Here is a 55,739-nt window from a genome sequence, read left to right on the forward strand (position 1 = left end):
GCGGCACGAGGCCTTCCTGCGCGATTTCGACGCGACGCTCGCGCCCTTCGTCGATGCTGGCCGGATGAACGCTCTCAGCCAGACGATGATCAAGCTGACGGCGCCGGGCATCCCCGATGTCTATCAGGGCAGCGAGCGCTGCGATTTCTCCCTCGTCGACCCCGACAACCGGGCGGTGCCGGATATTGCCGGCATGACGATCCCCGCAAGGCCCGAGCCGACCGGTGCGAACTTCCCCCTCTACAAGCAATGGCTGATGGCGACCGTATTGAGGGAAAGGCGCAAGACCCCCCTCCCCTTCTCGGGACCCTACCGGCCCCTTGCCGTTTCCGGTGGCGGCGCGCTGGCCTTCCTGCGCAGCACGCAACAGGCTTTCGCCATCGTCGCCGTTCCCCGCCTCACCTTTGGAAAGGTGGAGCCGGATACCCTTTTGCTGCGGGAGACGGCTTTGCGCGGGGGCGCCATCGCCCTGCCCTCCCCTCTTGCTGGCCGGCTCGTGCGCTCCGTCCTCACGGGAGACCCGTTCGTCCTCGGCAGGGACCTCCCGCTTTCAGCCCTCTTCGCCGAGGCGCCCGCGGCGCTGCTTGTGTCGATGGACCGGTAGTGTTTCGTTAACCATACCGGCCGGGCGCGGCGCTGGCGGCCCAGAGGTCGAGCGCCATCCGGCGGAGCTGAAGCGATTCTTCCCAGCGGTCCGTCGTGTCGTTGCCGTCCCGGCCGGTGATCGCATAGGGCTTCGGCCCGAGTTCGCAGGTGAAGACCAGCGCGGCGGTCTTTGCCGCGCGGGACCGCCAGTCGCGAAAACCCTCCTTCCACCATTCGCCGAAGAGATCGACCCAGGGGCGGTGATGCGGAAAGGAAAGCTCGACCTGCACCTGCTCGCGCGAAGCGACGCGGCCATGGAAGGCATGGGCATTCTTGAGGATGCGCCGGATCAGCACATGGTTCTCCTCTGAAACCGGAAAGGCGAATTCCCGGCCGACGAGGAAATGCGACAGGTCCGCGAGAAGCGGCAGGTCGGGCCGCCGGTCGAGCAGATCGAGCGTGAAGTAGAGGTCCGTGGTCATCCGGTCGCGATGCGTCTCGATATAGACGGGAATGCCCGCCGCCTCGGCAAGCCGCATCCAGCCGTCGAGAAGCGGCAGGCAATCCTCGATCCGGCGCGGCCGGATATCGGGTTGCAAGTTGATGTGGCTGACCGGGAATTCGGCGGCCAGTTCCAGCGGCAGGCGCAGGTCATCGACGGTGCGCGGAAAACACACGCCTTCGATCTTCAGGCCGGTGCCGCGCAGGACCACGTCGAGGCGGGCGACGTCCGCGCGATTGGTATAGTGCGCGCTGACGCCGTCGAATCCCGCCCCGGTGATCATCGCGATGTTTTCCGCAAGGCTGCGCTCATGGCCGTCCGTGTGGCGGCGTTCCATGGCCCAGAGCGACTGGAAGACGAGGAGCCTCTGCATCAGGCGGCCCTTGCGCTTCTAAGCAGCGCCTTGAGGTTGACGGCCGGATCGGCGAGCGCGGCGGGATCGGGCTCGATGCCGGCGGCAATCAGCATTTCCGCCAGCTTGATGTCCCTTGCCACCCCGTTGCCGGTGCCAAGGCCCGCCGCCGCCACGAGGCGTCCGTCCGCAAGGTAGAATTCCAGTTCGCCGCCTGCGACCGGGCGCAGGATGCTTTGGTGCCCCGGCTGGGGCAGGCCCGTCACCTGCAGGCCGAGATCGTATTGATCGGACCAGAACCACGGCAGGGCGGCGAACGCTTCGTGGGCACCGGTCATGTTCCGCGCGGCCGTCTCGGCCTGGCTGCGCGCGTTGCGCCAGCTCTCGAACCGCGTGGCGCCGCCGCCCGGCTGCGCGACGGCGGCGCAGTCGCCGGCGGCGAAGATATGCGGGTCGCTCGTGCACAGGAAGGGGTCGGTGAGGATGCCGTTCGCCGTTGCGAGCCCTGCCCTTTGGGCAAGCGCGATATCGGGCAGCACGCCGATGGCCGAGATGACGGTGCGGGCGGCAACGCGGCTGCCATCGGCGAGCACGACGGCATCGGGGGTGATTTCGGCTATGCCGAGGCCGAGATGGAAGGACACACCCTCCTCCCGGTGCCGGGCATGCAGCCGCTCGGCAAAGCGGGGCGGAACCGCCCGCCCGAGCGGTCTTGCCGCCGCCTCGATGACGCTGACGGCAACGCCTTTGTCGCGCAGCACCGCGGCAAGCTCCATGCCGATCAGCCCGCCGCCGACGATGGCGGCAGGCTCGCTGGCCTCTACGCTTGAAAAGAGGGTTGCGGCATCGCGATAGGTACGGAAGTCGAGCGCGCGCCCGGCGCCGGGGCACGCCAGCCGGCGGGGCCGGGCGCCGGTGGCCAGGAGCAGCCTGCCATAGGGCAATGTCCGGCCATCGCCGAGGGTCACGGTGCGGTTTTTGGCATCAATGCCCGTGGCGGTGATATCCCGGTGATAGGCGATGCCGGCGGCTTCCAGGGCCTCGGCGGTGCAGATCGCCTTCATCTGCACGGCTCCGTCCAGCGGCTTGGAAAGCGGCGGCCGCTCATAGGGCAGGTGCGGCTCCGTGCCGATCAGCGTGACGGTGCCGGAAAAGCCGGCTTCACGGGCGGCAAAGGCCGCGCGGGTGCCGGCCTCGCCCGCCCCGATGATGACGATGTCGTCCATGCTGGTCTCCGTGGAAAGGACCGGCGCCGGGCGCCGGTCGGGGAGGATCAGTTCCGGCTGGCGTAGTCGGCCATGTTCTGCGGCGTGACGAGCTCGAAGGGCACCCAGACCTGCTTTTCGATCGCTTCGCCGCGCACCAGCGCCACCGCGGCATCCACCGCGCTTGCCGACTGGCCCTTGGCGTTCTGGAACACGGTGGCGTCGAGATCGCCCGCCGCCATGGCGGCAAGGCCGTCCTGCGTCGCGTCGATGCCGATGACGATCACGTCGTCCATGGAGACGCCTGCGGCCTTCAGGGCCTGGATCGCGCCGATCGCCATCTCGTCATTGTTGGCGAAGACCACGTCGATCGGCTGGCCGGCGGTGATCCAGTTGGTCGTCAGATCCATGGCATTGGTGCGCGCCCAGGCGCCGGACTGTTCGTCGGCGATGGTGACGCCCTTGCAGTCGCCGGCGGCCAGCGCGTCCTTGAACGAGGAGGTACGGTCGCGCGAGGCCTGGTGGGCAAGGTCGCCCATCAGGATATAGACCTGCGCATCGCTCGCCTTGCCCTTCTCCTTCAGCAGCGAACAGGCAGCCTGCGCCCCGAGTTCGCCGGAATCTGCCTCCTTCGATCCGACATAGGCCTGTTTTTGCGGCAGCGCACCGACATTGTCGGGCTCGAGGTTGAGATAGACGAGCGGGATGCCGGCCTTTTCGGTTGCCTCGCTGATGCCGGGGGCGGCGGACGTATCCGTCAACGTCATGATGATCGCGTCCACTCCTGCGGCGATGAAGTTGTTCACCTGGTTGAGCTGCTTGGAAATGTCGGTCTGGGCGTCCTCGACCTGGACATTGACGCCGCCCACCTCGGCGGCCCGCGCGCCGATCCCCTCGCGCAGAAGGGTCTGGAAGTTGTTGTCGAAGCTCTGCATCGAGACGCCGATCGTCTCGGCTGCCGCAGCACTTCCCATCAAGGCGACCAGAACGGCCGCCAGACACATGGATTTCATGGTATCCTCCCAATGTGGGTGCCGGTCCACCCGCTCGCACTCCGGAGGCCCGACGGGCCCGCTTTCCGGCGCACGCCCTAGCCGAGGGCGACGCGAACCTCTCCGTCGATCACCTCGGCGGGATAGGTTTTCAGGTTCTCGCAGGCCGGCAGGCGCAGGGCCTCGCCGGTGCGATAGTCGAAGGCACCGGAATGCTTGGGACATTCCACCTCGAAATCCATGACCAGCCCGTCGGCGAGATGGATCGCCTCGTGGGTGCACAGGCCCGCCGTGCAGTAGACGTTGTCGTCCGGCGCGCGGTAGACGGCGTAAGTGCGGCCGCCATGGTCGAAGCGGACGGCGCCTTCCTGTTCGATCTCTTCGAACTTGCAGACGGATACCCAGCTCATTCGGCGGCTCCCTGGACTTCCGCGCGGGCCTTGCGGGCGGCAAGCTTCTCCTTGCGCTTGCGGTAGCGGTCCTGCATGCGGGCTTCGCCTTCCGCCGAGCCGTCGTGCCAGGTGCCGAACCACTTATCGAGCGGGATCAGGGCATCGCCGTAGTTCACCTCGAAATATTTGTGGTGCAGGTAGTGCGCATAGGCGTGGCTATCGACCAGCGTCTCCTCGCCGACCTCCACCTTGTCGAAGCCGACATGGCCGGGAATGGCGCCGAAGCCGGCATAATGGAGCTGGTAGAGCATCAGGACGGGGTTGGACGGCAGGACCAGGTGGTAGAAGGCGGTGCCGAGATAGAGCAGGTGCTCGACCGGATGCATCGACAGTGACGACCAGGGCGACGGATTCACCGAATTGTGGTGGACGGAATGCACCCACTTGTAGAGGAACGGCGTGTGGATGAGCCGGTGGATGCAGAAGAAGTGGAATTCATGGATGATCGGCACCACGAGGGCGACGAGCGCCAGCGTCCACGGATTTTCCGCAAAGCTCAGCCAGGGCGCATAGCCGTTGGCATAGGCCCAGAGCATGGCAACCTCGATTCCCGTCCAGATGGTAACGCCCGAAAGGAACGTGCGCAGGATGTTGTCGAGGTTCTGGCTTTCGAACCAGAAGGCCTTGTTCTTCTGGTCGGCGGGGAATTTTCCGTTGTACTTGAAGCGGTTTTCCTGCCGCTTCAGCACGTAGAGATGCACCTCGAAGGCGCCGTAGAAGAGGAGCACGCAGAGAGCGTTCACCGCATAGAGCCAGGCGGCCCAGCCGAGGCCGAGGCTTTGCATCGTCTCGACCGGGGGGACCACCCAGGCCCAGTAGGCGACGGCGGAGGCCGCGAAAACGGCATTCCACGGAAAGAAATAGTGCGGCAGCCATTTCAGCACCGCCAGGAGGCGGGGCGGAAAGACGAACAGCGGCGCGGTTTCCACCGGCTGGTGCGGCGCCCAGTCCCCGCGCTTGTTGCGCGTTCCGTATTTTAGATCGTCCATTGCGCTCTCCCTCGGACGGGCGGGCGGCTCAGCACCCGCGGAATTTCCTCGACGGGAGGAACGCCTGATGCGCCGCCGGCCGCGCTGGGCCCTGCGCAATGCCGGCCTTCCTCCCGACTTGGAAATTATCAAGTGCGGGCCGGAATGCCGAAGGGTTCCTTGATCAAATCAGATCAGAGGCCTTCGGCGGTGATGGTGATGAAACGGATGGGGCTCGGGTCCGGCTCGACATCCGTCAGGCCGATGCGGCGCAGGACGTGGTCGAGCGCGCGCTGGGCCTGTGCTTCCGGCGCCTGGTCCAGCACGACATCCATGATGCCGTCGCTGAGCGCGCTGCGGGTGTAGTCGGTCAGTTCATGCCCGATGAACAGGATTTCCCTGCCCCGCGGATGGCGGCGCAGCACGCTGATCAGCGCGGAATTGGCGCCGCCGGCATTGTAGAGGCCAACGAGGTCCGGATATTTGTCGAGCGCGATGGCGAGGGTCTCCGCGCTGAAATGCTCCTCGTCCCGGGTGAAGCCGAGCCATTCGAAGGCGATCGGGCCGGGATGGGCGGCGAAATAGTCGGAGAAGCCGCGGATTCGGTCGCGATGCACCTGGTAGATCGGATGGCACAGCGCGACGACGGGGCCTTGCGCCCGGGCCATGCGGGCGATGAAATACGCCGCGGTTCGGCCGGCCGCCTGGTTGTCGATACCGACGAAGGCGCCGGTCTTTTCCGAGGCGCGGGTGACGACATGCACGATCGGCACGCCCTCGGCGGCGACCGCTTCCACCGCCGCCCTGATGAGCGGGCTGTTGGGCACCGCGAGGATCAAGCCGGCGCGCGGCAGGTCGGTCGAGCGGATATGGCGCGCGATCTGTTCCGGGTTCATCTCCTCGGTAAAACTGCGATGCACGACGACCAGAGGATCCAGCGTTGCCGCGATGCGCTCGAACGCCTTGGACAGGCGCCTATAGAACGTCGTCTCGGGGCGGACCATGAGGACTTCGATGCGCAGCAGGCCGCGATGCGCGTCGGGCAGCGTGCGGGGATAGTTGAGGCTGCGGGCGGCGATCACCACCTTTTCCGCCAGTTCCGGGCGCACGCCGCCCCGCCCGTTCAAGACCCGCTCCACCGTCGCGGTGCCGACGCCGGCAAGGCGGGCGATGTCCCGGTAACTGGACTTGCTCATGGTATTGCGGGCTCCTCGAACCGGTCTTGGCGGGCCTTGCGCCTGCCGCGCGTTTGCGCACGAATGCACCATCAAATCCAGGCCGCCAGCAAGACCCGATCTTGAAAAATCTGTCGATGCCCCTGCGAGCCCGCAAGGCATGGGCGAAGCGTCGCGGAAGTGGCAGGATGATGCGCGATTCGGCTTCCGGCGTCGCCGGTCGTCGCTCCGGCTGCGGTCCGGGCGGGTCGAGAAGGATCGGGGCGCTCGCGGCGGGCGTCTGCGGCCAGCGAAAAAAGCCCCGCTGTGGCAAGGCGTTAGCGTTTCGCAGCCGTCTCACCGCGGCACGCGGGTCGGTTGTTCACCTTAAAAACCTTGCCCCCCCTAGAGAATCGCACATAATCCCGCTTATGTGGCTTCCTACGACGGAAAATCGTTATCTGAGAGAATGACCGTTCATGAACGCTAATCCGAGCGCTTCGGTGCACAACCCTGTGAATTTCGAGGACCAGATTCTCGAGCAGGGTGATCTCATCTCGAAGAAGCTGCACCTGCTCAGCGTGCAACGATTCCCGCCGAATGCGAGGAAGACGTTGCGGACGTTCTCGCTTGCCGAGGTGGCGCATTATGTCGGCGTCTCGCAGAGCACCTTGAAGAAACTGCATCTCGACGGCAAGGGGCCCTCCCCTCAGACCTCCGCGTCGGGTCGCCGTTCCTATACCGCCGAGCAGATGCTGGAACTGCGCCAGTATCTCGACCAGCACGGCCGTTCGGAAAGCCGCATGTATGTGCCCTATCGCCGCGGTGGCGAGAAGCTGCAGGTGGTCGCCGTCGTCAATTTCAAGGGCGGCTCGGGCAAGACGACGACCGCAGCACACCTGGCGCAGCATCTCGCCCTGACTGGGCACCGGGTGCTGGCCGTCGATCTCGACCCGCAGGCCTCCCTCTCCTCCTTGCACGGTTTCCAGCCGGAGCTCGACCAGGTGGCCTCGATCTACGAAGCCATCCGCTATGACGGGCAGAAGAAGGCGCTGGCCGATATCATCCGGCCGACCAATTTCCCCGGGCTCGATATCGTCCCGGCCAATCTCGACCTGCAGGAATACGAATACGATACGCCGCTGGCCATGACGGACAAGTCGTCCAACGAGGGCAAGACCTTCTTTACCCGCATCTCGCGGGCGCTGGCCGAAGTGGACGACAAATACGATGTCGTGGTGATCGACTGCCCGCCGCAACTCGGCTACCTGACGCTGACGGCTCTGACGGCCGCCACCAGCGTGCTCATTACCATCCATCCGCAGATGCTGGACGTCATGTCGATGGGCCAGTTCCTGCTGATGCTGGGCGGCATCCTGAAGCCCATCCGCGCGGCCGGCGCGGAGGTCAATCTCTCGTGGTATCGCTACCTCATCACCCGTTACGAGCCGATGGATGTGCCACAGGCGCAGATGGTCGGCTTCATGTCGACCATGTTCCACGAGTTCATGCTGAAGAACCAGATGTTGAAATCCACGGCCGTCTCCGACGCCGGCATCACCAAGCAGACGCTCTACGAGGTCGAGCGTGCCAGCATGAACCGGGCAACCTATGACCGGGTGCTGGAATCGCTCGATGCCGTCAACAGTGAAATCGCCGAACTCATCCACCGATCATGGGGACGCTGATTTGTCGGCTGACAAAAACAGCACTTATTGAAGGAAAAACAATAGGCTGAGGCCTATCGGAACTGACAAGATGGCAAGAAAGAACCTCCTTGAGGGCCTGGCCGCCCTGACAGACGACAACACCGTCACCGCTTCCTATCCGATGCGGGGCGCGGGAAAGTCGCTTGTCCGCTCGCTGGACGAGCTTGCCCGGCAGGCCGACCGCTTCCTCGAAGGCGAGGCGGTCGTCGAGTTCGATCCGGAGCTGATCGACGATTCCTTCGTGCAGGACCGCCTGGCGCGGGACAATGACGATTTCCGCGAGCTCGTCGAAGCGATCCGGGAGAGGGGGCAGGACACGCCGATCCTCGTACGGCCGCATGCGACGGAGGCGGGACGCTACCAGGTCGTCTTCGGTCACCGACGGCTGCGGGCCGCACAGGAACTCGGCCGCAAGGTCAAGGCGGTCGTCAAGTCGATCGACGATCGCACCCATGTCATCGCGCAGGGCCAGGAGAATTCCGCGCGCGCCAACCTGACCTTCATCGAGCGGGCGCTTTTCGCCCGGCGCCTGGAGGATCTCGGCTACGACCGGGAGGTCATCTTCTCGGCGCTGGCCGCCAATGCGGCGACGATCTCGAAGATGATGGCCGTCACGGAACGCATTCCGGCCGATATCATCCGCGCGATCGGCGAGGCGCCGGGCATCGGCCGGGAGCGTTGGGTCGAACTCTCGCTTCTCGCCGGCAAGACCTCCAACAATGAGAAGGTGCGCGGCATCGTGAACGATGCCGATTTCCAGGCGCTGTCGGCGGATGAGCGCTTCCTGGCGCTCTACGCCGCGTTGAACACGAGCACGCGCCCGGTCCGGAAGACCGAGCCGGCTTCGGCCAAGGCGCGGTGGGAGCCACAGGACAAGTCCGTTCTCGCGGAGATCAAGAACAGCGGCAGGATCTTCTCGCTGTCGATGAAGGCGAAGAACGCCGCGCGTTTCGGCGACTTTCTTTCGCGCAATCTGGACGCGCTCTATGCGCAGTTCCTGGACGAGGAAAACAAGGGAGACTGAACAGCAAAAGAAAAAGGCCCCCAAACGGTTGCCCGCGTGGAAGCCTCTCTCAGAACTAAGCAATCCGAGAATCGCATTTCCACGAATCACAGTCAAGAGTCTTTGGCACCCTTTTTGGTGAGCGGATTTCTTTTGCCTTTTGGAAGGTGAAGGAAAATGCAGACTGGACATGTGACGACGCCCTTCGGGCGGCGGCCGATGACGCTCGCCCTGGTGAAAGGCCAGTTCGAGACGGCCAATATCCGGCGCGGGAAGTCCGCCGATAAGTGGAAGATCTACCGTGATGCCTGCGACGCGCGATCGCTGATGGGCCTGCGTGACCGGGCGCTCGCGGTTCTCAACGCGCTCCTGTCGTTCCATCCCGAGGTGGAGTTGAAGGAGGACGCCAATCTCGTCGTGTTTCCCTCCAATGCCCAGCTCTCCGCGCGGGCGAACGGCATCGCCGGCACGACCCTTCGCGAGAACCTGGCGCTCCTCGTCCAGGCGGGCCTCATCCACCGCCAGGACAGCCCCAACGGCAAGCGCTACGCGCGAAAGGGCAGGGACGGCACGATCGAGACCGCCTACGGCTTCAGCCTGGCGCCTTTGCTCGCCCGGTCGGAAGAGCTTGCGCAGATGGCCCAGCAGGTCGCCGAAGAGCGCCGGCACCTGAAGATCGTCAGGGAGCGCATCTCCCTCATGCGCCGTGATATCCGCAAGCTGATCTCCGCGGCGATGGAGGAGGGGGCTGCGGGCGACTGGGGCCGCATCGAAGACCACTATGTGGCGGCTGTCGCCCGCCTGCGGTTCGCAAAACACGCCGCCGAACTGGAGGGGCGCCTCGACGAACTCGCCCTGCTGCGCGACGAGGTGGTCAATAGGCTGGAAAATCAGCTTATTTCTCAAAAAACCGACGCCAATGCTGCCGAATACCGTCAGCATATACAGAATTCAAAACCCGACTCCATCCATGAACTTGAACCCCGCTCTGAAAAAGAGCAGGAGGCGCCGTCGGCTTCCGGTAAGGAGCGTCCTGCCGAACCGATGAAGGCATTCCCCTTGAGCATGGTGCTGCGGGCCTGCCCGGAAATAGGGATGTACGGGCCAGACGGCAGGGTTTCCAACTGGCGGGACCTGATGACGGCAGCCGTCGTCGTCAGGTCGATGCTCGGCGTCAGCCCGTCGGCCTATCAGGAGGCCTGTGAAACCATGGGACCGGAAAACGCCGCCGTCGCGATCGCCTGCATTCTCGAGAGGGCAGGGCATATCAGTTCGCCCGGCGGCTATCTGCGCGACCTGACGCGAAGGGCGGTGCGCGGCGAGTTCTCGCTCGGCCCGATGCTCATGGCATTGTTGCGGATGAACGGCAGGGCGGAGGCCATCGGGAATGCGAGCTAGTCGGAGCTGGGCGATCCCGCCAAAGCGGTTTCGTCCTTTCGATCCGGAACCGACCGCCGGCGCCAGGAGGCGAGGGCCGGCGGTCGGAGTGGCTCCGTTACCGGACCGTGATGGTGACGCACCCCGAAAGCGATTTGCCCTTCACCTTCGAGGAGCGGTTTCGCGTGCAGAATCTGTCCTTGCCCTTGAAACCGGCATTGGGCGTGTAGATCAGACCTTTTCCCGCGACGACGGTAATCTTGCCACTCTTCGGCTTGCTGGTGAAGGTGACATCCGTGGCAGGGATTCGGGTCTTGCGGACGTCATCGGTGAAACCCGGGAAGCTGATCTTGCAGCTCTTGTCGCGGGTCGTCATTTCGAACTTGCCGGCTCCTCTGCCGGTGCCCCATCCCCGGCCGTTGCTTCCGCTGCATGCGGCATGGACGGTTGAAACGGAAAAGCATCCGATGACGAAGGCGGTGGCCAAAGTTGTCGCCGAGGCGCGCATATATTTCACTCCCGTGTTGATTTCCTTGCTGGTGGACCGGCAAATCAAGCGGGGCGCCGCCGCCTGGTTCCGGTGCCTGAAGGGAAGCAGAATTCCCGGAATTGGCCACCGAAAAATCGGGCAATTTCAGGAAAAATCGGAAAAACGTCGGCAAAAGCCGGTTCATCTTTTCATCCCTCCCGCTAAGGTATGGCTATACGGCAAGAGGGAAAGTTCGCCTTGATCTCGGAAGAATGGGACCGGTTCGGCAACTGGCACAGGCTGTTCGACAGGCTCTGCCGCCTGCGCGGATATTCGGAGAACGCCCAGTTGGCGAGCGCCCTGTGCCGGGAGCTCAGCCGTTCGAGCGAACGGGATTTCCAGGCGGCCGAGAAGAACCTGCGCAACTGGCGCCGGGGGCGGCGCATCCCGCTTCGACGCAACGCCGCCATTCTTGCAAGATTGCTCGATGTCGAGGCCGATCCCGCCCTCAAGAGACGGTGGGACAGGACCTACCGCGCCCTGCAGGACGGCGAGGCGGGCGATGCTCTCGGTAGTCCCAGCCCCAAGGCTCCCGTCGCCGACAGGATCGCCCCGCCGCAGCGCACTCTTCTCCTGTGGGCGGCCTTGCCGGCCGGTCTCCTGGCCGTGACCGGTTTGCAGGGCCTTGCGGCTTCGGGCGATGCCTCGATGGATACCGCAACGCTTCCGACCGTTGCCTACAACGCCCGGGCCTTCCTCTCCGTCGGAACGGAGAAGCTCATCCACGGCGTGGCCGAAGGATGCGACGGCCCGCCCTCCGACTGGGCCGACATGGCGGCGTATCTGTCGGAAAGCGCCACCGGCGCTTTTTCCGACGGGGGCCTGGCGACCAAGATGATGAACGGTTGCGGGAAGGAGATGGTGGTGCGCGCCGTCAAGTTTATCGCCATCCGCCCGGGTGTCGAGGAACTGGAGGTGCTCGGCGCCTACTTCAAGATCGAGGTGACGCCGTCCTCGATCGACCCTGGACGAGGCCCCTGAAGGAAGATGCCCATGGCGCGGACTTTCGAGCACGTCGATAGCTGGCACAGGCTGTTCGATGCGCTGTGCGAGGAGAGCGGATTTTCCGACAACATGTCGCTTGCCGCGCGATATTGCGAGATGACGAGCGGCCAGGGGCAGAAGCAATTCGACACGGCCGTCCGCAATCTCAACAACTGGCGCTCCGGCCGCCACCTTCCCCGCTCCCGCAGCGTCCGGGTCCTGGCGCGGTTGCTGGAAGTGGAAAACGACCCCGCGCTGATGGCGCAATGGGAGACCCTGTACGACCAGGCGGGCAATGCCACGGACGGTCTTGCCGACGAGACCGTAGAGGATACCGCGGCGCCCGTTCCCGCGCGGGGCAGGAGGACTGTCGAAGGGCGGCCGGTCGTGATGGTCCTTGCCGGCGTTGGCCTCTTCTCGCTGGGCCTGGCAACCGGCCTCCTCTGGGATTCGGAATGGCGGCCGTGGCGGACGCACCTCGATGATGCGCCCCTCATCTCCTACCTGCCGGAAGTCCGCCTAGTCGTCGGCCAGAGCCGCATCATCCACGGCGAACGCGGCGATTGCGGCCGGTCGCCACGCGAATGGCGCGATGTCTGGGGCAACCTGCCCTCCTCGCGCATCGGTGAATTTTCCGATGCGGGCGTCGTTCGGCGCTATTCGATGTTCTGCAAGGGCGTGACGCCGGCGCGCGGTATCCGCTTCACGGCGAAGGTGCCCGGCACGGAGGAAATGTATGTGACGGGAGACTACATGAAGATCACCGTCGTGGACGAAGTGTCGCTGACGGCAGCATCTCCCAAGGCCGACGAGACCGAGCGCTGAGTCTTCGTTATTGACTGATCGATCCATAATGTCTAGCGTCGCGGCATGGCGAGACCGAGAGAATTCGACAGGGACGAGGTCCTGAAACGGGCGATGGAGGTTTTCTGGGCGAAGGGCTATGCGGCCACGTCGACGGATGACCTCATCAAGGCGATGAAACTGGGGCGCCAGAGCTTCTACAACGCTTTCGGCGACAAGCGGACGATGTATGTCGAGGCACTGGACGCCTATCAGCGCGGCACGACCGCCGGCCATCTGAAAAGGCTGGACGAACCTGCATCGGCGCTCGACGGCATCCGGTCGCTGCTGACCGGCCTGATCGCGGAGGATGACATCGTCAGGGACAGGGGATGCATGGGGGTCGGCTCGGTTTCCGAGTTCGGCACCGCGGACGAGGCGCTGGTCGCACGCCGGTCTGGGGTGAACGCGACCCTCGGCTTGCGCATCGGCGAACGCATTCGCGAAGGCCAGGCGAGCGGTGAACTCGACCCAGATCTGGCCCCGGAAGAGGCCACCGCCTTCATCCAGTTGACCATGACCGGCCTGCAGCTTGCCGCGCGGGCAGGCGCCGGCCTCGAGGATCTCCGGTCGATGGGGCGCTTTGCGGCGGAGCGTCTTCGCCGCCGCTGAAACGAGGCCAGGTCGGTCGCGGCCTTTTTTCGATAACTTATGGACTGGCTCAAGAAGTGTCGCCCCGGAAGGCCGATTCGAACATGGAAAAGGGCAGATGAAAGCAGTTGTCATGAACAGGGCAGGCGGGCCGGAGGTCATAGCCTATATCGAGCGGCCCGATAAGCAACCGGGACCGGGCATGGTGCTGGTGAAGGTTGCCGCCGCCGGCGTGAACTTCATGGATATCGGCGTGCGCCAGGGTTCGCTCTGGGCGGAGGAGAACAATCCGAAGGTGATGGACGTCGAGGGGGCGGGCGCGGTTGTCGCCGTCGGGGAGGGTGTTTCCAGATTCAATCGCGCCACCGGGCAAGCTGCTGCTGATCCCCTGACGGGCAGGGCCGGTCTGTCCCCGCGTGAGCCCTTCGCGTTTCACGCGCGCCCCGCCTCGGCTGCAAACCTGGAAAGGCCCTAGATCCCCGACCCGTCGAGCTCCTGCTCGTCCTCGCCTTCCCAGGGTGAGGGCGCGCGGCCGGGGCTGGCCGAGGGCATCGGCATCCAGCACTTCAGCTCCGGTTCGGCATATTCGATGATGCAGCCGGGAGCCGAATCGGAGGCGCGCCAGCCTTCCGCGCCGAACCGGTCGCCATGCGCCCAATAGGCGACGTCCACTTCCGCCGGTCCCTGCTCGGACGAGCGAACCGTGACGAGGACCCGGCTACCGTCCCTCGGCGCGCTTGTCATGTGGCGCCATCGGTCTGGATCGTCCATGGTTTTCCTCCTCCATTGCTGCGCGAGGAAGTGTCGCCTCGCCATCGAACGCGGTCAACCCAAACTTTGCACGGGGTCGGTCGGCGTCCTTTGCGCTGGCCGTTCCGATCAGTCGTTGAAATGGCGGCCTTCGGTGACCTCGGCGACATGGCCGGCGCGGATGGCGAAATCGCCGAAATGCTCGCCGGGCCGGCGCCGGTGCGCGAAATCGGCGATCACCGTGCCGAGCAGGTCGAGGATCGCCGGCTCGGCCGCGTTCTCCAGCACCATCTTGTTGAGCCGCTGGCCGGCGAAGCCACCGCCGAGATAGAGGTTGTATTTGCCCGGCGCCCGGCCGGTCAGCGCGATCTCGGCGATATAGGGACGTGCGCAGCCGTTCGGACAGCCGGTCATGCGGATGGTGATCGGCTCGTCCGACAGGCCGTGCCCGGCCAGGATGGTGTCGATCCTGCTGATCAGCGCCGGCAGGTAGCGCTCGCTCTCGGCCATGGCGAGGCCGCAGGTCGGCAGCGCCACGCAGGCCATGGAGTTGCGGCGCAGCCCGCTTCCGCCGTTGAGCCCGTCGAGGCCGTGCGCTTTCAGGAGCGCCTCGATGGCCGGCCGGTCCGCAGGCTCCACCTCGGCGATGATGAGGTTCTGGTTCGGCGTGACGCGGAAGGTGCCGGAATGCGCCTCGGCGATGGCGCGCAAGCCGTCGAAGAGCGCGAGCGATCCTATATTCTTCACGCGGCCGTTCTCCACGCGCAGCGTATAGTGCTCGCGCCCGTCCTCGCCGCGCTGCCAGCCGAGCGTGTCGCCGTTGGTGGTGAAGGTATAGGGGCGCGCTTCTTCCAGCGTGAAGCCCAGCCGGTCCTCGATCGCCGCCTTGATCCAGTCGAGCCCCTTGTCGTCCACGGTGTATTTGAAACGGGCGCGGCTGCGGTCGGCCCGGTCGCCATAGTCGCGCTGCACGCCCATGACGGCGTCGCAGGTCTCGATCACCCTGTCCTTTGCGATGAAGCCGATGAGGCTGGCAAGGCGCGGATAGGTCTTCGGCGCCTGGTCCGTCCGCCCCATACCGCCGCCGACCGCGACGTTGAAGCCGAGGAGTTCCCCTTTCTCGACGATGGCGATGAAGCCGAGGTCCTGCGCATGGACGTCGATATCGTTGACGGGGGGGATGACGAAGCCGATCTTGAACTTGCGCGGCATGTAGGTACGCCCGTACATCGGCTCTTCCGGTGCCTCGCCCCGCGCCTGGCGCTCCTCGCCGTACCAGATCTCCGGATAGGCGCCGGTCTTGGGGGTGGCGTGGTCGCTGGCCTGTCTGGCAAGCGCGTAGACCTCGCCGTGCAGCGCCGAAAGTGCGGGATTGATCGAGGCCATGACGCCGCGCGCATCGTCGCCGCAGGCCGCCTTGGTGTCGAGAGCCACGTCGCGCAGCCCCTGCATGACGGCCTTGAGGTTCTTCTTGTGCAGGTAGTGGAGCTGGAAGGTCTGGCGCGTCGTCAGCCGCAGCGTGTCGCCGGCATAGGTCCGGGCGAGCGCGTCGAGCTTCAGCCATTGCGACGGCGTCAGCACGCCGCCCGGAAGCCGCACGCGCGCCATGAAGCGATAGGCGGGCTCCAGCTTCTGTCGGCGGCGCTCGTCGCGGATGTCGCGGTCGTCCTGCTGGTAGAGGCCGTGGAACTTCATCAGCTTGATGTCGTCGCCGGGAACGGCTGCCGTCAGCGGCGCGGCGAGCCCCTCGGCGATGGTGCCGCGAAGCTGGTCGCTGTTCGCCTTCATCGTCTCGTCGGCGGTGAGCCGTTCGAGCGGCTGGGAGATATCGCGGCTGCGGTCGGTTTGAAGAAGGGTCATCGTCGGGGCCTCAATAGACGTCGATCTGGTAGCGGCGGCTTTCCTGCAGCGCGGCAAGGTATTCCTCGGCAGCGGCCTTGCCGCGGCCGCTCTGCTCAGCGACGATCGCCGCAAGGGCGCGGTACACGTCGGGGGCGAGCCGCGACCCGTCGCCGCAGACATAGAGATGTGCGCCCTCCTCCAGCCAGGCATAGACGTCGCGCGCCTCCTCCAGCAGCCGGTGCTGCACATAGGTTTTCTCCGCCCCGTCGCGCGAGAAGGCGACGTTCATGCGGGAGAGGACGCCGTCCTTCAGGAAGCCCTGCCATTCCGTCTGGTAGAGGAAGTCGCTGTCGAAATTGCGCTCGCCGAACAACAGCCAGGTGCGGCCGTCTGCCCCTTGCGCTTCCCGCTCCTGGAGGAAGGCGCGATATGGCGCGATGCCCGTGCCGGCGCCGATCATGATGATCGGTGCATCATCCGCCGGCAGGCGGAAGCGCGGGTTTTCCTGCACGTAGACCGGCAGCACGGTCTCCGGCCCGGCATGGCGTGAGAACTGGCCGGAGGCGACGCCGAAGCGCTCCTCCCCGTTGAGGTCGTAGCGCACGGTGCTGACTGTCAGGTGCACCTCGTCGGGGATGGCCTTGGCGGAGGAGGCGATGGAATAGAGCCGCGGCTGCAGCGGACGAAGCCCTGCGGCGAGCGCCGCCGCATCGACGCCGGCCACCGGATAGCGGCGCACGATGTCGATGACGTGGTTCTCCCGCAGGAATGCCGTGCGCGCATCGCCGGCGAGGTCCTTCAGGGTGCCTGCGCCACTCAACTCCGCCCAGTGATCGAGGAAACGCGGCGTGGCGGCGGTGATTTCCAGCACCGCGTCGAGGGCCACGCCGAGCGTCGTCGCCTCGTCCTTCAGCGTCAGGGCCTCGCCGCCGGAAAGGCCGAGCGCGGCGAGAAGGGCCTCCACGAGCGCCGGGTCGTTGCGCGGCTGCACGCCGAGCGCATCGCCCGGTTCGAAGACGAGGCCGGAGCCTTCCAGCGACAGTTCGACATGCCGCGTCTCCTTGCTCGAGCCGCGTCCGGTCAGCGCCAGGTTCTCGATGACGATGGCGGGAAAGGGATTGCGCTTGTCATGGGCGGCGGTCGGCGCGAGGCTTGCCGCAGCGGGAACGGCGCCCGGCGGGGGCGCGACGGGGGCGAGGGCGGCAAGCGCGGCGTCGATCCAGCCGGCGGCGGGATCGTCGTAGTCGACGTCGCAGTCCACCCGTTCGCGCAGCCGCTCCGCACCGAGTTCGGCGAGGCGGACATCGATCCGCCGGCCGGCGCCGCAGAAGAATTCATAGGTCGAATCGCCGAGCGCCAGCACGGCATAGCGCAGGCCATCCAGCCGCGGTGCCTTGCGGCCCTCGACGAATTCGAAGAAGCCCGCGGCGGAGGCCGGCGGCGCGCCCTCGCCATGGGTGGAGGCAACGATCAGCAGGTCCTGCTCCTCCTTCAGCCGCCGCGGCTTGTAGTCGGCCATGTCGATGAGGGCCGGGTCGAGGCCGGCGGTGCGTGCCTTCTCCGCAAGGCGCCTGGCGACGCTTCCGCCGTTGCCGGTTTCGCTGCCGTAGAGGATGGTGAGGGTGCGTGCGGCCGCGGGGCTCGCGGCCGTGCCGGAGCCGAGGCCGGCCGTCACGAGGTGAGCCGCTTCCGGCCGCACGGCATCGGCAAGACCCGCGAAGTAGCCGCTGAGCCAGAGTGCCTGTTGCGGCTTCAGGGCGGTGGCGACGGTGCGCACCGTCTTCCACTGTTCCTCGCTCAATCCGGGTCCGTTGAATTTCGAGAGAGTCATGGCGTCCGCTCGCCTCCTGCGGCCGGAAATCCGGCATTTCCAATGGGTTCGGCAGGACTATTGACGGCGGCTCGGGGCCGAGACAAACGAATGATATTGCAGGCTCACTGCAAGAAAATTGCAGTCAACGCCTTTTGAGGCGCCTGTTCCACAGGGGCAGAAAGACGCGTTTCGTGCGTTTTGCCGCAAGCGGGTTTCTTGGGACAATGTTCCCTTCGCGGTCCGTCGATTTTTTCGCCGACGGGCCGGGCTGACCGGCTTGCGGCCGCTAGGCGGCGCCTTCCTCTATCTTCGGCAGGAACCAGGCGAGGAGCCCTGCAAGCGGCAGGAAGGAGCAAAGGACATAGACCGTTTCGACGCCGTAGGCATCCGCAAGGATGCCGAGCAGCGCGGCGGCGATGCCGCCGAGCCCGAAGTTCAGGCCGTAGAACAGCCCGCCGATCAGCCCGATGCGGTGCGGCAGCAGCTCGATCGCGTAGATCAGGATCGAGGCGAAGGCGCTTGCCATGATCAGGTTGATCAGCACGGTGAGGATGCCGGTCCAGAGCAGGTCGGCATGCGGCAGCATCAGCGTCAGGGGAAGCGGCCCGAGGACGGAGATCCAGATGATGCGGTAGCGCCCGATGCGGTCGCCGAGAATGCTGCCGGCAAGCGCCCCTGCGGCCGAAGCCAGCAGGAAGAGGAACAGCATCATCTGCGCCGAGGGGATAGAGAGGCCGAACTTCTCCATGAGATAGAAGGTGTAGAACGACTTGAAGCTCTCGCCATAGGCGTTCTTGGTGAACATGAGCGCCGTCAGGACGACGAGGCCGACGGCGATGGTCGCGGGGGCGTGACGGATCGCGCCGCCCGCCTTCCTGGCCTCCCCGCGCAACGCCGCGAATTCTGCGCTGATCTGGCGCTGCTTGCCGCCGATCCAGCCGAGAAGCATCATTGCCAGCAAGGCGAGGGCGGCGAACCAGGCGAGGCTCGGCTGCCCCAGCGGCACGATGACCAGTGCCGCGAAGACCGGGCCGAGGGCGCCCCCGGCCTGACCGCCGACCTGGAAAAGCCCCTGCGCCAGTCCCTGCCGGCCGCCGGCCGCATAGCGCGCCATGCGGGTCGCCTCGGGGTGGAAGATGGAGGATCCGATGCCGATCAGCGCGACCGAGACCAGGATCACCGCATAGCTGTGCGCGAAAGCGAGGCTGACGAGCCCGGAAAGCGTGAACATCATGCCCACGACAGGCGAATAGGGGGCGGGGTGTTTGTCCGTCACCATCCCGATGGCCGGCTGCAGCAGCGAGCCGGCGATCTGGAAGGTCATGGTGATCATGCCGATCTGCACGAAATCGAGCGCGTAGGCCTCCTTCAGGATCGGATAGGCCGCCGGGATCAGCGATTGCATCAGATCGTTGAGGAGATGGCTGAGACCCAGAACGACGAGGACCGCGAGATGGGTTCTCGGTTGAGTCGGAGTAGCGCGGATGGCGACTGTCATGGCTGCTTTCGGGACCCTTCGGACGCAGAGACGCGAGGTCTGCGGCGGCATCCGCAGACCTCGCGCATCACGGATCGTCTTCGAATACGGAACGTGCTCAGATCGAGCGGACGTTTTCCGCCTTCGACTTCCCGGTCTTGCGGTCCTGGCCGATGTCGTAGCTGACCTTCGTGCCGTCCTGCAGCGGCCCGCCGGATTGTACCGCCGAGACGTGGACGAATACGTCCGGTCCGCCGCCATCGGGCGTGATGAAGCCGAAGCCCTTGTCCTGATTGAAAAACTTAACCGTTCCGGTAGCCATGATATCCTCGTGATCTAGCGGCGTCCTGCCGCCGCAGGAGCTTATGCATCGTCCGTTGAGCGGGCAACTGCTTTTTCGCGATGTAGCGCCGCATGGGCCGGCCCCAGACGACTATCGGGCGACAATGTTGTGTATAAGGCCGCCGCGGGCGTGAGAGTCCGGTTCTGCGAGATATGTACAGGCCGTTGCTTGCTTCTCTTTCCGGAAGCAGCTTTCGGCTGCGCATTTCCTGCGCACTGGCGCGGGCGCGAAGGAAAGTCATCTCTGAAAGATGGTTTCCGTTACGTCAGGCAGGGATATATCCATCTCCGGCCGGGTGTGCGGTCCTATTATACTGTGGGCCTCGACCCCAATCCTTGTGTCGCGAGTAGTCGCGTTTCTGCACCCCGGGATCGGGCAATGACGGCGCATCGCGCCGTAGAGCAATTTATTAAAGATAAAATTTTATTCTTCTCTCGGGAATGGCTTGTCGCGTCATGCCGCGATCCGGCCGGAGCATTTGGGATCGTCCAAAGAGGGTGAAATGCTGTTTAATACGCCGCCTCCCTGACCTCGACTCTTTGGCCTTCCCAAAGTGCGGTGAATCTGAATCTCTGGTGCAAACCGGAGGTCTGCGATGCGATCAGGGATTTCATTACGGGTGGATTTTGATGGAGACGATCTGCGGCGGCTGGCGCGGCAGACGAAAGATGCCGCTCAAGCGCGCCGTCTGTTGGCACTCGCCTCAATCTACGATGGAGGCTCGCGTTCCGATGCCGCCCGCCTCGGCAGCGTCACGCTCCAAATTGTCCGGGACTGGGTCATGCGGTTCAACGAACACGGTCCCCAAGGCCTGATCAATGGCAAGGCTCCCGGTCCGCAGTCGCGGTTGAACGATCAGCAGCGTGCGGCCTTGGCGCAAGCAATCGAGCGTGGGCCGACACCCTATCTCGACGGCGTTGTTCGTTGGCGTCTGTGCGATCTGGCGCAATGGCTTTGGGAAGAGTTTCGCGTTTCGGTGAGCGAGCAAACGCTGAGCCGGGAGGTGCGGGCCATGGGCTATCGCAAGCTGGCTGTCCGGCCCAAACATCACGCGCAAGACCCTCAAGCCATTGAGGGTTTTAAAAAAGCTTCCCTGCCGCAGTGGCAGAGATTGCCGCTGGAGCGGCCCGAGGAAAACGCATAGAGATTTGGTTTCAGGATGAGGCCCGTATCGGGCAAAAGAACAAGATCACCCGCCGATGGGCCAGGCGAGGAACACGGCCTTCAGCACCGCACGATCAGCGCACAAGGTCGGCCTACATCTTCGGCGCAATCTGCCCGAAGCTCGGCAAGGCGGCCGCGCTGGTCATGCCATGGTGCGACACCTACGCCATGACCCAGCACCTGGCCGAAATCGCCCGACACGTCGATGCCGACGCGCACGCTATCCTCATCATGGATCAGGCAGGCTGGCACATGTCCAACAATCTCGTCGTGCCCGAAAACATCACCATTCTGCCACTCCCGCCGAAATCGCCGGAGCTGAACCCGGTCGAAAACCTCTGGCATTTCATGCGCGACAACTGGTTATCAAACCGCGTGTTCAAATCATACGACGACATCGTCGATCATTGCTGCGATGCCTGGCGGAAGCTCGAAAGCCAACCCTGGCGCATCATGTCGATCGGGCGCAGAGAATGGGCCTATGGGTTTTGATCAGTGAGGGGCCGTATAAATCGACGACCGGGCGCAATATATTTTCCGTCGCGACCTGTGGGCTTATTGCGACCATAGCGGCTTCGTCCTTGCTGTTTTATAGCGCCTATCAGGATGCGAAAAGCAGCAGCCTGGAGCGCATGCGGCAGATTGCCCAGGCGGAAGCATTGGTGTCGGAAAAGAACATCGGCGGCACTGTCCATATCATCAACGGGCTCGGCTCGGTGCTGGAGACCATGAAGCAGGCCGGCGATGTCGACCGCGGCAAGGCCGACCAGGTCATCCGGCACATGCTGGAGAACAATCCGGACGTGCTCGCCTTGTGGACGGGCTGGGAGCCGGACGCCTTCGACGGGAAGGATGCCGCCTTCGCCAACCAGCCCGGCTACGACGCGACCGGCCGCTATGTGCCCTATTGGGTGCGGGGCGGCGATGGCAAGATCAGCAACACCGCCTTGACCGACTACGCGACCGCCGGGCCGGGTGACTATTACCAATTGCCTTTCACACAGCAGAAGACCGTCGTCCTCGAGCCCTATCCCTATGCCATCGACGGCAAGGACGTGCTGATTACCTCGGTCGCCAAGCCCATCGTCATCGACGGCAAGACCGTCGGCGTCGCGGGCCTCGACCTGTCGCTGCAGGAGACGAGCAACGCGCTCGCCAAGATCCAGCCGATGGGCACGGGCTTCGTCAGCCTGGTGACCGGCGCGGGCAAGATCATCGGCCATCCCGATGCGGCCCTGATCGGCAAGGCGCTTGCCGACGGCGGCGCGAAGACGGCGGGCTGGGACCAGCTGATCGCAAGTCCGGGCGTCGAGAAGGAGATCGCCGCCGAAGATGGAACCACCCGCTTCGCCATCGCCTCGCCGGTGAGGCTGACGCAGGACATGACGTGGTACGCGATCGTATCGGTTCCGAAGGATACGGTGTTCGCCCAGATGAATGCGATGATGCGCGATGCGATCGTGACCATCGTCGTTGCTGCGGTATTGCTTGCGCTCGCCGGCTGGCTGATCGCGCGCCGCTTCATCGGCCGGATCTCGAACGTCATCGGCGAGACGGCGCGGATCGCGCAGGGCGAGCTTCAGCTCGCCTTGAAGGACAGCCAGGTGAAGGACGAGATCGGGGATCTCGCCCGCTCGCTGGAGGTGCTGCTGGAGAACAACCGGGAGAAGGCGCGGCTCGAGCAGGAGGCGGAAGCGAACCGCCGCCTCGGCGAGGACGAGCGCATGGCGCGTGAACGCACCGCCGCCAGGGAGGCGGCCGACATCAAGTTCGCCGTCGACAATCTTGCCGATGCGCTGGCCAAGCTTGCCAATGGCGACGTCTCCTGCCGCATCCACCAGGCCTTCGTGGCGCAGTTCGACGGCGTGCGGCACGACTTCAACAGTTCTGCCGAGAAATTGCAGGATGCGCTCATGCGGGTATCGGACAATGCCCGCGGCATCGACGCCGGCGCCAACGAGATCAAGTCGGCGGCCGACGATCTCGCGCGGCGCACCGAACAGCAGGCGGCGGCCGTGGAAGAAACCGCCGCGGCTCTCGAAGAGATCACGACGACCGTGAAGGACGCCGCCAAGCGGGCGCACGAAGCGGGCCAGCTCGTTGCCAGAGCCCGCGTGGGGGCGGAACGGTCGGGCGAGGTCGTGCGCCAGGCCGTCATCGCCATGGAGCGCATCGAGCACTCCTCCGGCCAGATCTCCAACATCATCGGCGTCATCGACGAGATCGCCTTCCAGACCAACCTGTTGGCGCTCAATGCCGGCGTCGAGGCCGCGCGGGCCGGGGAGGCGGGCAAGGGCTTTGCCGTCGTCGCCCAGGAGGTGCGCGAGCTCGCCCAGCGTTCGGCCAACGCCGCCAAGGAGATCAAGGCGCTCATCACGACCTCGAACCAGCAGGTCGAGGAGGGCGTCCAACTGGTCGGCGACACCGGCAAGGCGCTCGACGTCATCGTGGCGGAGGTGCAGGAGATCAACCTGCATGTCGGTGCGATCGTCGAATCCGCGCAGGAACAGTCCTCGGGCCTCCAGCAGATCAACACCGCTGTGAACCAGATGGACCAGGACACCCAGAAGAACGCGGCCATGGTCGAGGAAACCACCGCCGCAAGCCATACGCTGGCCATGGAAGTCCAGGCGTTGAACCACCTCTTGAGCCAGTTCGAGCTGGGAACGGCGACGGGCGGGCGCCGCGGCATGCGCGTCGCGGCATGATCGGCTAGCGCGAGCGGCGGCCGCCGGGGATCGGGGGTCGCGGTTCCGTCGCGCAAACGATCCTCTTTGTATCCTTACGTATCCGGGTGGGCGCCAGAAACACCGGCTTTCAAAAACCGGGGGAGCTGGAAACACGCGCGATACACCGCAGGCGCTTTCTGGGGGCGGAAACCAAGGAGATATCCAATGTCCCAGCCCCTGGAAATCAATCGCAGAAGACTTTTTGCCTTCGCCGCGGCCTCGGCAGCCGCCCTCCATTTCGGCGGCGCCAAGCAGGTGCTGGCCCAGACGGCCTCGGCCGGTGCATCCGCCGGCACCAGGGCCACGGCCTTCGCGGCCCTCAAGACGATCAAGGCAGGCGTGCTGAACGTGCAGTATGCCGAGGACGGTCCGCAGGACGGCCCCCCGGTCATCCTGCTTCATGGCTGGCCCTATGACATCTACAGCTATGTCGAGGTCGCCCCCATTCTCGCCGCGGCGGGCTACCGGGTGATCATTCCCTACCTGCGCGGCTATGGCGGCACGCGCTTCCTTTCCGGCGACACCCCTCGCAACGGCCAGCAGGCGGCGCTTGCCAGGGATATCGTCGACCTCATGGATGCCCTCGGCATCGAGCGGGCGGTCCTGGCGGGGTACGACTGGGGCGCACGCACCGCGGACATCGTCGCTGTCCTCTGGCCGGAACGGGTCAAGGCGCTGGTGTCCGTCAGCGGCTATCTCATCGGAAACCGGGAAACCAACAAGATGCCGTTGTCGCCGAAGGCCGAACTGGCCTGGTGGTATCAGTTCTACTTCACCACCGAGCGCGGCGCGGCGGGATATGATGCCAACCGGTACGACTTCAACAAGCTGATCTGGCAGCTTGCCTCGCCGCAGTGGCAGTTCGGCGCGGAGGCCTACGACCGGTCGGCCGCATCCTTCGACAATCCGGACCATGTCGCGATCGTCATCCATAACTATCGCTGGCGGCTGGGTCTCGCCGAGGGCGAGGCGAAGTACGATGCGCTGGAGGAGACGCTGGCAAAACTGCCGCCCATCGCGGTCCCGGCAATCACGATCGAGGGCGACGCCAACGGCGCGCCGCATCCGGACCCGGCCTCCTACGCAAGCCGGTTCAAGGCAAGGTACGAGCACCGCACCTTCACCGGCGGCATCGGTCACAACGTTCCCCAGGAGGCGCCGGCCGAGTTCGCGAAGGCGGTCGTCGACGTCGATCGTTTCTGATCGGGCGACTGCAGCCCGTTCGGGCACATGGCCGGGCGGCCAAGTGCCCGCCGTCCCCGATGGGGCGCATTTCATGAGTATTCATCTCGCGCGGGGCGCGTTGCCCAGAGAGCGTTTGACGTCGGATGGGATTCGGGCAACTGTGCTCGCGACGGAAATTTGGCGACAAGCGCGAAAAAATCGTCGCGAGAGATGAACGAGATGACCATACGACCCCCAAGCATGATCGAATCTTCCGCCGAGAAGATCACCAGGCAATCCAAACTGCTGTCCGCACAGCTTCAGTCGCTTCGCGAACGCCTGTACGAGCCCGACGCGATCAAGACGTTGAAAACCTATACGTCGCGTGATGTCGCCGGCTTGCTGGGCATAGCCGAATCCACCTTGCGCCAGATGTCGCTCGATGGTGAAGGGGTGATCCCGGAGCGGCACGACAATGGCCGCCGCGCCTATACGCTCGACCAGATCAACGAGATGCGCGAGCACCTGGCGCGGAAACGGCCGCAGGAGGCGCTCGACTTCCTGCCGCGCCGGCGCGGTTCGGACAAGCTTCAGGTCATCGCCGTCGCGAACTTCAAGGGCGGGTCGGCAAAGACGACCACGACCGTCCATCTCGCGCATTATCTCGCGATAGCCGGCTTGCGCGTGCTCGCGATCGATCTCGACCCCCAGGCGTCGATGTCCGCGATGTTCGGCTACCAGCCGGAGTTCGACGTCGACGAGAACGAGACCATCTATGCGGCGATCCGCTATGACGGCCAACGGCGCCCCATCCGCGAGGTCATCCGCAAGACCTATTTTTCCGGCATCGACGTCATCCCTGCCAATCTCGAACTCATGGAATACGAGCACGAGACGCCTCAGGCCATCGCCGAGGGCCACGGGCGCGGCGACGGGATTTTCTTTAGGCGCCTCGGCGCGGTCATTCGGGAGGTGGAAGCCGATTACGACGTCGTTCTGATCGATGCGCCGCCGCAACTCGGCTACCTGACGCTAGGCGCGCTCTGCGCCGCCACCGGGCTGCTGATCACCATTCATCCGGCGATGATCGACGTGGCCAGCATGAACCAGTTCCTCGCGATGATGAGCGACCTCATGCATGTCATCGAGGAGCGGGGCGGGATCCTGCAGCATGATTTCATCCGCTATGTGATCACCCGCCACAACCCGAACGACGGCCCCCAGGTCAATGTCGTGACGCTGCTGCGCTCGCTGTTCAGGGACGATGTGCTGGCGCCGGTGGTGGTCGAGACGACGGCGATCGCCAGTGCGGGGCTCGAGAAGAAAAGCCTGTATGAAATGAGCCGGGGAAGCGTCGGCCGCGACACGCTCAACCGCGCGCTGGAATCGGTCGATGCCGTCAACGGCGACATCTTCCGCCACATCAAGCAGGTATGGGGTCGGTGATGGCCAATCCACGAGACCGGAACCAGCGGATGAAGAGCCTGTTTGCGAACGTCAATGCCGACGATCTCGCCAGGGCGGTGACGCCGTCGCCGGCAGACGCGGAGAAGCGGCGGGTCGGCTCGGCGGCCGTCAAATCGATGGACAGGGCGTTCGTCTCGATCGAGGACGAGAACAGGCGGCTTCACGACCAGCTTCTCTCGGCGGAATCGATTATCGAGATCGATCCGGACAACGTTGTTCCCTCGTTCATCAGCGATCGCCTCGATATAGAGGGCGACCGGGCGTTCGACGCTTTCGTCGAGGGGATCCGCGAGGCGGGGCAAAAACTTCCGATCCTGGTTCGGCCCCTGCCGGGCCGTCCGGGCCACTACCAGGCGGCCTATGGGCATCGCCGTTTGCGCGCATGCCAGATCCTCAGGCGGCCGATCAGGGCGGTCGTCAAGGACCTGTCCGACGAGGAGTTGATCATCTCGCAGGGGATCGAGAACGCAGCGCGGTTGAACCTGTCGTTCATCGAACAGGCGCTCTTCGCGCTGAAGCTCAAGGAGCGGGGGTACAGCCGCGAAACGATTTCCGAAGCGCTCGGCCGCAAGGAGCAGAAGAACGTCGCCTATATCTCCTTCCTGACCAATGCGGCGGTGGCCCTGCCCGAAGACCTCATCCGGCGGATCGGGACGGCCCCCTCCGTCGGCCGTCCGAAGTGGGAAAAGCTCGGTTCGCTCATCCGCGACCGATCCTTGACGCGGACGCAACACGAGGCGATCGAGGCCCTTTCATCGAAAGACGTCTGGACCTCGGCCGACAGCAACCAGCGTTTCGCGCTGGTGCTGGAAGCACTCGACGACGGCAAGAGGCCGGAGCCCGGCGTGACCGAGATTTCACTGGAGGACGGCAGCATGGTCGTTGCGAGACGATCCGCGAACGCGACGACCCTCGTTCTTCCGGAAAAGCGTATTCCCGGCCTTTCCGCCTGGCTTATGGAGCGGCTCCCGGAGCTCATACGCGAGTTCCGGGCCGTGAAGGAAGAGGGCCGGCAGCGAGACAATCCGTAGGGAAAAGGGGAGGCTGCCCCGTGGATCGACAGCCTCTCACCGGCTTCTTCAGCGGCCTAGCACCGCAGGCCCGGAGTTACAGTTGTAACTCTATCTTCCGGGTGCAAGGCCCGCTTCGTCCCCAGCATGCAAAACGGGTCACGGACGGCGACCACAATCAAGTCGACGGAAATCGCGCGCAAATTGGCAAAAAGTTCATTTCTGAAGCATATTGATCCAATGACGCCAGATTTTCGCGCAGGCCCGCAGACGGCGCGTTGCCGGCATTCTGAGTGAGGTCTCTGGGCGGGCTGGAACTATTTCTTCTACAAAGGCGACAAAGAGCGATAAGGCAATCTTATCCGTTGTTATAGTGGAAAGACAATCCGTGCGATTTATGTCGGTTTATATGGGGAAATCCGCACATTTATTGTAGGATGGCGGTCATGGATTCTCCCGTCAACCCGCTTGCCGCCTCGTCGACGCTCTCCGCTGCCTTGCCCGGTTGGGCCTTGCCGCGCGCCCGCGCGTCGGACGAGGTTGCCGCCGCCGCGGTCCGGCAAAGGGGCCGCAGCGAGGACAAGCCCGCGTTGCGGGACGCGCTTTTGCTCACCGCGGCTGGCGACGATCCCGGCCCTGCCGGAAAAGTGTTATTGGCCTACAAAAGGCTTTGCGCCCGAAAACCCGCCTTTTCCTTGAAAGCGGTGGCCGAATTCGCTGATTTGTCGGGGCTTGCTTGGGGTGAACGACTTGCTGCGGCGGGCGACCATGCCGACGACGCGCTGCAATCCGGCCGCCCGGCGCCGCTTGCCGCGGCGGACCTGGTCACGGCAATGCATGCCGTGCGGCCGGATGCCGAACCGCTCGCCTGGGCGCTCGCCGACATGCTGATCGCCGCGTTGCTGAGATGGGATTTTGCCGTACCGCTGCTGATGGCCGAGTGCTATGGGCCTGCCTTCCAGACGATTGGGGGCAGGGGCCGCGCGCCCGGGGGAACTGGCCTTTGCCCGCGCTGTCCGCCTTGCCCAGGTGGAGGGAACGGGCGCGGCCCTGCGCTGAATAGGCTAAAGAAGAAAATTGGTTAGGCGGGAGGCGCGGGCTCGGTACTTCAGTCTTCAGCGAAGAATTGTTCGTTGTCTTGCGGTTCACTTCGATACCATCGCGGCTGCTACGTCGAATGGATGCCCGGATACGCCCCTTGCCCAACTGGCTGCTTCATAACGTCTGCTCTAGCTTCCTAGGTTGATTTTTCGATCGCGGGGAGGCGGTAATGTCAACGTTGTGGAGTGAAGTCCTGGAGCTTGTCAGAGCAAAAGGCAAAAATATTCAAGGCACGGAAGATGACGATCGGCTCGCGGGCGGCGGTGGCAACGACATTATCCGAGCCCGAGGCGGCGACGACGTTGTTAAAGGCGGAAAGGGCAACGACAACGTCGACGGGGGCAGCGGTGACGATAAGCTTCACGGTAATGCCGGCGACGACGACATTAAAGGCGGAAGCGGTCGCGACGTCATCAAGGCAGACGCCGGCAACGACAAGCTTTCCGGCGGAGCAGACAACGACAAGCTGGAAGGTGGGGCAGGCAACGACACCATCAAGGGGAATGCCGGGGATGACAAACTCTTCGGCGACAAGGGACGTGACATCCTATCCGGCGGGACCGGAAAAGACTCGCTGAGGGGTGGGGGTAATGACGACACACTTTCTGGTGGCGCAGGCGCGGATACATTCATATTTGACAAGAAGGAGGGCAGCGACACTATTCGCGACTTCAAGGCCGGTACTGATCTCATCGACCTTCGCGGCCAAGCGTATACGGTCAGCGAAAGCAAGGCCGGCTTCGCAGTGCTCGATCTCTCCGAAGGCGGCTCCGTCACTCTAAAGGGCATCGATATGGCCGACGTCAGTCCGGATTGGTTCATCACGGCTTAGCCACTCCCGAACTTCTCTCGATTCCCCGTTTCGGCTAGGTTCTTTTTGCTCCTATCGCAAACCTGTTGGCAGGGCCAGATCGACGTGCTGATGTCGTGGAATCATTCGCGGCGGACCAACGGCTAAAGTCCGCTTTTTGCGCTAAGCCGCCATTGCATGGTTGACTTTTGACGTCAATTCTTCGGCCAAGCATTCCATCCCATCCTGATGACTGTCCCAGTTGTCGCCGACTTCGCCAAGATGCGCTCGCCTCGCATAATCCGGTGTCAAGGCGCTTCGGTCGCGCAGTTGGGTATTGCCCAATTGGCAGCTTCGTCCTTGCTGACAAAGACCCCGTTCTCGGCGGTGTGCCAAATTCGTGCCAGCGTCAACAGAACATGGCGCGTATCCTCGCGCAGGTCTCTCAACAACTCAGAGAGCAGTTCGCCCATAGCGTTTCGTACTTCCAGGGTGGGAATTGCGGGTAGGAGCGCTTCTCTATCCGGTCCAACTAGCGCAACCGCCTCTTGTCGGGCTTGGGTGTCGGTTATTAATCAAACGGGACGGTATTGTATAGATATATACTTGAGCGTTGTAAGCAAGCAAGCGCCCGTAGGCCCGGCCGCCCCTCCTGGAAGGATTCCGAAGGGCTGACGTTACAGATCCTTGACGCCGCGACAAAACTTTTCGCTGCCCATGGCTACGCAGCGACTTCGATGGAAAAGATCGCGACAGCCTGCTGATGCGTTCCATCGAGCACATTCGCCTCTGGCTCGCGGATACAGTCGCCCAGACCTAGCCTCGGCGCAAAGGGGTTTCGCCCAATCGGAGGGCCGGACGTGTCGCCAAGTGGCAAACAGCATCAGGGCAAATGACCGCGCCGGCGGCATCCATGTGCACGCTCGCGATTTTGCGGAAGGATGAGAAAAGGTTTTCTCATCTCGACATTTGCTTTGCGCAAGGTTTTCTCATTTCCAATTGGACGGGAGGCCGAGCTGGGCAATCAAAGCACCAGAATAGGACGCGCGACGATCCATGATGTCGCCCGCGCCGCCGGCGTCAGCGTCTCCACCGTCTCGAAGGCGCTGAACGACAATGGCCGGATGGCGCCGGAAACGCGCGCGCGGATCAAGCAGGTGGCCGAGAATATCGGCTTCCGCCCGAACGCCCTGGCGCGCAGCCTGCTCTTCAACCGCTCCTTCACGATCGGCCTTCTGACGAACGATACCTACGGTGGCTTCACGCTGCCCGTAATGGCCGGCGTGTCCGATGCGCTGGTGGACAAGGGGGGCTCGGTCTTTCTGCGCGCCATCGAGGACGACCCGGCGCTCGGCAAGATTCATGTCGACGCGATGCTGGACAAGCAGGTGGACGGCATCATCGCCCCCGGCAAGCGCATCGATCGCTCGCTGCCGGTCGATCTTTCGGGACTTCCGGTCCCGGTCGTCTACGCCTTCACCGAGGGCGCGCCGGATAGCGTCACCCTGACCTCCGACGACACGCAGGGCGCGGGCTTGCGATTGATTGGCTGCTCGGGCTCGGCGGGCGGCGGCTGGTTCATGTCACGGGACCAGAGGAATTCGCCTCGGTGCGCGAGCGCTCCCTGGCCTTCCGCGCCCATGCCGGCGCCGATGCCGAGGTGCTTTGCGGCGTGTGGGTGGAAAGGTGGGGGCACGAGGCCGTCGCCCGCCTCTGCAGGGGAATCGCATATGGCAATTTTGGGCTTGCCACTTGTGTCGCAAGGGATTCTTTGAGGAGGCAGTTCGCTTTCCAAGGAGAACTGCCATTTCATGTCTCGACGGTTATTTTGGCGTGGTGCCGGATTCGCGCGCCGGCAATGCGACGCATCGGCTCGGTGATCTGATCGTGATGATGATCGCCGCCAGCCTGTGCGGCGCCAGCACGGCGACGGAATTCGCGCTGTTCGCGCAGGAGCGCAGGCAGGCGCTGTCGCGGCTGATCTATTATGACACCGCCCCCAGCCACGACACCTTCTCGCGGCTGCTGCGGCTCATCGATCCGGACGCCTTCGGGCGGGCCTTCGCCGCCTTCGCGGCGGGTTTTGCCCGCGCCCGCCAGGAGGTGGTGGCGCTCGACGGCAAGGCGTTGCGCCGGGCCTATGAGGCGGGGCTGGCAGCGAGCCCGCCGCTGACGGTCTCGGTGTTCGCCGCCACGACCCGGCTGTGTCTGGCTGCCGCGAATGGCGGATGGCCGAGGTCGCACCGGCGACCGAGCCGTTGATGGCCGGCCACAAGGCCTTCGTCCGCGTCACCAGCCGGCGCGGCGATGCCGCACCGAAGATCCGCCTGTTCATGGCCTCCACCGTGCCTTCGCCGCGTCAGGCGCTCGATGTGACCCGCGCCCATTGGCAAATCGAGAACGGCCTGCACTGGATACTTGACGTTCATCTGCGCGAGGACCTCAGCCGCGCCCGCAAGGATAACGCCCCCGCCAATGTCGCCCTGCTGACGCGCATCGCCCGCAACATCCTGCAATTGGCCGACAACGACAAAGTGCCCATCAGCCATCGCATCAAAAAATGCGCCTGGAACGACGACTACCTCATCAACACAATCGCTCATATGCGATAGCCCTGCCCGCCTCTGGGAGCGCAACGGCGACAGGCCGGACGGGCATCTTCTGCGGCAACGACCAGATCGCGCGTGGCGTCATCGATGTCCTGCGCGAGCGCGGCGTGCGCGTGCCGCAGGACATTTCGGTCATCGGCTTCGATCATGGCTGATCAGGCGCCCGCCGCTGACCTCGGTCGACATGAACCTGAAGGAGCTCGGCCGCGAGGCCGGGCGCACCGTGCTGCGCTGGCCGAAGGCAAGACCCTCGAGCCGGGCCTGCGCAAGCTGCTGTGCCGGCTTGCGGTCCGGCAATCCTGCGGAGGCGCAAAGTCCTGAATTTCAAGTGAGGAGACGGCAGCGTCGCAGACGCACCGGAAATGAGGGTACATTCTATTTCCAAGTGCGACATGCCATTAATTTCAATGGCTTCACTTCGGAGATTTTGGCATGTCCAGATGCTATACACAAATCACCCTCGCTGACCGGCGACGCCTACATCAGCTGGTGGCGGCAAAAGTTCCCGTCAACGAGATGGCCCGTCAGCTTGGCCGTCACCGCTCGACGATTTACCGCGAGATCAAGCGCAATACGTTTCGTGATCGCGAACTGCCGGACTACGACGGCTACTACAGCACGGTTGCTCACGATATCTCCAAGGAGCGGCGACGCCGGCTGAGAAAGCTTCGGCGCCACCCGAATTTACGCTCGGAGATCATCAACCAGTTGGAGGCACGCTGGCCTCCAGAGCAGATCGCCGGGCGGCTGTTGTTGGAGAGGCTCAGTCTTGTTCGCGTTTGCAAAGAGACAATCTATCGCTTCATCTACAGCAAGGAAGATTATGGGCTAGGCCTCTATCAGTATTTACCGGAAGCGCGCCGCAAACGTCGTCCACTGCGCTCCAGGAAGCCGCGCGACGGTGCGTTCCCAGCCACGCATCGCATATCCTAACGTCCTGATTTTATTGGAGATAGATCGCAGTTTGGGCATTGGGAGGGCGACCTCCTCATCTTTGAACGCCCACTCGGACATGCCAATGTCACGTCCCTTGTGGAGCGCCGAAGCCGCTATACAGTTCTCATCAAGAATCCGAGCCGGCACTCACGCCCGATCATGGACAAGATCATCAGAGCGTTTTCTCCTTTACCGGCGTTCGCGCGTCAAAGCTTCACATTTGATCGCGGTACCGAGTTTGCCGGATTCAGGGCTTTGGAAGAGGGGATCGGTGCGCGTAGCTGGTTCTGCGACCCGAGTGCACCGTGGCAAAAAGGGACAGTCGAGAATACCAACAAGCGCATTCGCCGTTTCATGCCAGGCGCTACAGATCTGGCAGCCGTGTCACAACACGACCTGATCCAACTCGCACGTCATCTCAACGACCAACCCCGTAAATGCCTCGGCTACAAGACACCAGCCGAGGTGTTCATGGCGCATTTGCAGGATGAGGCGTGATCCCCTACCCTGCAAAATGGGTATGATGCACTTGGATTAGCTTCTCCAAATGGGCCGATGGCGACAGGGTGTGGCCCTGTCCCTGCCGCTGTTGCTCCGGCCGCAATATGCCAATCCGAAGGTCCGGCAGGATGTCGGCCGCGTCGCGTTGATACGCGGTCCGCTCGTCTATTGCGCGGAGGAAGTCGACAATGGCAGCGCCCTGAACGCTCTCGTCGTTCCCGCAACCCTGCCGCAGGCACAGATGGAGGTGCTGCCCGGTCTCAACGGTGCGGTCGCCGTCGATCTCATGGTCGAGCAGGAGGATGCGTCCGGCTGGGGCGAGGCACTCTACCGCACCACGCCGGCCGGGCGCAAACCGGCCTCGCTGCGCCTCGTACCCTATCATCTCTGGGACAACCGTGCGCCGGGCAGCATGCTCGTCTGGTTGCAGGCCGGGAAATAAGGTGGGTCTCATGACGAACGAAGCACGGCCCACGAGCCTGACCCTAACGGATGTGCGCAAGAGCTACGGCAACCTCGCGGTCATCCATGGTGTCGACCTGACGATCGGCGAGGGCGAGTTCGTCGTCTTCGTCGGCCGGTCCGGCTGCGGGAAATCAACGCTCTTGCGCATAATCGCCGGGCTGGAGGAGGTGACCGACGGCGAGGTCGTCATCAAGGGGCGCGACATCACCGATCTCGACCCCTCGGACCGCGGCATCGCCATGGTTTTCCAGTCCTATGCGCTCTATCCGCACATGACGGTGCGCGTCGGAAGACTGGAGACACTGTCGGAGCTGTTCAACGACTTCGACTGAGTGGGGAAAATGGACGAGGAAACCATGTTGCCGCTTGCCAGGAAGGAGGGCAGCGTCACCGTCTTTTCCCTATCGAGCCGTATCGCCAAGATCGAGAAGGCCTTCAAGGACGGTTCGCCCTCACCAATCTCTGGCAGCTCACCGAGCCGGAAGGGCAGGGCCGGATGCTGATGGGCGATCCGAGCCAGCGCGGCGAACTGCTCGATCTTTTGACCGAGATATCACTTCATCCGGACGAGATGGCCGCCGCCTACAAGGCGCTGTACGGCAAGGAGATCGAGGTCGAGGACGGCCTTGAGGCGGCGGCGCTCCGTTCATCAAGGCACTGTTCGAAAACGACCCTGCTCCTGCTTCCCAACAGCGACGTGCTCAACAAGTCGATCGGCGACGTGAATGCCAAGAACCCGCCTGTCGGCTTCGGCACCTATTCGGATCGCCGCGACAAAGAGAAGGAGGGTTGGGCCTTGCAAATGGCCAACGATGTCCAGCCGGCTGACGGATGTGCCGGGACGCCGCATTCTTGGCTTGATGGGCTCGCTTCCCTACGCCTGGGGCCTCATACCGACGGCGAAATCGCCTTTGTCGGCCAGGCCGTTTCGAGCGGGACGGGCGGCGTCATCGCCGATGCCGGCTGTCGCATGTGGGCCTCATGGCCGAACGGCCGGAGGACTATACGGCCTCGCGGGCGGGTGCGTTCACCCCGATCGCATCGAGACCTGGCTTGCCTGCCGCCCTCGCGCGTCGTGCCCGTGACGCCGGGAACCGCGACCATCCTGCATTTCCCAGGATGCGACGGGCGCACCGCGCAGCACGAAGGCTACAATATCGGTGCCGTCGCTCCCGATGCCTTGGTTGCCGCCGGGCCTGCCTAACCTTGGTTGAACCGCGAGATGAACTGGTCAAAGCGCGTGCTGGCGCCGCCGCCGAACAGTTGCCCGGGCGGACCCTCCGCGTGGATTCGCCCCTGTTCCAGGAAGACGACCCGGCTGGAGACGTCCCGGGCAAAGGCCATTTCATGCGTCACGATCAGCATCGTGCGCCCTTCGGCGGCGAGGTCGCGCATGACCTTCAGCACCTCTGCTACGAGCTCGGGGTCGAGGGCCGAGGTGGGTTCGTCGAAGAGCAGAACGCGCGGTTTCATGACGAGCGCGCGGGCGATGGCGGCGCGCTGCTGTTGCCCGCCCGACAGTTGGGCGGGATAGGCGCTCGCCCGATCGCCGAGGCCGACACGCTTCAGCATGGCTTCAGCCTCGTCGCGCACCTCGCCGCGGTCGCGGCGCTGCACATGCACGGGAGCCTCCATAAGGTTTTCCAGCACCGTCATGTGGCTCCAGAGGCAGAAATTCTGGAAGACCATCGCCACCTCCGTGCGCAGGCGGTCCACCTGCCTTCGGTCTGCGATACGCAGGCTGTCCCCGCTCTGCCTGAGGTCGACCTGTTCGCCGAAGATGTGCAGCCGGCCGGTAGAGGGCAACTCCAGCAGGTTGAGGCAGCGCAGGAAGGTCGACTTGCCGGAGCCGGACGCGCCGAGAATGGAGATGACCTCGCCCTCATGGGCGCGGAAATCGATGCCCTTCAGCACCTCGACCGCGCCGAAGCGCTTGCGCAGGTCGTCGACTTGAATGGCGGGGACGGTGCCGGCCGCAACCGGAAGGGAGAGGGAAGCCATCTGGTTTCTCCGTGTGGTGCGCGGCTCACGCGCGGCCATGGGCGTGGTGGGCCTGGAGGTGGCGTTCGAGAAGCGCGAAGGCCATACTCATCAGGAAGGTGAGCGCAAGGTAGATCGCGCCGGTGACGATGAAGATCTCGAACACCCGGTAGGTCGAGGAGATCAGCTTGTGCGCAATGCCGGTGAGCTCGGTGAGCGTGATGATGCTGGCAAGCGACGTCGCCTTGATCATCAGGATCGCCTCGCTGCCGTAGACCGCGAGCCCCTCGCGCAGCGCGATGGGCCAGATGATGCGGCGGCGCAGCAGGAAGCCGGACATGCCGCAGGCCCGCCCCGCCTCGATCTCGTGCCCCGGCACGGCCTGGATAGCGCCGCGAATGATCTCGGCGGTATAGGCCGAGGTGTTGAGCGCCAGCGCCAGGATGGCGCACCAATAGGGTTCGCGCAGGAAGGGCCAGAGGATGGACTGGCGCAGCGGGGCAATCTGGCCGAGGCCGTAATAGATCAGGAAGATCTGCAACAGCAGCGGCGTGCCGCGAAACAGCTCCACATGGGCCTTGGCGATCCATCGCAGCGGCCCGAACGCGCTGCCGGCGGCACCCGCGACGAAGACGGCCAGCACGAAACCACTCGTCAGCGACAGCGCCGCCAGTTGCAGCGTCAGCGGCAGGCCCGACAGGAGTTGACCGGTGATATCCGTCAGAAAGGACCAGTCCAGCATCAGCGTCTCCAGGGTTTGGCAAGGTGGTTTTCCATCCGGTTCAGGAGCGCGCCGGTGCAGCGCCCGATGACCAGGAACAGCGCCGCCGCGATGGCGTAGAACAGGAGGGGCTGGCGGGTCGACCCCGCGGCGGTGCCGGCCTGGCGCAACAGCTCGGTCAGTCCGATGACGGAGAGGAGCGACGTTTCCTTGAGGGCCGATTGCCAGATATTGCCGAGCGCGGGCAGGGCGAAGCGCAGCGTCTGGGGGGCGATGATCCGGCGCAGCAGCAGGAACTTCGACATGCCGCACGAAGCGGCGGCCTCGATCTGGCCCCGGTCGAGGCGAAGATAGGCGGAGCGGTAGGCCTCCGTCTGGTAGGCGCCGGAGACGATGCCCACCGCGAAGACGCCGATGACGAAGGACGGCAGGGAATAGAAGCCGGGAAAACCGCCGGTGTTCATGGCCGCCGTCAGGACCACGCTTCCGCCGAAGTAGAACAGGTAGACCACGAGGATTTCCGGAACCCCGCGGAAAACCGTGGTGTAGGCCTGGCCGACCACGCGCAGCAAGGGCGCCCGCGAAAGCTTGAGGGTCGCGCCGCCGATCCCGAAGATGCTTCCGAGCAGGAAGCCGCAGAGGGCGGCGGCGATCGTGATGCCGGCGGCCTGGAGCAGGGGCAGCCCCCAGCCTTGCGGGCCGAAACCCAGCAGGTCGAACATGCCCGGCGTCATGGCAAGGCCTCCTCTTTTCGCGGCGTTTGGAGTTGCGGGCGATCGACCGCGAAAGGAGCAAGCCTTGGATCGAGGGTTCCCGAGACGAGCGATCGTGCCACGGCTTCGCCCACCGCGGGCGCAAGCTGGAAACCATGGCCGCAGAACCCGAACACATGCCAGAGGCCGGGATGGCTGAGGCTGGGGCCGATGAACGGTATTCCATCGGGCGTGGCGCCTTCGAGCCCGGTCCAGGTGCGCACGACCGGCACGCCGGCCAGCACCGGAAAGGCCGCAACCGTGGCCGCCGCGCTCGATGCCATGCGGTCCATGACCGTGAACGAGGTGTCTCCGTCCAGGCAGGGCTTGCCCAGGATGCCGCCGCCGATCACAAGCGAGCCGACCGCGCTCTGCTTGAAGGAGAGCGGCTGGTCGATCCCGATGACGACGGGGGCGATGAAGGGCTTGACCCGCGCCGTCACCATCATGGAAAGGGCCATGACCTTGATCGGCAAGGTTTCGCCGAGCCGTGCGGCGAGGTCAGATCCCCATGCGCCGGCGCAATTGAGGACCCACTCCACCCCGATCGCGCCCGCATCGGTCTCGGCCCGCCAGCCGCCCCCAGGTTTTGGTGCGAGATCGTGTACCCTGCATTGCTCGATGATGCGAACGCCGGCGGCCTCCGCGGCCTTGCGGAAGGCGCGCGCGGCATTGGCCGGGTTTGCATGCCCGTCACGTCGCGAAATCAGGCCGCCGAGCGCCGAGCCGGACAGGCCCGGCAGCAGCCGGTGCAGCGCGTCGGGGGCAATCAGTTCTTCCGAGTGGATGTCGCGGCGGCGCATGGTGCGGGACCGCGCCTCGCACCATTGCAGCTCGGCCGCATCCATCGCCAGCGCGATCTGGGCCGTGCCGAGCCGGACCTCGCAGCTTTCGGCCGCGGCCGCGCCCACGAAATCGGCGAGATTGGCCCACATGTCCATGGCGCGCAGCGACAGGGGGTATTCCCTCACGTCGCGCATCAGCGAACGAAGGCCGCCCGCATTGACGCCCGAGGCGTGGCGGCCCGCGAGGTTCTTCTCCACCACCGTCACCCGCCAGCCGGCGCGGGCGAGAAACAGGGCGATCGCGCAGCCCTGCAATCCGCCACCGATGATGAGCGCATCGTTAGACATGGGCGTCGTCTCCGGGGATGGCCTCGGGCTTGTCGTCGAGCGATTCTACCTGCGCCAGATCGGGGTCGAGGCCGGCCATGCCGGCCAGCGCGCCGAGCGGCAGGGGCCGCAGCGGCGGGCGCGCGCGGAACGGGGCCGAGGGCATCGGCCGGCCGGGATCCGCTTCAGCAAGAAGCCGGGCGAGCGTTGCCGCACAGCCGCGACCCTGGCAGGCGCCCATGCCGCAGCGCAGGAGCCCACGGACCAGGTTCATCTCCGTGGCGCCGTCCCGAATTGTCGCGCGCAGCGCCCCGGCCGTGATCTCCTCGCAGCGACAGACGATGGTCGCGTCATCGGGGAGGTTTGCGGCGAGGCCCGGCGGGAAGGCCGCGTCAAGGAAGGGCCGTGCCGCGAGGCGGCGTTCGACTTCGATGCCGGTCCGGTCCGGGGCTCCCGGCGTGGCGGCCGGGCGGCTCAGTTCTGCCAGAATGGCGCCGGCGGCGTGGCGGCCGTGGGCGATGGCGGCGTCGGCGCCGCCGATCCGGCGCGCATCGCCGGTGATGCGGATCCTGCAAGGCCCGGCGGTCAAGGCGGGGCCGGGCGCCACTTCGGCCTGCCCGTCCGGTGCCGTTACCGGTTGCCAGCTTGCGTCGTCCGGCCTCCATGCGAGGGCGAGGCCGGCAACGTGCGCCAGATCCGTCGACGGCACGATGCCGTCGTGAACCACGAGCAGATCGCAGGGCAGCTCGATCCTCTTGCCGGCGACGGTCAGGCGGACGGACTCGACGTGGCTGCGCCCGTGCGCCTCAAGGCCGGATATGCCGGTGCGCATCGCAACCCCGGCCAGCCGCAACCCCAGGAGCCAGCCCAAACCCTTGAGGAGCGCGGGAAGGCCTGCCGGCCGAAGCCGTCTGAGGGCGGCGACCTTGTCCCTTGCCCTGTCCGTGCGCGCGATCAGCGCCGGCCACACGCCGAGGCGTCGCAACTGGTCGGCGAGCAGAAGGATAAGCGGCCCGGTTCCGGCCAGCACGATCCTGCCTTTCGGCTTGAGACGCCCCGCCTTCAGCAAGGTCTGCACCGCGCCGGCCGTCATCACGCCGGGCAACGTCCAACCCGGAAAGGGGGCGGGGCGTTCCATCGCGCCGCTGGCGAGGACGACATGGGGCGCCCGCAGGTAACCGGCCGCGTCGCCCTTGAGCCAGCCGACCGTACCGTCCGCCCGCAGGTCCCACACCGTGGTGCCCGGCCGATAATCGACGCCGGGCGTTGCCCGAAAACGCGTCAGAAGGGCAAGGCCGGCCCTGTAGCTCGGTCCGAGGGCGGCTAGCAGCTCGTCCGTCCCGGGGCGTGCCTGCATGTTGGCTTCCAGCGCGCGAAAAATCTGGCCGCCGGGGGAGGGCTGCATGTCGAGCACGATCACCCGGCATCCCGCGGCGGCGAGCTCGATCGCGCATGCCATGCCCGCCGGGCCGGCTCCGACGATGATGATGTCCGCGTCAGGTGCGATGCTCATTGCAGGTCCAGCCCGGGCAGGTCCAGCTCGGAAATGCGCGCAGGCCCATCCTGGGTACGGAGCCGCATGCCGGTCTCGACCTGGCTCAGGCAGGCCTGGCGGCTGCCGATGCCGTCGATCTCGATCAGGCAGTCGAAGCAATGCCCGATCATGCAAAAAGGCAATCGCCGGGCGCCGCTGACCGGCGTCGTGCGGAAGTGGGTGATGCCGGCGCGAAGAAGGCATGCCGCGATGGTTTCTCCGGCTCGCGCCGGAATGGCGCGGCCGTCCAGATAAATGGTGAGCGTTGCCTCGGCGGGTCCGACGGGCTCAAACATGGCAGTCCCTGTGCGATCGTTGAATGCGTTGCCTCGCGGGGCGGTCATCCCCTCCCCTGGCGGGGAAGGGATGGAGCGCTCTATTCGTGGACCGAGATATCCACGCCGAACCATTTCTCGGTCAGGGCCTTGTTGGTCCCGTCCTTGTTGAGGTCGGTAATGGCGGCGTCGAAGGCTGCGCGCAGCGCTTCGTCGGCCGGCCGCAGGGCGACGTTGATCGTGCCGAGCCCGAGCACCCCGCCGGCGAAGGTGGGGCCGGTAAAGACCAGCGTGCCCGCCGGGTTGGCGTCGATCACCGCCTTGAAGGCCGTCACATTGGCCACGGCGAGGTCGATGCGCCCGGCCGTCAGCTCCAGCCCGAGCTGTTCGAAGGAGGGATATTCGCGGATATCCAGGTCCTTGAAATATTCGGTTGCGAAGGTCGCCGCGGTGGACCCGGTCTGGACGCCGATGATCTTGCCGACGAGCTTTTCCTTCAAGGCCGCGAGCGCCGCTTCGGCCTCATCCGGGGCCTTTGCGAGGTCGAAGGCCTGGCCGGCATCCGGCAGGTCCTTCAGCACATTGTCGCCGGCGGTGAGGAACCCGTTGGGCGCCTTGGCATAGGGCTTGGAGAAGCCGATGACCTTCTTGCGTTCCTCCGTCACGCCCATGGAGGCGATGATGGCATCGTACTTGCCGACCGTGAGGCCCGGGATGATGCCGTTCCACTCCTGGGCGATGAGATCGCATTTGATCTTCATGCGCTCGCACAGGGCCTTGGTCAGCTCGATTTCATAGCCGCCGAGCGAGCCATCGGCATTGCTGTAGTTCCACGGAGGATAGGCACCCTCGGTGGCCACGGTGATGTGATCGGGCAGATCCTGTGCGGTGGCCGAGCCCATGAGCAGCGGCGTCAGGGCAAGGGCAAGCAACATACGGCGTCTGGGCATATCTTCGTTCCCTCATGTTTTTGGCTCGGGCTTTGCATAACCCGTGCGGCGACTATGGCACCGCGCAAGGTCTGCCGGGAGGCGGTATCTGATTGATCTCAGGCTAAGCTAAGCTTATGCTAAACCTTATGCGCACAACCACCATCCCCTCGCTGAACTGGCTCCGCGTCTTCGAGGCCGCCGCACGGCACCAGAGCTTTGCGCGCGCCGGAAACGAGCTCAACATGTCGGCTGCGGCCGTCAGCCAGCAGGTGTTGGCGCTGGAAACCCATCTCGGGCGCCCCCTGTTCGAACGGACGGCAAACCGTATCAACCTGACCGCGGAGGGCAGCGATTTCCTGCCGACTGTGCAGGTGTCGCTCGGGGCGATCGAGAGCAAGGCGGAAGCCCTCTTCGCACGACAGCGCATCGAGCGCGTCACGCTGCTCGCAAGCCAACTGATGGCGATGAGCTGGTTGCCGCGCGTGCTGGCGGCGTTCGAGGCGGCGAACCCGACGATCCGCATCGACCTCCTGATGGAGGGCACGCAGCGCAAGGCGGATCCGGACCTGATGATCCGCTTCGGGGAAGAGCCGCATCTCGTGCGCCATCCGACCTGGCTGATGGGCATGTCCCATGTGGTGATGTGCCGGGAGGAAGACATAGCCCGCATCGCCAGCCTGGACGACCTGTTGTCGTTTCGCCTCTACGACGTGGCGTCCCATGCCCTCGGATGGACTGCGCTTCTCAACCACAATTTCGGCCATCAACCGGGGCGGCAGTCCAAGATCGAAACGGTTGATACGACACCGTTGTCATTGATGATGGTCAGCCAGGGTCTCGGCCTCGCTATCGGCCATCTTCCCGTATGTGGTCCAATTGCCGCTTCGCTCGGCCTGGTCGTTTGCCCGTTCGTTCCGAAAACACCTGGTCCGGGAAACTACTATCTCGAACAGTCTCAGGACCGGCCGCAGCGGGCTTCTGTCCGCCGGTTGATGCAAGCCCTTCAAGAGGCGGCGCATTCATCGATGCGGATGATCTGACGATTAGAGCCTGGTCGACCGTTCGCATCCGTTCAAGAGCACATAGGCGGTGCAGACCATGACACGTCCTTGTGGCGAAGCATCTTCAGAGCGGCAGAGCATTGTATTAACCCGGCGCAGCAACTGGTCGTTTGGGCCTACGAGGCATCACGCTATTCTTCTGGTGCCTTGAGCAAAAGCCGACCACCGGCCTCCAGCCGGACGCGGCCCCGTCCGGTGCGGACAAGTTGTATAGGAGCCTGTTTCTCTTCGAGCCGGGGGCGCAGTAGGAGGAGACGGGTCTCGAGATTGTCCTTGATCTCCGGCATCCGGTTGCCGATTGCCAGCCGCATTTCGCGATCGGTGAATTCGATGCGCCCGTCGCCATGATGCCACTCGATCATCAAGTGCAGCAGCGCACCGGCAACGCCCTTCACGATATAGGTATTGTCGATGAATATGCTGTCGTCCGCGCGGTGGTGGGTCACGAGGATTTCCCGGCTGGCGGAGCCGGATGTAGGCGGGGGCACGTTTCGGGCCGGTTCGATCGATGCGGCTTCCCCTTCGCTGACCGTCAGGGCGACGGCGGCCTGACCGGCCAGGATTGCCAGCGCGGCCTCCTCCTCCTCGGAAAGCCAGCCGTTGCGGGCTTTCGATGAAAAGTACGCCGACCACCACGCCGCGGGCGGCCCTGGGCACGGCCATCTGGCTTATCGCGCAGGACAGCTGGGGAAAGGCGACGATGCGCGTGGTGTTTTCCTGAGCCTCGGCATCCTGGCTGATCGCTTCGCCGAACCGGCGCACCCGGTTCCTGTCGCTGGCCTTGATCGTCTGGGCCGCTCGCCGCGGCCGCGCCGATCATGCCCTCGCCGCCGGCGACCTCCGATCCCAGCCCGACCGCTCGTAGCCGATGCTGCCCGTGGTCGCGAGGAAACCGCGAAGGCCAGAGCGCATTTTGGTGACCGAGACCTGCCGCACGGCAGAAAGCAGGCTGTCGACGATCTCGTCCGCTTCCGCCTGTCGCTCGATGGTGCGGACCGCCTCCGAGAGGGCGGGGAGGCTGACGGCGGCACGGACCGCAGGGACGCCGGCCCTCTCGACGGGGGAGGGGACCTTCTCGATCCCCTGTACGCGAAAGATATCGGCGCTTCGCAGCCGCATGACCTCGGACCTGCCGACCTGCGCGCTCTTTGCCTTGAGTTGCAGGGCGATTCTGTCGAAGAGCGGGCCGGCATCGACGGACCGCATGAAGCCGATGTCGAGCAGGAACTGGTCGCCCGTGAAGCCGTCGACGAGGATCAGCGTGACATGCGGATTGGCGCGCACATTCGCCGCCGTTTCGGCGAAGAATTGGTTGGAAAGGGCAACATGCTCCTCATCGACCCGCACCATGTGTGAAAGATAGGAAATGTTCGGCATGCCGTCCGCCGAGGCGGTGGCGATGATGGAGGGGATCACGCCCTCGAAACAGGCAGAGAGATCGCTGAGGCGCATAAGCATCAGGACCTCGTGCCGACCAGCATGCCAGCAAGCGGGCCGGGCGTCCGAATGTGGATTTCGCTGACGGCGAGCCGGGCCACCCGCGCCTCGCGGGCGGTCAGCCTCGCCGACCCGATCTTCCAGGGGCTGGCGATATCGCTTCTGTTCGGGCTGGCATCGTCGACGCTGCTGACGGTGCTTGTCATCCCGGCCATCTACCGTGTGCTACGGACCTGGGACATCCACCGGCCGGGCAGCACGCTCCGCGCTCAGCAGGGGAAAGGGTGCGGGCTGCATCAATGCTTGCATGTGAACTGACAGGAAAAGCACCCAGGCGGTGGACCAGCCGAAACCTGCCGCGGCCAACAATATTGGTGCCTGCCCGGACAATTCCGCCAATCCACGCGTGAGGGCTGCAAAGAATATGAGCATAAGGGCCGCCCAATGGCGGCGGCGAGGCAGAAGCTCGGCGCCTGCCGATCGCCGCATCGTTATGCGTGCGGCAACCGCAAGGATCATCGGCCCGATGGTTGCCATGGTCAGGGCGTGGACCTGCACCAGTTGCGGAACCAGCCCGAACCTCACTGCAGCGATAGCAATCATGCCGGGGGCAAGACCCGCATAGCCGAGGCCCAGCATCCGGTTCGCCTGCCCGAGCCGGAGACAATCGACACTTCGGGCGATGATCCAGAGTGCCGTGGCGAGCAGCGCGAGCATTCCCATGTCTTCCTGATGAAGGAGACCTGCCCCCAACAGGATGCAACCCAACCAGAGCGGCGGCCTGCGCGGTGCGGAAAGGTCGCGGCGGCGGTGTGCTTCGGCGGCGAAGGAAGAGACCAGCCGGCCGCCGACGATAAAGATGAGGATTGCAAGGGCAATCGGGAGGAGGCCGGCGATATCCCATCCGTCGACAAGCATCGCCTCCGCTACGACAAGCAGCAGCGGAACCATCGCCAGAGGGATCTTGTCCCATCGCCTTGCCCGCAATACGGGCCACAGGATCATCGAGGCGACCGGTAGCGACAACAGAAAGACCGGCCAGAAAGCCATCGGGGAGCCCAGGGATGCCAAACGGGCGCCGAGGGCAAGCGCCCCGGAAAAAAGTGCCGGCACGGGAAACGCATGCCCGGTCCAGGCCTTTTGCGCCGTCATGACATAGCCGCAGATGGCCATGCCGCCGAAGCCGAACAGGCCGAGCCGGATATGCGCCAGGCGCGGATCCGCCAGCGGGAGGAGCCAGAGCCACGGCAGCACCACGGCAATGGTCGCGGCGAGCGCGAAGAAAATGCCGGCCGGATGGAACATCAGCATCGAGCGGCTTGCGCCGGCGTGTTCCATGAGCCCTGTCTTCCTGCGCATGACGGAGAAATGGCTCAGTTTGATGATGGGGGGCTGGGCCGAAAGGCTCTGATGCGGGCAGGATCGGTATCCATCCAACCCGCCCCGATCAAATCGAGACAGTAAGGCACCGTGGCAAAGATCGCATCGAGGCTGAAACGGATCGAGCCCGGTTTTCCCGGCAGGTTGATGATCAACGTCTTGCCGCGCGTGCTGGCGCGCCTGCGTTGCTCGCCAAAGCCCGGCAGCGCTCTCGTCACGACCGCGGGCATGGCCTCCGGCGTCCCGTCGCGCAGGGCCTGCCCCGTCCCACCGGTCGTGAGGATCAGATCGGCGTGCAGCTCATCGCATAGGGCAAGAAGCGTATCGCGCACCGCAGAAACCCCGTCCGGAATGACCCGTCCGACGATCTCGAACGGCGTCACGACCGTCTCGCGCAGCCATGCCTCGACCGCCGGGCCGCTCAGGTCCTCGTACTGCCCACGGCGGGCACGGTCTGATATCGTGACGACGGCTATACGCATGGCTGACCTTTCGATGTCTCGGTGGCGCACCCTATGCCGGTGTCAGGAAGAGCGAGGAAAATCCGCTTGCGGGATAAGTCGCCCGGACCGGCGGCGAGCGGGCAGGCAGTGCGAAGGGATCAAGACCGTCGAGCAGTTCCTCCAGCACGATGCGCAGCTGCATCCTTGCCAGTTGCGCGCCCGGACAGACATGGATGCCCGTGCCATACAGCAGGTTATGCGACTGGTCGCGCTCCGGATGGAACTGCTTCGCATCCGCGAAAGCTGCGCCATCACGGTTTGCCGAGGCCCACATCACCGTTATCCGGTCTCCCGCCTCGATCGTCCGTCCGCCTATCGTCACGGCACGGGTTGCCACGCGCCGGTTGGAGAGCAATGGCCCATGAAGCCGCAGGATTTCGTCGATTGCCGGCGGCAACTGGCTCCGGTCCTGCCGAAGCTGGCTCTGGACATCGGGGCGCTCGGCGAGGAAATGCAAGATAATGCCGACGCAGGCGGCGATGGTTCCAAGTTCCCCCACCGTCCAGTTGCGCAGGATGCTGACGATCTGGGAATGGTCCAGCCTGTGCCCGTCGATGGTCTGGCGAAGCAGGCAGGTCGTGAGATCATCGCCGGCATCGGCGCCGGCCTGTTCGCGCAACTTCAGCTGCGAGCGGATATGGCCGTCGAATTCGAGGGCAACGGCCGCCGTCGCCTCGCTGTCGCGGGCGAGCGTCGCGGTGCGGTTCTTGTAGATCCATTGCAGCAGCGGCGCGTGCAGCGTCTGCGGCCAGCCGAGAAAGCTGCACTGGATACGCACGGCATAAGGCTCGGCAAAATCCCTGATGACATCGCATGACGGGGTTCTGCCGAGAGAGGCCACGAGATCATGTGCAATTTGCCGGAAGTCGGGTTCAAAGGCCGCGATGCGCTCCGGCGCGAAATAGGGCTCGATCATGCGGCGATAGAGCGTGTGCTCCGGCGGATCCATACCGTTCGGCACCGAAGGATGGCGCGACACGACATTGCTGAATGTCTCGTGATCGCCTAGAACCCGAAGAACGTCCTGATGACGGAAGAGAGACCATCCGAGATAGTCGCTGTAGGCGACTGGACAGGTTTCGCGCATCCGGTCGTAAGCACCGATCTGATCGCTCAGGACCTCCGGGCAGCGCGGATCCCAGTCGGTGGAGCATCCATCCACAGGCCGACTTGGGCCACTGGTTTCTCGGACTGTCTGTTCCATTCGCTTTCACCCATATTGCCGTTCACAGTAGGTAATGAGAGCAGGTGGACGTGCGGTCTTTGTTCCCACACAAAGAGCTTGCGCTATTTCGTTTGCCGGCCTGGGATGCTGCACGCAGGAACCAGGGCATTGCTCGTGACGTGACATCGACAATCCGAAGGACCGCGAGGCTTCAAGCCGCTACGGCGTGTCGCTGCGGCGTTTGCCGTTGCCGGTCCAGCTGGAACTGTGACAGCGCCCCGTTCACCCCTTCGCTGACCGCCACATCCGAATTGCCGATCAGCGCCTTGATTTCCCGCGCTTGGCGGAGCGTTGGGCGAGTTCACGAACTTCCTGCGCAACGACAGCAAAGCCCTTGCCCGCATCCCCCGCACGGGCGGCCTCCACCCCCGCATTGAGGGCGAGCAGGTTCGTCTGGAAAGCGATTTCGTCGATAACGCCGATGATCTGGCTTATCTGGCGGGCGGCATGATCAATCCGCTCCATTGCCATGACCGCGCTCTGCATGACGACGCCGGATTCGTCGGCCTTGGCGCGCATGGCGTATCATGTCGCGCGCCTCTACGGCACGCCTGGACGTCGCCGACACATTGGGCATAGGCGAAATAACCCGCAGCCAGCATCGGCAGGGTCACAGCCGCCCAGAGGCGCCTTCCGATGGATCGCGACCGTAAGAAAACCCTGTGGACAAAAGTCAAGTTTTGACGCTTTCACTCAGGAATTATCGCGAAATCACCTCATGGAACAGAAACACTGCGCCGGCCGTCAGTCGCAGCACCATTGACGTTTATCAAATAGTTATGGTTGTATTTCCGATGACCGACTGCAGGGGCTATGCGAAGACCCGACCGCACCATTCCGCAGACCGGTCCTCATGAAGCCTTTACCGATTGACCATTAAAACGCTTTTTTTACCGACCAGATCGGCCGGGACGTCGCGAATCAGCCAGGGAGGCCCCATATCAGCAAGGATTTCGAGATGCGAAACCGGATCATCCGCGCCTTGCGGCCTGACGCGCAGGAATTCTTGACCCGCCGGGCGCTCACGCGCGCTATCCGCGGGGGCGAGGTCCTCTACGAGGAGCACGAACCTTTCACCCATGCCGTCTTCCCGCACGAGGGCGTATTGTCGCTCATGGCCGACATGCAGGACGGCAGGAGCGTGGAGAAGGCTTCGATCGGCCATGAGGGGTTCCTCGGCTTCGTGCTGTTGATGGGTGGCGGCAATTCCATCAGCCGGTCGGTTGTCCGGGTTCCGGGCTATGCCTCATGGATCACGATCGCCGATCTCGATTGGGCGCTCGAAACCTATCCTTGCGTGCGCGAGACAATGTTGCGCTATGCCAAGCTGCTGATCACGCAGACCATGGAATCGGTGGCCTGCAATAGCCTGCACATGGCTGGGCAGCGAGTAGCGAGCTGGTTGCTTCACGCCCATGATCGCGTGCTGGGTGATACGTTCCAAATCACCCAGCAGTCAGTTGCCGAAGTTCTCGGATTGCGCCGGGCCACTGTGCATGAAGTTTGCTCCCGATTGCAGGATGATGGCGTGCTGACGTATGCGCGGGGATCGTTGACCATCCGTGACCGGGCCGGGCTCGAGCAGCGCGCCTGCGAGTGCTACGGGCGCATCCAGCGCCTGAAGCTGTGATATCCCGGCATCTGGACCGGCCCCCAGTCTGCTTGCTCCACTCATCAGGCATGGGCGAGCCGTCTTTCCAGGTCGGCATTGGCGATGGCAGGGCGAACACTTGCCGTGACGTAATCGTCCAGTTTGTATCCCTCCAGTGGCTCGCCGAACAGATAGCCCTGCCCGTAGCCGCACCCATGCTCACGCAGGAAGGCAAGTTGCCTCTCCGTCTCCACGCCTTCCGCAACGACATCGAGACCGAGGCTGTGGGCAAGGCCGATGATTGCTCTCGATATGGCCGCGCTGTCCGGGCTGGTCTCAACATCATCGATGAAGGAACGGTCGATCTTCAGCCGGTCGACGGGAAATCGCTTGAGATGGATGAGCGATGCGTAACCTGTGCCAAAATCATCAAGTGCGATCCTGACGCCGAGCCGGTGTAAGGCGTCGAGCGACTTTGCGATCATATCAACGCCACGGTCAAGCAAGACATTCTCGGTGATTTCCAGCTCAAGCCTGGCAGGAGCGATCCGGTAACGATCCAGCATGGCGGCGACCTGCGCGACGAAACCGTCATGTTTCAATTGCGCCGCGGCGACGTTAATCCCGATCGTGCCGAAGGCGAAGCCGTCCTTCTCCATCGCACTGGCTGAGGCGAGTGCCGTTTCCATCACGAAGTTACCGAGCTGTACGATCAAGCCGGTTTCCTCTGCGATCGGGATGAATTCTGCCGGCGAAACCGGTTGTCCGTTCAACTTCCAGCGTGCCAGTGCCTCGAAGCCGATATGGCGGCCATCGGCCAGCGAGACCTGCGGCTGTAGCGCGATGGTCAGCCGTTCTGCCGAGAGATCACGCTGCAGCGCGGCGGCTAACCTTTCTCTCCGCTCCAGAGCCGAGCGCATGGCCTTGTCGAAGATGCGCCAGCTGCCGCGATTGGCAGCTTTAGCCTCGTAGAGCGCGATATCGGCGTTCTTCATCAGTTCGCTCGGCGTGACGGCCTGATCGGGAAACAGGCTGATGCCCAGGCTGTAGTGGGGCTTCAGCCGGCTCGAGCCGATCATCACCGGCTCCGAGACGACTTTTCGCAGCCGGCCCATCAGCCGCTCAAGCGCCTTGCGATCCACGATTCTCGGTAGGATGAAGGCAAATTCATCGCCGCCGAGCCGCACAACCACATCGCTGGCGCGTAGCCCCGCCTTGAAGCGGGCGGCAATCTCCTTGAGGAGGGTGTCACCGGCATCATGGCCGAGCGTATCATTGATCAGCTTGAAATTGTCGAGGTCAGCGACCACCAGTGCGCCTGTGTAGCCACCACGCTGGGCGCGCGTAAGGGCCCGTTGCAATCGGCTCATGAGCACCGAACGGTTGTAGAGTCCGGTGAGCGGATCGTGTTCCGCCTGCTGCTTGATCGTCAATTCGGCGCGCTTAAGATCGGTTATGTCCGTGCGGACACCCACCGTATTGCCTGATTCGGAGCGTCGCTCGCGCACCTGGAGCCAGCGATCGTCGCGTAGATGCTGGACGATCGGACCGGCAGGCCGACGGAGCGCAGCGAGGCGGGCGGCAAGCCAGCCGGCGACAGCTTCCTCCGAATTATCCGGAAGTATGAACTGCCCCCGCTCCAGGGCGAGCGTCATCAGGTCCTCAAACCGGGCGCCCGTATCGATATCCTGCGCGATCGTGTCATGGAGTTCGCGATAGGCCCTGTTGCAGAGGATCAGACGCTCATCGCCATCGAAAGCGGCGACACCGTCAGGAATGGTTTCGATGATGTCGCGGAGCAGGGTCTCGACGCGTTCGCGGCGTCCGTTCTCATCGAGCAATCGCGCTTCGGCCCGCTTGCGCTCGGTAATATCGTAGCGGATGGAGACATAGCCACCGGCGCGGCCGACGTCATCCAGATAGGGGACAATGGTGGTATCGACCCAGTAGAGTGTGCCGTCCTTCGCGCGGTTGCAGACCTCGCCGTGCCAGATCCTGCCGTCTGCTATCTCGCGCCACATGGCGGTGAAGAATTCCCTGTTGTGATGGCCGGAATTGACGATGTTGTGGGAGCGGCCGATCAATTCTCCGGGCCCGTAGCCGCTGATGCGGCAGAAGGGTTCATTGATATGGGTGATCCTGCCCCGCCGATCGGTGATTACCACGATCGCATGCTCGTCCAGCGCCGACTTGTATGCTTCGAGCACCCCGGTCAGCGCCTGGATCGGTCGAGTGACCCGAGTGACGACAATGAAGAAGGCGAAGGTCCCGAGCACCACCGCGATCGCCAGCACGGCAGAGCTTGCCACGAAGCCATTGAAGCCACTTGCCTCGACCTCTCTGGCATAGTTGCCGGTCGCCTCACCGAGGACGTGGGAGAGGGCAAGCAGGCTATCGATTGCCTGGGTGGCGGCCGCCACCCATTCGTCGCTCCCGAGCGGATAGGGGCGACCCTCGGCGCTGGCATTGTAAACACTCCCGCGTTGCACGCCGAAGGTGCTGAAGAAATCTGAATTTGCCGCCTCGATGGCCTGAACCACCGCTGGATCGGCGAAGGAGCGGCCAGTGTAGGCTTTGATCGAAGCCCAGGACTGTTCAAGCCGGCCACGATATTCGGCGAGCGTGGAAAGGCTTTCGTCGCCGAACCGCTCTTGGCGGGCGATCATGGCGCCGATCATCGCCCGCTCGCGGCCGGCATATTCGCTGACCGCCCACATCGCCTGCCGGAGATCGAGCATGATCTGGGTGCGGGCAAGTGCCGTCATCGGTACTTCTTGGGTAGCGACGTGCAGATCCTGTGACGACATGATGAGCGCAGTGATGGCCGGAACCCACTGGCCTTGCACGGCACCGTCACGCGCCGAAGCGGGAAGCGACAGTTGCCGGTCTATGTCGCGCCGGAGGGAGATGAGCGCGTCCTGGTTCTGGCGCACGGTGGTGATCAGTGCACCTTTTCTGGCAAATTCGGTGTCGTCGTGCAGTCTCCCGAGTGCCGAGACGAGTGCCGCGTCGCCGCGCTGGCGGAGTTCGGCGATCCGTGCGACAGTATCCGGGTCGGTGGCAGAGGCGGCCGCGAGCGCCGTGTTGGTGACGCCGCGTTCCGTCGCGAGCGCCCCAGCGCTGGTCAAAAAAAGATCGCCGACCTCAGCATTGCGCTGCATAGTGCGCGCGCTACGCATCGTATTCCACGCCGAAAGCAGGTTGGTGGAAGTGGAAATCAGCAACCCGACCACGAAGATCGCCATGATGCACAGAAGTAGGGTGCGGATCGCCAACGACGTACGGCTAACCTGCGTCGTGAGGGTACCATTTGTCTTATGGATCTTGGATACATCATGGGTATTCACTGGAAATTCCTTCAATACAACAAGGTGTTGGAACGTTTACTCAGCGGAACGACCGCGGCTATGCGATCCCCCGGATCGATACGCTCCACCCATCCGCCAGATCAAACGGTGCGGCGGACGACTATCAACAGCACCACGCAGCCAGCAGCATCCCAACCCGGGTCAGATCATGGCAAGACCTACTCCCGGTGGGCCTCCGATAGGCGTTCGGATATGAACGCACTTCTTGAAATGCTGGAGTTGGAGCCCCGGCGAACCGGGGCCTGACGGACGGATACCAATCGTACTCAGAACTCTTCCCAGTTCTCGCTGACCGCGACAGCCGCGCCGCTGCGGGCGATAAGCCTGACTGGCCGTTCCCGTTCCTGCGCCGGGCTCCCAACCGGAGAGGTATTCGCGACGGGGCGAACCAATTCGCGCCCGCTGCCGAAGCGGAACTTCGAGACCAGATCGTTGAGAGCCGTAGTTTCTCCCGCTAGGCCGTGGCAAGCCGCCGACGATTCTTCGACCATGGCAGCGTTCTGCTGGGCGCCCTGATCCATCTGGTTGACCGCAGCGCTGATCTCCTGGAGGCCGATAGACTGCTCGCGCGCCGCCTCGACAATGGCCGATACGTGCCGGCTGATCTCCTGAACCTCAGCGACGATCGCGCGCAACGCGCTGCCGGTTTCGCCCACAAGCCCGACGCCTGCCTTGACTTGGTCAGCGGAGGAGGTGATCAGCGCCTTGATCTCCCTGGCCGCTCCGGCTGAACGCTGGGCAAGTTCGCGCACTTCCTGCGCCACCACCGCAAAGCCCTTGCCGGCATCACCAGCCCGCGCGGCCTCGACGCCTGCATTGAGCGCCAGCAAGTTGGTCTGGAAGGCGATCTCGTCAATGACGCTGATGATCTTGCCGATCGCGTCGGAGGAGCCCTCGATCGCGCTCATTGCTCCAACTGTCTGTTCGACAACGGTACCCGAGCGCTCGGCCTGCTTGCGCGTCCGCTCGACAAGTTCACCCGCCTCGTTGGCGCGCCGGCTGGCATCCTTGACAGCGGTGGTAATCTCCTCGATGGCGGCGGCGGTCTCTTCGACGGACGCGGCCTGCATTTCGGTACGCTTAGCGAGGTCGTTGGTGGCGACTCGAATCTGTTCGGCTCCAGCACGGATCGCCTCCGCATTGCCGCCGACAGCGCGCAGCGCTTCCTCGAGTTTGCCAGCGGACTGGTTGAAATCTGTCCGCAGTTTGTCGAGTGAACCGGCCAGCGGGGTTTCGATCCGGTGTCCGACATCGCCTTCGGAAAGGTGGCCAAGCGCGGTGGCGAGCGTGTTCATGGCAGATTCGAGCTTCTCGGCTTCCGCCGCGCCATGCGCCTCGCGCTGTCGGCGCTCTTCCTCAGTGAGCCTGCGGCCCTGCTCGGCCTCGGCTTCCAGCCGACGGTTGGTAAGTCCTGCTTCGCGGAAGATCTCGACTGCCCGCGCCATCTGGCCGACCTCGTCGCCGCGCTCGATCGACGGCACGGTGAGCTCCAGATCACCACCGCTCAGCCGTGACATGACGTCCGTCAGGGCATGGACCGGGCGCGTGACACGCGTCACTACGATCCAGAGGGCGAACACACCGAGCATGATGGCGATCACCAGGACGGTGGAACTGATCACGAAACTGTTGAAGCCACTTGCTTCCACCTGGGCGGCATAGCTGCCGGTGGCCTTGCCTAAGACATCGGAGAGCGCAAGCAGGCTGTCGATGGCGCGGGTCGCCGTCGTCATCCATTCGTCGCCGCTTACGGGGTAGGGGCCGTTTTCGGCGTTGGCCTTATAGACGCTGTCACGCAGTGTGCTGAACGAACCGAAGTATTCCGCTTTCGCCGCCGCTACGGCCGACACCACGGCCGGATTGGCAAAGGAGCGGCTGGAATAGACCTCAATAGACGCCCAGGACTGCTCGAGTCGGCCGCGATACTCGGCGAGCGTCGCGAGATGATCTTCCTCGAGATGCGCATTGCGGGCAATCATGCCGCCGACGAGTGCTCTTTCGCGACCGGCATATTCGCTGACCACCCACATCGCCTGCCTCAGATCGAGCATGATCTGCGTGCGTGCGAGCGCTGTGACCGGCACTTCCTGCGCAGCAATACGCAAATCCTGCGACGACATGATCAGCGCAGTTATTGCCGGCACCCACTGGGCCACGACCCCGGCATTGCGCGCGTCGGCGGAAAGCGGCAGTTGCCGGTCGATATCGCGCCTGAGCGCCACCAGTGCATCGAGGTTCTGGCGCACGCTTCGGATGAGCGCGTCCCGCCCGGCAAAATCGGCGCCGCCGACAAGACGTTCGAGCGCCGCCTCAAGCGCTCCGTCGCCGCTCCGGCGGAGTTCCGCGATCCTGGTGATTGTGGCGGGATCGGTGGCGGCCTCAGCCGACAGGGCGGTGTTGGTGAGGCCACGTTCGATAGCGAGCGATGCGGCGCTCGACAGCAAACGATCGCCCATCTCGGCATTGTGCTGCATGATGCGGGCCGAGCGCATCGTGTCCCATGCCGACAGGAGATTGGTGGAAGCGGCGTAGAGCAGTCCGACCACGAAGGCCGCCACGATGGACAGGAGCAGGGTTCGTATAGACAGTGACGGGCGCCGGCCTCGTGCGGCCGGGGCAAGGCCACCGGCCTTGTATGCGGTAGAAGCACTGTGAGTATTCATCGCGTTTTCCTCAGTGGATGGGCGCGCTACTCTGTGGCGTCGAGAGAGGGCGCAGGATGTAGGCTTAATACCGGGCGCGTGAAATCGGCCGCCGCCCCGCCGGAGGGAGGAGGGTTTTCATTGCGCAGTGGATCGGATCGATCGTTAGGGGAGAAAGGCGGGCGTCGTGAACAATGGAGGAGGCGTCATGCCGTCTTCTGATTTCACATCAATCAACCAGCCCGGGACTTCCGACCCGTATGCATTTTTTAAAAACTCTTATGTACGCTATCGTATATATACGAGGTTAATTAGCAATTAACACCGGCCGACGGTGAAGAGGAATACGTCTCTCCCCAGGCATTGCGCCGCACAAAGCTAATATTGCGAAGCAATAATTACAGGATACCGAACACATCTCATGATCTGCATATATACAGTTCGAAACATGCAGGGGGTTGCTTTATCGCGCGCGCAGCGAAGCAACCGCGGAGGAGGGAGGACGGTTTCGGGTCGCTGTGGGGCGCTTCTTCGCTGGCGAACCAGATCAGCTTACCCTTGAACACATTGGCGCCGGCAGCCGGTAACTTCCGCGCGCCATACAGGTCGGTTAGATTGCGCGAACGTTTTCGGCTTTCGACTTGCCGGTCTTCCGATCCTGCCCGCCATTGTCGGGCGCAATGAACCAGGAGTTTGCATTTCTGTGCGAGCCATGTCTTTTTGCGTATGACCAATTGCGTGCACCTGGAGCCTCGGACATTTGAAAAAGCCGCCAAAGAATTTTGTCGTTGAGTACAAGGGTGCGCGTCGAAAACCCACGCCGCAATCCAACTCGATCTGGGGCAACGTCGATTTGCGCCGGTTCGCCGAGCACGACGGCGAGGCGGAAACACCCGGGGCTGGTGCGCTTCGCATTGATTCAGATGCGGCGATGCACGAGGTATCGCGTGCATCCACGTTGACAGCAGATCTGCAGCAAAAGACAACATCAAGCTTACCACCGGAGGAACAGATGGCCGACGACACGAGCATGACTGAACAGATGTCCACCGAACCCGAAACTGCGCTGGTGAAGGCGCCTGAACCCAAGAAGCGTGGCCCGCGAGCCAAGAAAGTGTTGGAAACTGTAACCTCTGATGCTCTGGTCGACGCGCCTGCTGTTAAGAAAACGCGGGCAAAAAGGGGTAGCAAGAACGCCGCAACCGAGGTGAAGCCAGTTGGTCGCCGTGGCGGACGCAAAGCCAAGGCTGCTGTCGGGTCGATTGTCGAACCCGCCATGCAAGCTGTCTCGCCTATCGCAGCTGCTGGTGAGGAGATGGAGGACCTGCTTCAGCTTGAGCAGGAAAACCAGCGACTGCGGAAGCTGCTTGCGGAAAAGCTCCGCGAGGAAAATGCTAGTCTTCGCAAGCGACTCGGCCTTGACTGACCTGGTGCCGGGGGAGTGGTCGGCTGCCAGGCCGACCCTCCTCTTCAGCACGATGTTGCTCGACCGCTGACAACGGGCATCTCCGTCTCCGCCGCCCAGTGGGTTACCGGAGCGCACGACAAGATGGGAGTTGAAAAGCGATGGTAAAGTCGCCCTGGAAACTTCTCACCGGATTGCTGTCTCGGGGAAAGCCTGCGGATCAGCACGACGTTGGCCACGCCAACCTCAGCGAGAGCCTCGACGAGGGACCTGAAGCCAATTCCACCGCTGCTGAAGCATCGATAGAAGGCGAGCCCGCAGCTGAGCCGAAACCATCGGCCGCGTCGCAAGCTGGCGAGGGCGAAGCCGGTGATCGTCAGGAGCCACCGCTGTCAATCGCGGCAGAGGCGGCTG

The 55,739-nt window shown here is 64.1% G+C and carries 53 protein-coding genes and 6 pseudogenes (2 of these 59 running past the window's edge); 30 read left to right on the forward strand and 29 right to left on the reverse strand.

Going from position 1 to position 55,739, the window contains the following annotated elements; genetic code table 11:
* A protein-coding gene (gene treY / locus AB3G45_RS00550; protein WP_367828725.1) for a malto-oligosyltrehalose synthase crosses the window boundary here: on the forward strand, positions 1-604 show its final stretch. It extends 2,039 nt beyond the left edge of the window; only the last 604 of its 2,643 coding nucleotides appear in the window; the start codon falls outside the window, past its left edge; the stop codon is at positions 602-604.
* A gap of 7 nt (positions 605-611) precedes the next feature.
* Here the strand turns inward: treY and AB3G45_RS00555 are convergent, their stop codons facing one another.
* From AB3G45_RS00555 to AB3G45_RS00580, 6 genes are all read right to left on the reverse strand, one after another.
* Positions 612-1,460 (reverse strand): sugar phosphate isomerase/epimerase family protein, encoded by an 849-nt coding sequence (locus tag AB3G45_RS00555; protein WP_367828726.1) that lies wholly within the window; start codon positions 1,458-1,460, stop codon positions 612-614.
* Positions 1,460-2,665 (reverse strand): NAD(P)/FAD-dependent oxidoreductase, encoded by a 1,206-nt coding sequence (locus AB3G45_RS00560; RefSeq protein WP_367828727.1) that lies wholly within the window; start codon positions 2,663-2,665, stop codon positions 1,460-1,462. Before AB3G45_RS00560 ends, AB3G45_RS00555 begins: the two co-directional genes overlap by 1 nt.
* Before the next feature lie 47 nt (positions 2,666-2,712).
* Complete coding sequence (locus tag AB3G45_RS00565) at positions 2,713-3,657, reverse strand: substrate-binding domain-containing protein (protein ID WP_367828728.1); 945 nt, start codon at positions 3,655-3,657, stop codon at positions 2,713-2,715.
* A gap of 77 nt (positions 3,658-3,734) precedes the next feature.
* Positions 3,735-4,046 carry a MocE family 2Fe-2S type ferredoxin gene (locus tag AB3G45_RS00570; protein WP_367828729.1) on the reverse strand — a complete coding sequence of 104 codons (312 nt, stop codon included), beginning with the start codon at positions 4,044-4,046 and terminating at the stop codon, positions 3,735-3,737.
* Positions 4,043-5,077: a sterol desaturase family protein gene (locus AB3G45_RS00575; RefSeq protein ID WP_367828730.1), complete on the reverse strand. Its 1,035-nt coding sequence runs from the start codon at positions 5,075-5,077 to the stop codon at positions 4,043-4,045. Before AB3G45_RS00575 ends, AB3G45_RS00570 begins: the two co-directional genes overlap by 4 nt.
* Before the next feature lie 173 nt (positions 5,078-5,250).
* Positions 5,251-6,252: a LacI family DNA-binding transcriptional regulator gene (locus tag AB3G45_RS00580; protein ID WP_367828731.1), complete on the reverse strand. Its 1,002-nt coding sequence runs from the start codon at positions 6,250-6,252 to the stop codon at positions 5,251-5,253.
* 437 nt (positions 6,253-6,689) lie between these two features.
* Here AB3G45_RS00580 and repA (AB3G45_RS00585) point away from each other — a divergent pair, with 437 nt between their 5' ends.
* The 3 genes from repA (AB3G45_RS00585) to repC all read left to right on the forward strand — a co-directional run bounded on the left by repA (AB3G45_RS00585) (position 6,690) and on the right by repC (position 10,320).
* Positions 6,690-7,898 (forward strand): plasmid partitioning protein RepA, encoded by a 1,209-nt coding sequence (gene repA / locus AB3G45_RS00585; RefSeq protein ID WP_367828732.1) that lies wholly within the window; start codon positions 6,690-6,692, stop codon positions 7,896-7,898.
* Positions 7,899-7,968: 70 nt separating this feature from the next.
* Positions 7,969-8,943 (forward strand): plasmid partitioning protein RepB, encoded by a 975-nt coding sequence (repB, locus tag AB3G45_RS00590; protein ID WP_367828733.1) that lies wholly within the window; start codon positions 7,969-7,971, stop codon positions 8,941-8,943.
* A 156-nt stretch (positions 8,944-9,099) separates the two neighbouring features.
* A complete protein-coding gene (gene repC, locus AB3G45_RS00595) occupies positions 9,100-10,320 on the forward strand; it encodes a plasmid replication protein RepC (protein WP_367828734.1) in 1,221 nt (406 codons plus the stop codon).
* Positions 10,321-10,417: 97 nt separating this feature from the next.
* On the opposite strand, the gene AB3G45_RS00600 is transcribed toward repC, so the two are convergent.
* The gene (locus AB3G45_RS00600; protein ID WP_367828735.1) at positions 10,418-10,786 is read right to left on the reverse strand and encodes a hypothetical protein; all 369 of its coding nucleotides are present in this window, start codon (positions 10,784-10,786) and stop codon (positions 10,418-10,420) included.
* On the opposite strand from AB3G45_RS00600, the gene AB3G45_RS00605 reads away from it, so the two are divergent.
* The 5 genes from AB3G45_RS00605 to AB3G45_RS00625 all read left to right on the forward strand — a co-directional run bounded on the left by AB3G45_RS00605 (position 10,767) and on the right by AB3G45_RS00625 (position 13,721).
* Entirely contained in the window at positions 10,767-11,030 is a 264-nt protein-coding gene (locus tag AB3G45_RS00605; protein WP_367828736.1) for a hypothetical protein, read from the forward strand. The two genes, AB3G45_RS00600 and AB3G45_RS00605, sit on opposite strands and share 20 nt — an antisense overlap.
* Positions 11,027-11,809 (forward strand): hypothetical protein, encoded by a 783-nt coding sequence (locus AB3G45_RS00610; protein WP_367828737.1) that lies wholly within the window; start codon positions 11,027-11,029, stop codon positions 11,807-11,809. The genes AB3G45_RS00605 and AB3G45_RS00610 overlap by 4 nt, the downstream gene beginning before the upstream one ends.
* Before the next feature lie 12 nt (positions 11,810-11,821).
* Entirely contained in the window at positions 11,822-12,637 is an 816-nt protein-coding gene (locus tag AB3G45_RS00615; RefSeq protein ID WP_367828738.1) for a hypothetical protein, read from the forward strand.
* Positions 12,638-12,682: 45 nt separating this feature from the next.
* Positions 12,683-13,267, forward strand: a complete 585-nt coding sequence (locus AB3G45_RS00620) for a TetR/AcrR family transcriptional regulator (protein ID WP_367828739.1) — start codon at positions 12,683-12,685, stop codon at positions 13,265-13,267.
* 97 nt (positions 13,268-13,364) lie between these two features.
* Positions 13,365-13,721: an alcohol dehydrogenase catalytic domain-containing protein gene (locus AB3G45_RS00625; RefSeq protein WP_367828740.1), complete on the forward strand. Its 357-nt coding sequence runs from the start codon at positions 13,365-13,367 to the stop codon at positions 13,719-13,721.
* On the opposite strand, the gene AB3G45_RS00630 is transcribed toward AB3G45_RS00625, so the two are convergent.
* The 5 genes from AB3G45_RS00630 to AB3G45_RS00650 all read right to left on the reverse strand — a co-directional run bounded on the left by AB3G45_RS00630 (position 13,718) and on the right by AB3G45_RS00650 (position 19,450).
* Positions 13,718-14,017 (reverse strand): hypothetical protein, encoded by a 300-nt coding sequence (locus tag AB3G45_RS00630; protein WP_367828741.1) that lies wholly within the window; start codon positions 14,015-14,017, stop codon positions 13,718-13,720. The genes AB3G45_RS00625 and AB3G45_RS00630 overlap by 4 nt on opposite strands.
* 108 nt (positions 14,018-14,125) lie before the next feature.
* Positions 14,126-15,856, reverse strand: coding sequence for an NADPH-dependent assimilatory sulfite reductase hemoprotein subunit (locus AB3G45_RS00635; protein ID WP_367828742.1), 1,731 nt, complete (start codon positions 15,854-15,856; stop codon positions 14,126-14,128).
* Positions 15,857-15,866: 10 nt separating this feature from the next.
* The gene (locus AB3G45_RS00640; protein ID WP_367828743.1) at positions 15,867-17,669 is read right to left on the reverse strand and encodes an assimilatory sulfite reductase (NADPH) flavoprotein subunit; all 1,803 of its coding nucleotides are present in this window, start codon (positions 17,667-17,669) and stop codon (positions 15,867-15,869) included.
* 268 nt (positions 17,670-17,937) lie between these two features.
* Complete coding sequence (locus tag AB3G45_RS00645; RefSeq protein ID WP_367828744.1) at positions 17,938-19,149, reverse strand: MFS transporter; 1,212 nt, start codon at positions 19,147-19,149, stop codon at positions 17,938-17,940.
* Between the two features lie 97 nt (positions 19,150-19,246).
* A complete protein-coding gene (locus AB3G45_RS00650; RefSeq protein WP_367828745.1) occupies positions 19,247-19,450 on the reverse strand; it encodes a cold-shock protein in 204 nt (67 codons plus the stop codon).
* A gap of 616 nt (positions 19,451-20,066) precedes the next feature.
* Between AB3G45_RS00650 and AB3G45_RS00655 the strand changes: the two genes are divergently transcribed.
* From AB3G45_RS00655 to AB3G45_RS00685, 7 genes are all read left to right on the forward strand, one after another.
* Positions 20,067-21,127 (forward strand): IS630 family transposase gene (locus AB3G45_RS00655; protein ID WP_367828746.1). Its coding sequence is split into 2 segments (ribosomal slippage): positions 20,067-20,559 and positions 20,559-21,127, totalling 1,062 coding nucleotides; the frame shifts between segments, so codons are not numbered across the junction.
* Entirely contained in the window at positions 21,109-23,343 is a 2,235-nt protein-coding gene (locus AB3G45_RS00660; RefSeq protein WP_367828747.1) for a methyl-accepting chemotaxis protein, read from the forward strand. The genes AB3G45_RS00655 and AB3G45_RS00660 overlap by 19 nt, the downstream gene beginning before the upstream one ends.
* 186 nt (positions 23,344-23,529) lie before the next feature.
* Entirely contained in the window at positions 23,530-24,567 is a 1,038-nt protein-coding gene (locus AB3G45_RS00665) for an alpha/beta fold hydrolase (RefSeq protein WP_367828748.1), read from the forward strand.
* A gap of 192 nt (positions 24,568-24,759) precedes the next feature.
* Positions 24,760-25,974, forward strand: a complete 1,215-nt coding sequence (gene repA, locus AB3G45_RS00670) for a plasmid partitioning protein RepA (RefSeq protein WP_367828749.1) — start codon at positions 24,760-24,762, stop codon at positions 25,972-25,974.
* Positions 25,962-27,026, forward strand: coding sequence for a plasmid partitioning protein RepB (repB, locus tag AB3G45_RS00675; protein ID WP_367828750.1), 1,065 nt, complete (start codon positions 25,962-25,964; stop codon positions 27,024-27,026). Before repA (AB3G45_RS00670) ends, repB (AB3G45_RS00675) begins: the two co-directional genes overlap by 13 nt.
* Positions 27,027-27,451: 425 nt before the next feature.
* Positions 27,452-28,090, forward strand: a complete 639-nt coding sequence (locus tag AB3G45_RS00680; protein WP_367828751.1) for a DUF1403 family protein — start codon at positions 27,452-27,454, stop codon at positions 28,088-28,090.
* A 185-nt stretch (positions 28,091-28,275) separates the two neighbouring features.
* On the forward strand, positions 28,276-28,938 hold the full coding sequence (locus AB3G45_RS00685; protein WP_367828752.1) for a calcium-binding protein: 663 nt from the start codon (positions 28,276-28,278) through the stop codon (positions 28,936-28,938).
* A 266-nt stretch (positions 28,939-29,204) separates the two neighbouring features.
* Here the strand turns inward: AB3G45_RS00685 and AB3G45_RS00690 are convergent, their stop codons facing one another.
* Positions 29,205-29,468 carry an aminoglycoside adenylyltransferase domain-containing protein gene (locus AB3G45_RS00690; protein WP_367828957.1) on the reverse strand — a complete coding sequence of 88 codons (264 nt, stop codon included), beginning with the start codon at positions 29,466-29,468 and terminating at the stop codon, positions 29,205-29,207.
* A gap of 18 nt (positions 29,469-29,486) precedes the next feature.
* Here AB3G45_RS00690 and AB3G45_RS00695 point away from each other — a divergent pair, with 18 nt between their 5' ends.
* The 9 genes and pseudogenes from AB3G45_RS00695 to AB3G45_RS00735 all read left to right on the forward strand — a co-directional run bounded on the left by AB3G45_RS00695 (position 29,487) and on the right by AB3G45_RS00735 (position 34,611).
* Entirely contained in the window at positions 29,487-29,660 is a 174-nt protein-coding gene (locus AB3G45_RS00695) for a helix-turn-helix domain-containing protein (RefSeq protein WP_367828753.1), read from the forward strand.
* A gap of 273 nt (positions 29,661-29,933) precedes the next feature.
* A pseudogene (locus AB3G45_RS00700) lies at positions 29,934-30,610 on the forward strand (LacI family DNA-binding transcriptional regulator); the annotation flags it as partial.
* Positions 30,611-30,729: 119 nt separating this feature from the next.
* Complete coding sequence (locus tag AB3G45_RS00705) at positions 30,730-31,158, forward strand: ISAs1 family transposase (RefSeq protein ID WP_367828754.1); 429 nt, start codon at positions 30,730-30,732, stop codon at positions 31,156-31,158.
* Entirely contained in the window at positions 31,125-31,508 is a 384-nt protein-coding gene (locus tag AB3G45_RS00710) for an ISAs1 family transposase (protein WP_367828755.1), read from the forward strand. Before AB3G45_RS00705 ends, AB3G45_RS00710 begins: the two co-directional genes overlap by 34 nt.
* Positions 31,457-31,660 (forward strand): substrate-binding domain-containing protein, encoded by a 204-nt coding sequence (locus tag AB3G45_RS00715; protein WP_367828756.1) that lies wholly within the window; start codon positions 31,457-31,459, stop codon positions 31,658-31,660. Before AB3G45_RS00710 ends, AB3G45_RS00715 begins: the two co-directional genes overlap by 52 nt.
* Positions 31,661-31,937: 277 nt before the next feature.
* A pseudogene (locus tag AB3G45_RS00720) lies at positions 31,938-32,939 on the forward strand (IS30 family transposase).
* A gap of 47 nt (positions 32,940-32,986) precedes the next feature.
* Positions 32,987-33,384: pseudogene (locus tag AB3G45_RS00725) on the forward strand (glycoside hydrolase family 127 protein); the annotation flags it as partial.
* A 10-nt stretch (positions 33,385-33,394) separates the two neighbouring features.
* Positions 33,395-33,691, forward strand: a pseudogene (locus tag AB3G45_RS00730) (ATP-binding cassette domain-containing protein); the annotation flags it as partial.
* A gap of 212 nt (positions 33,692-33,903) precedes the next feature.
* Positions 33,904-34,611: a hypothetical protein gene (locus tag AB3G45_RS00735; RefSeq protein WP_367828757.1), complete on the forward strand. Its 708-nt coding sequence runs from the start codon at positions 33,904-33,906 to the stop codon at positions 34,609-34,611.
* Here the strand turns inward: AB3G45_RS00735 and AB3G45_RS00740 are convergent.
* The 7 genes from AB3G45_RS00740 to AB3G45_RS00770 all read right to left on the reverse strand — a co-directional run bounded on the left by AB3G45_RS00740 (position 34,608) and on the right by AB3G45_RS00770 (position 40,731).
* Positions 34,608-35,408, reverse strand: a complete 801-nt coding sequence (locus AB3G45_RS00740; RefSeq protein ID WP_367828758.1) for an ABC transporter ATP-binding protein — start codon at positions 35,406-35,408, stop codon at positions 34,608-34,610. The genes AB3G45_RS00735 and AB3G45_RS00740 overlap by 4 nt on opposite strands.
* Positions 35,409-35,433: 25 nt before the next feature.
* Positions 35,434-36,129, reverse strand: a complete 696-nt coding sequence (locus AB3G45_RS00745; RefSeq protein WP_367828759.1) for an ABC transporter permease — start codon at positions 36,127-36,129, stop codon at positions 35,434-35,436.
* Entirely contained in the window at positions 36,129-36,842 is a 714-nt protein-coding gene (locus tag AB3G45_RS00750) for an ABC transporter permease (RefSeq protein ID WP_367828760.1), read from the reverse strand. Before AB3G45_RS00750 ends, AB3G45_RS00745 begins: the two co-directional genes overlap by 1 nt.
* The gene (locus AB3G45_RS00755; RefSeq protein WP_367828761.1) at positions 36,839-37,993 is read right to left on the reverse strand and encodes an NAD(P)/FAD-dependent oxidoreductase; all 1,155 of its coding nucleotides are present in this window, start codon (positions 37,991-37,993) and stop codon (positions 36,839-36,841) included. Before AB3G45_RS00755 ends, AB3G45_RS00750 begins: the two co-directional genes overlap by 4 nt.
* Positions 37,986-39,485, reverse strand: coding sequence for an FAD-dependent oxidoreductase (locus AB3G45_RS00760; RefSeq protein ID WP_367828762.1), 1,500 nt, complete (start codon positions 39,483-39,485; stop codon positions 37,986-37,988). Before AB3G45_RS00760 ends, AB3G45_RS00755 begins: the two co-directional genes overlap by 8 nt.
* Positions 39,482-39,802: a (2Fe-2S)-binding protein gene (locus tag AB3G45_RS00765; RefSeq protein WP_367828763.1), complete on the reverse strand. Its 321-nt coding sequence runs from the start codon at positions 39,800-39,802 to the stop codon at positions 39,482-39,484. The genes AB3G45_RS00760 and AB3G45_RS00765 overlap by 4 nt, the downstream gene beginning before the upstream one ends.
* Positions 39,803-39,882: 80 nt before the next feature.
* Positions 39,883-40,731, reverse strand: a complete 849-nt coding sequence (locus AB3G45_RS00770) for a transporter substrate-binding domain-containing protein (RefSeq protein ID WP_367828764.1) — start codon at positions 40,729-40,731, stop codon at positions 39,883-39,885.
* Positions 40,732-40,859: 128 nt separating this feature from the next.
* On the opposite strand from AB3G45_RS00770, the gene AB3G45_RS00775 reads away from it, so the two are divergent.
* Positions 40,860-41,753, forward strand: coding sequence for a LysR family transcriptional regulator (locus AB3G45_RS00775; protein WP_367828765.1), 894 nt, complete (start codon positions 40,860-40,862; stop codon positions 41,751-41,753).
* Positions 41,754-41,905: 152 nt separating this feature from the next.
* Here the strand turns inward: AB3G45_RS00775 and AB3G45_RS00780 are convergent, their stop codons facing one another.
* The 3 genes from AB3G45_RS00780 to AB3G45_RS00790 form a co-directional block, all read right to left on the reverse strand.
* Positions 41,906-42,220 (reverse strand): hypothetical protein, encoded by a 315-nt coding sequence (locus tag AB3G45_RS00780; RefSeq protein ID WP_367828766.1) that lies wholly within the window; start codon positions 42,218-42,220, stop codon positions 41,906-41,908.
* A 370-nt stretch (positions 42,221-42,590) separates the two neighbouring features.
* Positions 42,591-43,232: a pyridoxamine 5'-phosphate oxidase family protein gene (locus AB3G45_RS00785; RefSeq protein WP_367828767.1), complete on the reverse strand. Its 642-nt coding sequence runs from the start codon at positions 43,230-43,232 to the stop codon at positions 42,591-42,593.
* Positions 43,232-43,417, reverse strand: a complete 186-nt coding sequence (locus tag AB3G45_RS00790; RefSeq protein ID WP_367828975.1) for a hypothetical protein — start codon at positions 43,415-43,417, stop codon at positions 43,232-43,234. The genes AB3G45_RS00785 and AB3G45_RS00790 overlap by 1 nt, the downstream gene beginning before the upstream one ends.
* On the opposite strand from AB3G45_RS00790, the pseudogene AB3G45_RS00795 reads away from it, so the two are divergent.
* A pseudogene (locus AB3G45_RS00795) lies at positions 43,335-43,529 on the forward strand (hypothetical protein); the annotation flags it as partial. The gene AB3G45_RS00790 and the pseudogene AB3G45_RS00795 sit on opposite strands and share 83 nt — an antisense overlap.
* Here the strand turns inward: AB3G45_RS00795 and AB3G45_RS00800 are convergent.
* From AB3G45_RS00800 to AB3G45_RS00815, 4 genes and pseudogenes are all read right to left on the reverse strand, one after another.
* The gene (locus AB3G45_RS00800; protein ID WP_367828768.1) at positions 43,437-44,549 is read right to left on the reverse strand and encodes an NnrS family protein; all 1,113 of its coding nucleotides are present in this window, start codon (positions 44,547-44,549) and stop codon (positions 43,437-43,439) included. The pseudogene AB3G45_RS00795 and the gene AB3G45_RS00800 overlap by 93 nt on opposite strands.
* Before the next feature lie 35 nt (positions 44,550-44,584).
* The gene (gene mog / locus AB3G45_RS00805; RefSeq protein ID WP_367828769.1) at positions 44,585-45,073 is read right to left on the reverse strand and encodes a molybdopterin adenylyltransferase; all 489 of its coding nucleotides are present in this window, start codon (positions 45,071-45,073) and stop codon (positions 44,585-44,587) included.
* A gap of 31 nt (positions 45,074-45,104) precedes the next feature.
* Positions 45,105-46,298, reverse strand: a complete 1,194-nt coding sequence (locus AB3G45_RS00810) for a cytochrome P450 (protein ID WP_367828770.1) — start codon at positions 46,296-46,298, stop codon at positions 45,105-45,107.
* Positions 46,299-46,575: 277 nt separating this feature from the next.
* A pseudogene (locus AB3G45_RS00815) lies at positions 46,576-46,835 on the reverse strand (methyl-accepting chemotaxis protein); the annotation flags it as partial.
* Between the two features lie 442 nt (positions 46,836-47,277).
* On the opposite strand from AB3G45_RS00815, the gene AB3G45_RS00820 reads away from it, so the two are divergent.
* Entirely contained in the window at positions 47,278-47,949 is a 672-nt protein-coding gene (locus AB3G45_RS00820) for a Crp/Fnr family transcriptional regulator (RefSeq protein ID WP_367828771.1), read from the forward strand.
* Between the two features lie 44 nt (positions 47,950-47,993).
* Here the strand turns inward: AB3G45_RS00820 and AB3G45_RS00825 are convergent, their stop codons facing one another.
* Both AB3G45_RS00825 and AB3G45_RS00830 read right to left on the reverse strand, forming a co-directional pair.
* Positions 47,994-51,257: an EAL domain-containing protein gene (locus AB3G45_RS00825; RefSeq protein WP_367828772.1), complete on the reverse strand. Its 3,264-nt coding sequence runs from the start codon at positions 51,255-51,257 to the stop codon at positions 47,994-47,996.
* Positions 51,258-51,544: 287 nt separating this feature from the next.
* Positions 51,545-53,941 carry a methyl-accepting chemotaxis protein gene (locus AB3G45_RS00830; RefSeq protein WP_367828773.1) on the reverse strand — a complete coding sequence of 799 codons (2,397 nt, stop codon included), beginning with the start codon at positions 53,939-53,941 and terminating at the stop codon, positions 51,545-51,547.
* Between the two features lie 739 nt (positions 53,942-54,680).
* On the opposite strand from AB3G45_RS00830, the gene AB3G45_RS00835 reads away from it, so the two are divergent.
* On the forward strand, positions 54,681-55,346 hold the full coding sequence (locus AB3G45_RS00835; RefSeq protein WP_367828774.1) for a transcriptional regulator: 666 nt from the start codon (positions 54,681-54,683) through the stop codon (positions 55,344-55,346).
* A gap of 140 nt (positions 55,347-55,486) precedes the next feature.
* Positions 55,487-55,739 carry the 5' portion of a hypothetical protein gene (locus AB3G45_RS00840; protein ID WP_367828775.1) on the forward strand. 311 nt of this gene lie beyond the right edge of the window, so 253 of the gene's 564 nt are visible here — the first part of the coding sequence; it begins with the start codon at positions 55,487-55,489; its stop codon lies off the right edge, out of view.

It is taken from the genome of Shinella sp. S4-D37, assembly GCF_040812195.1.
Taxonomy (GTDB): Bacteria; Pseudomonadota; Alphaproteobacteria; order Rhizobiales; family Rhizobiaceae; genus Shinella.

Bases quoted from the DNA above. Each gene is read 5' to 3' on its own strand.
- AB3G45_RS00685 (WP_367828752.1), top strand. From the start codon at position 28,276: ATGTCAACGTTGTGGAGTGAAGTCCTGGAGCTTGTCAGAGCAAAAGGC.
- AB3G45_RS00565 (WP_367828728.1), bottom strand. From the start codon at position 3,657: ATGAAATCCATGTGTCTGGCGGCCGTTCTGGTCGCCTTGATGGGAAGT.
- AB3G45_RS00660 (WP_367828747.1), top strand. From the start codon at position 21,109: ATGGGCCTATGGGTTTTGATCAGTGAGGGGCCGTATAAATCGACGACC.
- AB3G45_RS00740 (WP_367828758.1), bottom strand. From the start codon at position 35,408: ATGGCTTCCCTCTCCCTTCCGGTTGCGGCCGGCACCGTCCCCGCCATT.
- repA (WP_367828732.1), top strand. From the start codon at position 6,690: ATGAACGCTAATCCGAGCGCTTCGGTGCACAACCCTGTGAATTTCGAG.
- AB3G45_RS00570 (WP_367828729.1), bottom strand. From the start codon at position 4,046: ATGAGCTGGGTATCCGTCTGCAAGTTCGAAGAGATCGAACAGGAAGGC.
- AB3G45_RS00650 (WP_367828745.1), bottom strand. From the start codon at position 19,450: ATGGCTACCGGAACGGTTAAGTTTTTCAATCAGGACAAGGGCTTCGGC.
- AB3G45_RS00575 (WP_367828730.1), bottom strand. From the start codon at position 5,077: ATGGACGATCTAAAATACGGAACGCGCAACAAGCGCGGGGACTGGGCG.
- AB3G45_RS00635 (WP_367828742.1), bottom strand. From the start codon at position 15,856: ATGACCCTTCTTCAAACCGACCGCAGCCGCGATATCTCCCAGCCGCTC.
- AB3G45_RS00560 (WP_367828727.1), bottom strand. From the start codon at position 2,665: ATGGACGACATCGTCATCATCGGGGCGGGCGAGGCCGGCACCCGCGCG.
- repB (WP_367828733.1), top strand. From the start codon at position 7,969: ATGGCAAGAAAGAACCTCCTTGAGGGCCTGGCCGCCCTGACAGACGAC.
- AB3G45_RS00555 (WP_367828726.1), bottom strand. From the start codon at position 1,460: ATGCAGAGGCTCCTCGTCTTCCAGTCGCTCTGGGCCATGGAACGCCGC.
- AB3G45_RS00770 (WP_367828764.1), bottom strand. From the start codon at position 40,731: ATGCCCAGACGCCGTATGTTGCTTGCCCTTGCCCTGACGCCGCTGCTC.
- AB3G45_RS00630 (WP_367828741.1), bottom strand. From the start codon at position 14,017: ATGGACGATCCAGACCGATGGCGCCACATGACAAGCGCGCCGAGGGAC.
- AB3G45_RS00680 (WP_367828751.1), top strand. From the start codon at position 27,452: ATGGATTCTCCCGTCAACCCGCTTGCCGCCTCGTCGACGCTCTCCGCT.
- AB3G45_RS00775 (WP_367828765.1), top strand. From the start codon at position 40,860: ATGCGCACAACCACCATCCCCTCGCTGAACTGGCTCCGCGTCTTCGAG.
- repB (WP_367828750.1), top strand. From the start codon at position 25,962: ATGGGGTCGGTGATGGCCAATCCACGAGACCGGAACCAGCGGATGAAG.
- AB3G45_RS00745 (WP_367828759.1), bottom strand. From the start codon at position 36,129: ATGCTGGACTGGTCCTTTCTGACGGATATCACCGGTCAACTCCTGTCG.
- AB3G45_RS00620 (WP_367828739.1), top strand. From the start codon at position 12,683: ATGGCGAGACCGAGAGAATTCGACAGGGACGAGGTCCTGAAACGGGCG.
- AB3G45_RS00765 (WP_367828763.1), bottom strand. From the start codon at position 39,802: ATGTTTGAGCCCGTCGGACCCGCCGAGGCAACGCTCACCATTTATCTG.
- AB3G45_RS00800 (WP_367828768.1), bottom strand. From the start codon at position 44,549: ATGGAACACGCCGGCGCAAGCCGCTCGATGCTGATGTTCCATCCGGCC.
- AB3G45_RS00750 (WP_367828760.1), bottom strand. From the start codon at position 36,842: ATGACGCCGGGCATGTTCGACCTGCTGGGTTTCGGCCCGCAAGGCTGG.
- mog (WP_367828769.1), bottom strand. From the start codon at position 45,073: ATGCGTATAGCCGTCGTCACGATATCAGACCGTGCCCGCCGTGGGCAG.
- AB3G45_RS00615 (WP_367828738.1), top strand. From the start codon at position 11,822: ATGGCGCGGACTTTCGAGCACGTCGATAGCTGGCACAGGCTGTTCGAT.
- AB3G45_RS00605 (WP_367828736.1), top strand. From the start codon at position 10,767: ATGACGAAGGCGGTGGCCAAAGTTGTCGCCGAGGCGCGCATATATTTC.
- AB3G45_RS00645 (WP_367828744.1), bottom strand. From the start codon at position 19,149: ATGACAGTCGCCATCCGCGCTACTCCGACTCAACCGAGAACCCATCTC.
- AB3G45_RS00580 (WP_367828731.1), bottom strand. From the start codon at position 6,252: ATGAGCAAGTCCAGTTACCGGGACATCGCCCGCCTTGCCGGCGTCGGC.
- AB3G45_RS00790 (WP_367828975.1), bottom strand. From the start codon at position 43,417: ATGACAAGCACCGTCAGCAGCGTCGACGATGCCAGCCCGAACAGAAGC.
- AB3G45_RS00665 (WP_367828748.1), top strand. From the start codon at position 23,530: ATGTCCCAGCCCCTGGAAATCAATCGCAGAAGACTTTTTGCCTTCGCC.
- AB3G45_RS00820 (WP_367828771.1), top strand. From the start codon at position 47,278: ATGCGAAACCGGATCATCCGCGCCTTGCGGCCTGACGCGCAGGAATTC.
- AB3G45_RS00830 (WP_367828773.1), bottom strand. From the start codon at position 53,941: ATGAATACTCACAGTGCTTCTACCGCATACAAGGCCGGTGGCCTTGCC.
- AB3G45_RS00710 (WP_367828755.1), top strand. From the start codon at position 31,125: ATGGCCGAGGTCGCACCGGCGACCGAGCCGTTGATGGCCGGCCACAAG.
- repA (WP_367828749.1), top strand. From the start codon at position 24,760: ATGAACGAGATGACCATACGACCCCCAAGCATGATCGAATCTTCCGCC.
- AB3G45_RS00785 (WP_367828767.1), bottom strand. From the start codon at position 43,232: ATGCTTATGCGCCTCAGCGATCTCTCTGCCTGTTTCGAGGGCGTGATC.
- AB3G45_RS00810 (WP_367828770.1), bottom strand. From the start codon at position 46,298: ATGGAACAGACAGTCCGAGAAACCAGTGGCCCAAGTCGGCCTGTGGAT.
- AB3G45_RS00640 (WP_367828743.1), bottom strand. From the start codon at position 17,669: ATGACTCTCTCGAAATTCAACGGACCCGGATTGAGCGAGGAACAGTGG.
- AB3G45_RS00625 (WP_367828740.1), top strand. From the start codon at position 13,365: ATGAAAGCAGTTGTCATGAACAGGGCAGGCGGGCCGGAGGTCATAGCC.
- AB3G45_RS00755 (WP_367828761.1), bottom strand. From the start codon at position 37,993: ATGTCTAACGATGCGCTCATCATCGGTGGCGGATTGCAGGGCTGCGCG.
- AB3G45_RS00760 (WP_367828762.1), bottom strand. From the start codon at position 39,485: ATGAGCATCGCACCTGACGCGGACATCATCATCGTCGGAGCCGGCCCG.
- AB3G45_RS00735 (WP_367828757.1), top strand. From the start codon at position 33,904: ATGCTGATGGGCGATCCGAGCCAGCGCGGCGAACTGCTCGATCTTTTG.
- repC (WP_367828734.1), top strand. From the start codon at position 9,100: ATGCAGACTGGACATGTGACGACGCCCTTCGGGCGGCGGCCGATGACG.
- AB3G45_RS00715 (WP_367828756.1), top strand. From the start codon at position 31,457: ATGCGCCTGGAACGACGACTACCTCATCAACACAATCGCTCATATGCG.